The sequence below is a fragment of the Streptomyces sp. SAI-170 genome, from assembly GCF_049739565.1.
Taxonomy (GTDB): domain Bacteria; phylum Actinomycetota; class Actinomycetes; order Streptomycetales; family Streptomycetaceae; genus Streptomyces.
Genome location: NZ_JBMGQD010000001.1, coordinates 6199301 through 6256287 on the forward strand (window position 1 = coordinate 6199301; position 56987 = coordinate 6256287).

The window sequence follows — 56987 nt, forward strand, 5'->3', positions numbered from 1 at the left end:
TACGCCGGACATCCCCGAGGCGGCACGGGCCGCGCAGGAGCGGGATGACGACGGCACGCAGGAGCGGTCGGACGCCTCCGCGGACGCCGGCGCGTCCCGCGACGCCGATGTCCCCGAGGACTCCCCGCCGGCCGAGGCCGAGGCCGAGGCCGAGCGGCCCAAGGGGCGGCGCCGCATCGCCGTCCTGCTCGCGGTGGCGGTGTTCGCCTACCTCGTCGACCTGGTCAGCAAGATGCTCGTGGTGACCAAGCTGGAGCACCACGAGGCGATCGAGATTTTCGGTGAGTGGCTGAAGCTCGACGCCATCCGCAACAAGGGCGCGGCGTTCGGCTTCGGCCAGGCCTTCACGATCATCTTCACCGTGATCGCGGCGGCCGTGATCGTGGTGATCTTCCGCCTGGCCCGCAAGCTCTACAGCCTGCCGTGGGCCGTCGCCCTCGGCCTGCTGCTCGGCGGCGCGCTCGGCAACCTCACCGACCGGATCTTCCGTGCCCCGGGCGTCCTGGAGGGCGCGGTCGTGGACTTCATCGCCCCCAAGCACTTCGCCGTGTTCAATCTCGCGGACTCCGCGATCGTGTGCGGCGGCATCCTCATCGTGCTGCTGTCGTTCCGGGGCCTGGACCCGGACGGCACCGTCCACAAGGACTGAGCGCGCGTACGGGACTGTCTCACCCGTCCGGCATACTCGACGGGTGAGCACGATTCCCGAGATCCGTACCCTGCCCGTGCCGGACGGCCTGGAGGGCGAGCGCGTCGACGCCGCCATCTCCCGCATGTTCGGCTTCTCTCGTACGAAGGCGGCGGAGCTGGCGGCCGCGGGCAAGGTGCTGGTCGACGGCACGGTGGTCGGCAAGTCCGAGCGCGTGCACGGCGGGGCCTGGCTGGAGGTCGAGATGCCGCAGGCGGCCGCGCCGGTGCAGGTGGTGGCCGAGCCGGTCGAGGGCATGGAGATCATCCATGACGACGACGACGTCGTGGTCATCGTCAAGCCCGTCGGCGTCGCCGCGCACCCCTCGCCCGGCTGGACCGGACCGACCGTCATCGGCGGCCTCGCGGCGGCCGGCTACCGCATCTCCACCTCCGGCGCCGCCGAGCGCCAGGGCATCGTGCACCGCCTCGACGTGGGCACCTCCGGCCTGATGGCCGTCGCCAAGTCCGAGCGCGCGTACACCTCGCTCAAGCGCCAGTTCAAGGAGCGCACGGTCGACAAGCGGTACCACACGCTCGTCCAGGGCCACCCGGACCCGACCAGCGGCACCATCGACGCGCCCATCGGCCGTCACCCGAACCACGACTACAAGTGGGCGGTCACCGCGGAGGGCAAGCCCTCCGTCACGCACTACGACCTCATCGAGGCCTTCCGCTCCGCCTCCCTGCTCGATGTGAAGCTCGAGACCGGCCGCACCCACCAGATCCGTGTGCACATGGCCGCCCACCGGCACCCCTGCGTCGGCGACCTGACCTACGGCGCCGACCCGACGCTCGCCAAGCGGCTGCGGCTGACCCGCCAGTGGCTGCACGCGGTCCGCCTCGGCTTCGAGCACCCCGGGGACGGCGACTGGGTCGAGTTCGAGAGCGAGTACCCGGCCGACCTGCAGCAGGCCCTCGACCAGGTCCGCGAGGAGACCTACAAGTGAGCCCCTTCAGCGTCCGGGTCGCCGAGGACCCCGCCGACCGCGAGGCCTGCTTCGCGGTGCGCAAGCAGGTCTTCGTCGTCGAGCAGGGCGTCCCGCAGGAGATCGAGTACGACTCCTACGACGCCGGCGCGGTGCATGTGCTGGCCGTGCGGGACGACGGCACACCGCTCGGCACCGGACGCCTGCTGCACGGCGAGGCCGCCGCGGCCAAGACCGGTGGCGATGCGTCGGTCGGGTCGCTCGGGCGGCTGGCCGTGACGCAGGAGGCCCGCGGCCTGGGCGTCGGCGTCGCGCTGGTGCGCGCCATCGAGGACGCGGCACGCGCGCGTGGCCTGGCCGCCGTCGACCTGCACGCGCAGACGCACGCCCTGGGCTTCTACGAACGGCTCGGGTACGAGGCGTACGGCCCGGAGTACGTGGAAGCCGGCATCCCGCACCGGGCGATGCGGCGCGCGCTGTAGCGCAGCCGCTGCCAAGAAGGGCGGCATGGCAGGCTGGGGGCCTGCCGTGTGATCGCCCGACCCTGCGGAGCGCCCAGCGTGGAACAGTTGGCCTTGGTTTTTCTGCTGCTGCTCGGGGCGGTGCTCAGCGTCCCGCTGGGCAACCGGCTGGGGCTGCCGGCGCCGGTGCTGATGACGCTGTTCGGCCTCGTCCTCGCGCTGCTCGACTTCGTGCCGAATGTCGACGTACCGCCGGATCTGATTCTTCCGCTGCTGCTTCCGCCGCTGCTGTACGCGGCCGTACGGCGCACCTCCTGGCGGCAGTTCGCGGCGAACCGGCGGCCGATCTTCCTGCTGGCCGTGGCGCTGGTGTTCGTCACCATGCTCAGCGTGGCCGCTGTCGCGCACATGATCGTGCCAGGGCTGCCGCTCGCCGCGGCGTTCGCGCTGGGTGCGCTGGTCGCGCCGCCCGACCCGGTCGCCGCGACCGCCGTCGCCGGACAGCTCGGGCTGCCCCGCCGGCTGGTGTCGATCCTGGAGGGCGAGGGGCTCTTCAACGACGTGACGGCCATCGTGCTCTACCACGTGGCGATCGCCGCCGTGGTCAGCGGCAGTTTCTCGCCCTGGGAGGCCGGCCTCGACCTGGTGCTGTCCGCGGTGGTCGCGGTGGCCGTCGGGATCGCCCTCGGCTGGGGCGCGAACAGGCTGCTCGATCTGCTCGGTGACCCGACGCTGCAGATCGGGCTGACGCTGCTGGTGCCGTACGCCGCCTATGTGCTGGCCGAGGAGCTGCACGGCTCGGGGGTGCTGGCGGTGCTGACCTGCGCGCTGTTCCTCGCCGAGTACGCCGCCGACGCCGACGACGTGATGACCCGGCTGGCCGGGCACACCTTCTGGGACATCGTCGACACGCTCGTCACCGGGGTGGCGTTCGGGCTGATCGGTCTCGAGCTGCACATCGCGGTGCGGACGGCGTCCGGGCGGTGGGGCGAGATGCTCGGCTGGGCGGCGGCGATCGCGGCCGTGGTCATCTTCGTACGGCTGGCCTGGCTGCTGCCGGCGACCTGGCTCACCAAACGGCTGCACGCCCAGCGCGACCACGACGAGGAGATCCCGACGAGCTGGCGGGAGACCGTCGTCATGTGGTGGTCGGGGATGCGCGGGGTGGCCTCGGTGGCGCTGGCGCTGGCGATTCCGCTGGAGACCGACGCCGGGACGGCGTTCCCCGACCGGGACGAGATCGTGTTCATCGCCTTCGGGGTGATCATGGCGACGCTGGTGCTCCAGGGGCTGACCCTGCCCTGGCTGGTGAAGCGCCTGGGGGTGCAGGCCGACACCGGGCGGGAGAAGGAGTTCGAGAAGGCGCTGGCCCTACGGGCGGCGAAGGCCGCCAAGCGCAGGCTGCGGGAGATCGAGGAGGTCGAGGAGCTGCCGGAGGAGGTGTCCGAGCGGATGCTGCGGCGGGCCCACGACATCGGGGTGCGGATCGCGCCCGAGATCGGCGAGGAGGAGCGCCGGGAGGCGTTGCGCCGGGTGAAGCACGTGCGGCGGATCGAGGGAGAGATGCTCAGCGCCGCGCGGCACGAGGTGCTGGCGGCGCGCAGCGAGCCGGGCGCGGACCCGGAGGTGGTGGACCGGGTGCTGAGGCAGCTGGATGTGCGCAGTCTCAGATGACGGCCTGCGCCCGCCCTTGGTCGTTCGTACGCTGTGATCATGACGCGTAACGTTGTGATCAGTGGAGGCGGCAGCGGGATCGGGCTCGCCGCCGGCCATGCCTTCGCCGCCGACGGAGACCGGGTGGTGCTGCTGGGCCGGCGCGCCGAGGTACTGGAGAAGGCGGGGGTGCCGGGGGCACTGACCTTCGCGGCGGACCTCGCCGAGCCCGCGGACGTCCGGCGGGTCGCGGAGTTCGTCCGGCAGGAGGTCGGGACCGTGGACGTGCTGGTGCACTGCGCGGGAGGCAACGGCGGTCTCGAGCCGGGCGCCGAGGGCGAGGACCCGCTGGACGCCGTCCTGCACGAGTGGACCGTGAACTTCCGGCTGAACACGCTGACCGCGGTCCTGCTCACCGAGGCGCTCAAGGAGCGGCTCGCCGAGCCCGGCGGGCGGGTGCTGTTCCTCAGCTCCATCGCCGCCTACCGCGGCTCGGGCAGCGGGGCGTACGCGGCGTCCAAGGCCGGGCTGCACCCGTACGTCCATGACCTGGCACGCGAGCTGGGCCCGCGCGGCATCACCGTGAACGCGGTCGCGCCCGGCTATGTCGAGGACACCGGGTTCTTCGGCGGGCCCGTCGCCGAGGCGCGCCGCGAGCGGCTGATCGGCGAGACCTCCACCGGCCGCGCCGGCACGCCAGGGGACGTCGTCGCCACCCTGCACTGGCTGGCGTCCCCGGGCGCCGGGCACATCACGTCCCAGATCCTCCAGGTCAACGGCGGTGCCGAGCGCGGCCACTGAGGGCGCGTGCGCCCCCACGTCGGCGCACGGTCAGCGCTCCGTCCGCTGCGGGTCCATGGCGCGGCGGCCGCGGCCCCCGTCGGGGGACAGCCGCGCGCCGGGCAGTGTCGCGTCCGCGGTGTTGACCCGGGGCAGGGCGTAGGGGTGGTGGGTGACCAGCCAGCGGATCATCGCCTCGCGCACGGCGACCCGTACGGTCCACACGTCGTCGGCGTCCTTCGCGGTCACCAGCGCCCGTACCTCCATGGTGTTGGGCGTGGTGTCCGTGACGTCCAGGCCGTAGGCGCGGCCGTCCCAGGCGGGGCACTCGCGCAGGATGTCGCGCAGCTTCTCGCGCATCGCCTCCACCGGCGCCGAGTGGTCCACGTGCCAGTAGACGATGCCGGTCATCTGCGGGGTGCCGCGCGACCAGTTCTCGAACGGCTTGGACGTGAAGTACGACACCGGCATGGTGATCCGGCGCTCGTCCCAGGTCCGCACGGTCAGGAAGGTCAGCGTGATCTCCTCGACCGTGCCCCACTCGCCGTCCACCACGACCGTGTCGCCGATGCGCACCATGTCGCCGAAGGCGATCTGCAGCCCGGCGAACATATTGCTCAGCGTGGACTGCGCGGCCACACCGGCGACGATGCCGATGATGCCGGCCGAGGCGAGCAGCGAGGCACCGGCCGCGCGCATCGCCGGGAAGGTCAGCAGCATCGCGGCCACGGCCACCACACCGACGACCGCGGCCACCACCCGTGTGATGAGCGTCACCTGGGTGCGGACGCGCCGTACGCGCGCGGGGTCGTGGTGGGCGCGTGCGTAGCGGGTGTACGTCGTCTCGACCACGGCGGCCGCGATGCGGATCACCAGCCAGGCCGCCGACCCGATCAGGACCAGCGTCAGCGTGCGGCCGATGCCGACCCGATGGGCCTCCAGCACTTTCGCACTGTCGTACGACCCTCTCAGCAGGGCGGCGCAGAGCACCAGGTGGTAGGGGATGCGGCCGCGGCGCAGCAGGCCCCACAGGGGGGTTTCGCTGTGCCGCCGGTCCGCCTTGCTCAGCAGTCGGTCCGTCCCCCAGCCGATGAGCAGCGCGAGGACGACCGAGCCGCCGATGACGATCAGCGGGCGGAGTACGTTCTCCATGCCAGAGAACGTAACCGGATCAGGTCATCATGAACACGGGAGGCCCGGACGATCCCGGAGAGGCACTGTCGTACCCGGCTGGCACCATGGCCTCATGAACATCATGCTCTTTCACTCGGCCTACGGACTGCGGCCCGCGGTGCGCGCCGCCGCCGACCGGCTGCGCGCGGCCGGTCACGAGGTGTGGACGCCCGACCTCTTCGAGGGGCGCACGTTCGACACGGTCGAAGAAGGCATGGCCTGCACGGAAGAGATCGGCAAGGACGAGCTGCTGAAGCGCGCGGTGCTGGCGGCCGCGCCCTACTCCGAGCGCGGGCTCGTGTACGCCGGGTTCTCGCTGGGCGCCTCGATCGCGCAGACCCTCGCCCTCGGCGACGACAAGGCACGCGGTCTGCTCCTGCTGCACGGCACCTCGGACATCGCGCCGAACGTGACGGCGGACGAGCTGCCGGTGCAGCTGCATGTCGCCGAGCCCGACCCGTTCGAGACCGACGACTGGCTGAGCTCCTGGTATCTCCAGATGGGCCGTACGGGCGCCGATGTGGAGGTGTACCGGTACGCCGGGGCCGGTCATCTGTACACCGACCCCGACCTGCCGGACCACGACGCCGAGGCGGCCGAGGCCACGTGGAGAGTGGCGCTCGGCTTCCTCGACAGTCTGTAGGGTCAGCCCGCGCGGTAGGCGGTCCAGCTCTGCTGCATGCGCGTCACCTGGCCCGCGGTGAACTGGTACATGCAGTTGTCGTACGTGTAGTCCATGAAGTTGTGGATCGGGTCCACGCCCGTCTTGCTGGCGCAGGAGTCGCGGCCCGTGGGGCACTGGTAGGCGGCGCTCTTCTCGGCCGGGGTGTCGGTGACGTAGTCGCCGTTGCCGTTACAGCCGCCCTGGAAGGTGTGGTACAGGCCCATCCAGTGGCCGACCTCGTGGGTCGCGGTGTCGCCCTCGTCGTAGTTGGTGGCCGTGCCGCCCGGCAGGGACGCGTCGAGGATGACGACGCCGTCCATGGACGGGTTGGAGCTGTAGGAGCTGGGGAAGGTGGCCCAGCCCAGCAGGCCGCCGCCGAGGTTGGCGCTGTAGATGTTGAGCGCGTTGGCGCCGCCCTTGCGCAGGGTGCTCTTCATCTGCTTCTCGGCGGTCGAGCCGGAGGTGAGGTTGTACCAGGTGGCGTTGTCCGTGTAGTCGGTTCCGGCCAGGCTGAACTGGAAGCCGGAGTCGGTGTTCCCGGTGCCCTGGCCGGCGTAGGCCGCGTTCAGCACGTTCATCTGGGCGTTGATGTCGGTCGAGCTGAGCTGGCCCTTGGTGCCGTCGTGGATGACGTGGAAGTACACCGGGACGGTGGCCGTGGCGGCCGCGGCCGAGAGGCGGCCGCTGGAGCGCAGCTTGTCCAGCTTCTTCTTCAGGTCGGCGTCCATGGCCTGGGCCTTGGCCGCGGTGACCTCGTTGGGCTCGGCGATCTGCTGGCCCGCGCCCGGCTTGGCCTCACGGGCGGCGGCGTGCGCGTGCGTGTCCTCGACGCACTCGGCGCCGGTGGTGCTGGCGGCCGCGATGCCGGTGGGGGCCGACACCGGGGCGAGCAGCAGGGTTCCGGCCACGGCGGCCGTGCCGAGAAGGCGTCTGCGCAGAGAGGGAGATACCGGGGCGAGCGCACGCATGCTGACTCCTGTGGGGATGCGGTGGGGAGTTCGCGGGCCAGGGATCTTCCTGTCCGCCGCCCGGAGATTACGTGGACATGCCGACTCGACAAGAGCACTGTTCAGGCCCAATCAAATTCCCGGCGAATGCGGAGGAATGGGAAGGTGAACTGTCGTGGTGTCCGGAGTTTGGGAATCGGATGTAACAAGAGCGGTGACCGGCGCGGGTGGTGTGTCCGGATTAGGACCTTGGCTCACACCACCCGCCGTAGCGGCGTGATCTCGCCTTAACCGATCAGTAGCAGACCGCGGTTGGCTGAAAATCGCCCCTCGGGTGTCCGGCTCACACCGGGCTGTAGGTCCGCTCGACCTTCTGCGTGCCGCTGCGCGTGCGGTACGAACGCGCCCAGGCGGAGGTCGCGTCGGCCTTCGTACGGTCGGACAGCACGTAGTAGTCCATCTGCGCGCGGTCGGCGGTGATGTCCAGGACGCCGTAGCCGTGGCGGTCGGTGTCGACCCAGTGGACATGCCGGTTGGCCGCGCGGATCACCGGGGCGGCGACGGCCGAGACCGTGCCCTCGGGGACCTTCACCAGGTCGTCGAGGTTGTCGGAGGTCACCGAGGTGACCACGAACTCGGTTGCCGCCGAGGCCGACAGCGGATACGTCCCGGCGTTCACCGGTACGTCGTTGGCCCACGCCATGTGGATGTCGCCGGTCAGGAACACCGTGTTCTTGATGGCGTTGGAGCGCAGGTGCGCCAGCAGCTCACGGCGGTCGTCGGTGTAGCCGTCCCACTGGTCGGTGTTGATCGCGAGGCCCTCCTTGGGCAGGCCCAGCAACTCGGCCAGCGGCCCCAGGAGCTCGGCGGACAGCGCGCCGATGGCGAACGGGGCGATCATCACCGAGTTGCCGACCAGCCGCCAGGTGGTGTCCGAGGACTTCAGGCCCGCTTTCAGCCAGTCCAGCTGGGCCCGGCCGGTCAGCGTGCGCTCCGGGTCGTCCACGTCGCCGTTGCCGAACTTGACCTGCTGCGAGCGGAAGGAGCGCAGGTCGAGCAGCGAGAGGTCGACGAGCTTGCCGAAGCGCAGCCGGCGGTAGGTGGTGCCGGCGATGGCCGGGCGCACCGGCATCCACTCGAAGTAGGCCTGCTTGGCCGCGGACTGACGGGCCGCCCAGGCACCCTCCGCGCCCTCGGTGTGGTTCTCCGCGCCGCCGGACCAGGTGTCGTTGGCGAACTCGTGGTCGTCCCAGATCGCCACGACCGGCGCCTTGGCGTGCAGGGCCTGGAGGTCGGCGTCGGTCTTGTAGCGGCCGTGCCGGGTGCGGTAGTCGGCCAGGGAGACGATCTCGTTCGCCGGGGCGTGCGGCCGTACGACCGTGCCGCGGGTGCCGTACTGGCCGGTGCCGTACTCGTAGATGTAGTCCCCGAGGTGCAGCCAGGCGTCCAGGTCGCCGCGGGCCGCGAGATGGCGGTAGGCGGCGAAGTGGCCGGCCTCCCAGTTGGCGCAGGACACCACGCCGAAGCGCAGGTTCGCCACGGCCGCGTCGGCGGCGGGCGCGGTGCGGGTGCGGCCCGTCGGCGAGTCGGTGCCGCCCGCGGAGAAGCGGAAGAAGTAGTCGGTGGCGGGGGCGAGGCCGCGCACGTCCGCCTTGACCGTGTGGTCGGAGGCGGCGGTGGCGGTGACGGAGCCCTTGGCGACGATGTTCGTCAGCGCCTTGTCGGTGGCGACGACCCACTCCACCGCGGTGTCCGGGCCGAGCCCGGAACCCGGCACCGCCTCGGCGGTCGGGGTCACCCGGGTCCACAGCAGGACACCGTCGGGCAGCGGGTCGCCGGAGGCGATGCCGTGCAGGAAGGCGGGGGCCGACTCGGCGGCGCGCGCGGGCAGCGACGCGGCGAGCGGAGCGGCGAGGACGGCTCCGGCAGCGGCGGCCTTGACGACCGAACGGCGGCGCGGAGCGGGCGTGTTGGGATCTATGTGAGATCTGTGGCGACTGGTCACGGCCGATCAGATTACTGATCAGTAGTCCAACATGTAAGACATTCGGACAGCGAAAGCGGGCGAACTCCCAAGAGTTCGCCCGCTCTTCGGTGACGCGTTTCCTTACTTGGTCACGCCCGCGTCCTTCAGCGCCGTCTGCCACTCGGCGACGGAGGTCGGGTTCTTGATGACCTTGTCGTTGATCTTGACGGTCGGGGTGGAGTCCACTCCCTCCGCGTCGTCGAAGGACTTGCTCATCCTCATCGCCCAGGCGTCGTAGGTGCCCTTCTCCACGGCGTCCTGGAACTTCTTGTTGTTCTTCAGCGCGTCGACCGTGTTCGCCACCTTGATCAGGTAGCTGTCGTCGGCGAGGTCGTCGCTGGTCTCCTCGGGGTGGTACTTCGCCGAGTACAGCGCGGCCTTGTAGTCCAGGAACGCCTCGGGGCCGACGTTCAGCGCCGCGCCGAGGGCGCTCAGGGCGTTCTTGGAGCCCTCGCCGCCGAGGTTGCCGTCGAGGAAGGTGCCGAGGGTGAAGGACAGCTTGTAGTCGCCGTCCTCCATGCCCTTGTTCACGGTCTCGCCGACGGTCTGCTCGAAGCTGGCGCAGGCCGGGCAGCGCGGGTCCTCGTAGAGGTGGACCACGTTGTCGGTCTTGGAGTCGCCGACGACGATCGTGGTGCCGTTCTTGCCGGAGGTGTTGGCCGGGGCGACCACCGTGGCCTTCGCGGCCTCCTCCCACTGGCCCGGCTGGTTGGCCTGGACGACGGCGAAGCCTATGCCGCCCGCCGCGGCCAGGACACCGACGACCGCGCCCGCGACGGTCAGCTGCCGCCTGACCTTCGCCTTCTTCGCCTCACGCTCGCGCTCGACGCGCAGCCGCTCCCGGGCCGCCGACTTCGCCGCCTGGCTGTTCCGCTTGCTCATGCTGATGATCTCCATGGGGGACGCGCACACGTCGTACGCGGGATACGGATGGGGGACTGTCTGTGCTCAGGGGAAGCCCGTGCCGTCGCTCAGGCGGCGGCGAGGGCGGGGGAGCACGGCGGTCCACGCCGTCCCAGGGAGTGCGAGAGCAGCAGGTCGCGTACCGGGGCCGTACGGCACACCGGGCGCGGCCGGCCGGGGCGGGCCGGGGTGCGGCGTACGGCGACCGCGGCGACCGCCAGCAGCAGGGGCCGGAAGGTGGTGGCGCCGGCGGCGCGCACCAGCTGGGCCAGCGCCCGCTCGCCGCGCCGCAGCCAGGCCGCGGCCAGCAGCCCGACGCCGACATGGGCGGAGAGCAGCAGCCAGGCGGTCGTGGGGTCGGCCTGCGCGAGCAGGGCCGCGACCCGGTCGCCGCCCGCGCCGCCGGTGACCCGGGCGAGCGGGCCGCCCACCTCGCCGGCGCACAGCAGATCCAGACCGACCGCACGCAGAGGCCCGGCGACCGGGCCGCCCGCGGCGCCGTAGCAGGTGTGCTGGCCGGTGGTGAAGACCGTGTCGGCGGCCAGCTCCAGCGGGATCAGCAGGGCGGCGATCCGGCCGAAGCCGCGCTCGCCGCCCGCCAGGGCGTACGCGACGGCGAACACGGCGGCGGAGACCACCGCGACCGTGCCCACCGGCAGCGGGACACCGGACAGCAGCACGTGCGACGCGGTGCTGAGCGTCACGACGACCGCCGTGAACAGCGCCGCGCGCACGGCTCTGAGCCGGGTCCCTGAGATGTCCATCGCCCAAAAGTGTGTCATGCGCTGCGGTAAGGGACCCCTAAAGGAATCCTGTGAACCCTGCGGTACGCGTCACAGCCCCGGGATGCGGCCGTTGCGGAACAGGTCGACGAAGATCTGGTGGTCGGCACGCGCGCGTGCGCCGTAGCTGTGCGCGAAGTCCACAAGGAGCGGCGCGAAGCCCTCCTCGTCGGCGGCGATCGCCGCGTCGATGGCCCGCTCGGTGGAGAACGGCACCAGCGACTCGCCGGAGGTGTCGTCCGCCGCGGAGTGCATCGAGGCGGTCGCCCGGCCCAGATCGGCGACGACCGCCGCGATCTCCTCCGGGTCGTCGATGTCGCCCCAGTCCAGGTCCACCGCGTACGGCGAGACCTCGGCGACCAGCTGGCCCGCGCCGTCCAGCTCGGTCCAGCCCAGCCACGGGTCGGCGTGCGCCTGCAGAGCGCGCTGGGAGATCACCGTGCGGTGGCCCTCGTGCTGGAAGTACTCCCGGATCGCCGGGTCGGTGATGTGCCGGGACACCGCCGGGGTCTGGGCCTGCTTGACGTAGATCACCACGTCGTTCTCCAGGGCGTCGCTGTGGCCCTCCAGCAGGATGTTGTACGACGGCAGCCCGGCCGAGCCGATGCCGATGCCGCGGCGGCCGACGACGTCCTTGACGCGGTAGGAGTCCGGGCGGGCCAGCGAGGTCTCCGGCAGCGTCTCCAGATAGCCGTCGAAGGCCGCGAGCACCTTGTAGCGAGTGGCCGCGTCCAGCTCGATGGAGCCGCCGCCCGCGGAGAAGCGCCGCTCGAAGTCGCGGATCTCCGTCATCGACTCCAGCAGCCCGAAGCGGGTCAGCGAGCGGGCGTCGCGCAGGGCGTCAAGGAGCGGGCCCTCGGCGGTGTCCAGGGTGAAGGGCGGCACCTCGTCGCGCTTGGCGCCGGTGGCCAGGGCGTGGATGCGCTCGCGGTAGGCGGCCGCGTAGATCCCCACCAGCTCGGTGATCTGCTCGTCGCTGAGCGCCTTGGCGTAGCCGATGAGGGCGACGGAGGCCGAGAAACGCTTGAGGTCCCAGGTGAAGGGGCCGACGTAGGCCTCGTCGAAGTCGTTGACGTTGAAGATCAGGCGGCCCGTGGCGTCCATGTACGTGCCGAAGTTCTCCGCGTGCAGATCGCCGTGGATCCACACGCGCGAGGTGCGCTCGTCCAGGAACGGCCCGCCCCGCCGATCGGCGTCCACGTCGTGGTAGAAGAGCCCCGCCGTGCCGCGGTAGAAGGCGAACGCGGAGGCCGCCATCTTGCGGAACTTCACCCGGAACGCGGCCGGGTCGGCGGCCAGGAGCTCGCCGAAGGCGGTGTCGAAGACGGCCAGGATCTCCTCGCCGCGCTGCTCGTCACTGAGCTGGGGAACCGACATCGCTGGGAGCCTCCTGGTGCATGACACGTACGACAGTGTTTCTGCCGTCTCCAACGCACGACCGTACGTCGGAGTGCCCGCCGGGTGTCAGTGCCGAGGCATAGACTTCGACGCTGACCCCAGAACTGTCCGCCAGCCCGTCGCCGAGTGTTTCCCCTGGAGGGCCCACCGTGTCAAAGCCGCCGTTCACGCACCTGCACGTCCACACCCAGTACTCGCTGCTGGACGGTGCCGCGCGGCTGAAGGACATGTTCAACGCGTGCAACGAGATGGGCATGACGCACATCGCCATGTCCGATCACGGCAACCTCCACGGGGCGTACGACTTCTTCCACTCCGCGAAGAAGGCCGGAATCACCCCGATCATCGGGATCGAGGCGTATGTCGCCCCCGAGTCCCGGCGCAACAAGCGCAAGATCCAGTGGGGCCAGCCGCACCAGAAGCGGGACGACGTCTCCGGTTCGGGTGGCTACACCCACAAGACGATCTGGGCGGCGAACGCGACAGGTCTGCACAACCTCTTCCGGCTCTCCTCCGACGCCTACGCCGAGGGCTGGCTGCAGAAGTGGCCCCGGATGGACAAGGAGACCATCTCCAAGTGGTCCGAGGGGCTCATCGCCTCCACCGGCTGCCCCTCCGGCGAGCTCCAGACCCGGCTGCGCCTCGGCCACTTCGACGAGGCCCTGAAGTCGGCCGCCGAGTACCAGGACATCTTCGGCAAGGACCGCTACTTCCTGGAGCTGATGGACCACGGCATCGAGATCGAGCGCCGGGTCCGCGACGGCCTGCTGGAGATCGGCAAGAAGCTCGGCATCCCGCCGCTGGTCACCAACGACTCGCACTACACCTACGCCCATGAGGCCGGGGCGCACGACGCGCTGCTGTGCATCCAGACCGGCAAGAACCTCTCCGACCCGGACCGCTTCAAGTTCGACGGCACCGGCTACTACCTCAAGTCCACGGACGAGATGTACGCCATCGACTCCTCGGACGCCTGGCAGGAGGGCTGCCGCAACACCCTCCTGGTCGCCGAGCAGGTCGACACCGCCGGCATGTTCGAGAAGCGCGACCTCATGCCCAAGTTCGACATCCCCGAGGGCTACACCGAGGTCAGCTGGTTCCGCGAGGAAACCATGCGCGGCATGCACCGCCGCTTCCCCGAGGGCATCCCGGACGACCGCATGAAGCAGGTCGAGTACGAGATGGACACCATCATCTCGATGGGCTTCCCCGGCTACTTCCTCGTCGTCGCCGACTTCATCATGTGGGCCAAGAAGCAGGGCATCGCCGTCGGCCCCGGCCGAGGCTCCGCGGCCGGCTCGATCGTCGCCTACGCCCTCGGCATCACCGACCTCGACCCGATCCCGCACGGCCTGATCTTCGAGCGGTTCCTCAACCCCGAGCGCATCTCGATGCCCGATGTCGACATCGACTTCGACGAGCGTCGGCGCGTCGAGGTGATCAGGTACGTCACCGAGAAATACGGCGCCGACAAGGTCGCCATGATCGGCACCTACGGCACCATCAAGGCCAAGAACGCCATCAAGGACTCCGCGCGCGTGCTGGGCTACCCGTACGCGATGGGCGACCGCCTCACCAAGGCCATGCCGCCGGACGTCCTCGGCAAGGGCATCCCGCTCTCCGGCATCACCGACCCGCAGCACCCCCGCTACTCGGAGGCGGGCGAGATCCGGGCGATGTACGAGAACGAGCCGGATGTGAAGAAGGTCATCGACACCGCGCGCGGTGTGGAGGGCCTGGTCCGGCAGATGGGCGTGCACGCGGCCGGCGTGATCATGTCCAGCGAGACCATCACCGACCACGTCCCCGTCTGGGTCAGGCACACCGACGGCGTCACCATCACGCAGTGGGACTACCCGAGCTGTGAGTCGCTCGGCCTGCTGAAGATGGACTTCCTCGGCCTGCGCAACCTCACGATCATGGACGACGCCGTCAAGATGGTGAAGGCCAACAAGGGGATCGACATCGATCTCCTGAGCCTCCCGCTGGACGACCCCACGACCTTCGACCTGCTCCAGCGCGGCGACACCCTCGGCGTCTTCCAGTTCGACGGCGGCCCCATGCGCTCGCTGCTGCGGCTGATGAAGCCCGACAACTTCGAAGACATCTCCGCCGTGTCGGCCCTGTACCGGCCGGGCCCGATGGGCATGAACTCCCACACGAACTACGCGCTGCGCAAGAACGGCCAGCAGGAGATCACGCCGATCCACAAGGAGCTGGAGGAGCCCCTCGAAGAGGTCCTCGCGGTCACCTACGGCCTGATCGTCTACCAGGAGCAGGTGCAGAAGGCCGCCCAGATCATCGCGGGCTACTCGCTCGGCGAGGCCGACATCCTCCGCCGCGTGATGGGCAAGAAGAAGCCGGAGGAGCTGGAGAAGAACTTCGTCATCTTCCAGGCCGGCGCCCGCAAGAACGGCTACAGCGACGAAGCCATCCAGGCGCTGTGGGACGTGCTGGTCCCGTTCGCCGGCTACGCCTTCAACAAGGCGCACTCCGCCGCGTACGGCCTGGTGTCCTACTGGACCGCCTACCTCAAGGCCAACCACCCGGCCGAGTACATGGCGGCGCTGCTGACGTCCGTGAAGGACGACAAGGACAAGTCCGCGGTCTACCTCAACGAGTGCCGCCGCATGGGCATCAAGGTCCTCCCGCCGAACGTCAACGAGTCGGAGTCGAACTTCGCCGCCCAGGGCGACGACGTGATCCTCTTCGGCCTGTCCGCCGTGCGCAACGTCGGCACCAACGTCGTCGAGTCGATCATCAAGTGCCGCAAGACCAAGGGGAAGTACGCCTCCTTCCCCGACTACCTCGACAAGGTCGACGCGGTGGTCTGCAACAAGCGCACCACCGAATCGCTGATCAAGGCCGGCGCCTTCGACACCATGGGCCACACCCGCAAGGGCCTGACGGCGCAGTACGAACCGATGATCGACAACGTGGTCGCGGTCAAGCGCAAGGAGGCCGAGGGCCAGTTCGACCTCTTCGGCGGCATGGGCGAGGAGAGCAGCAGCGAGCCGGGCTTCGGGCTCGACGTGGAGTTCTCCCCGGACGAGTGGGAGAAGACGTATCTGCTCGCCCAGGAGCGGGAGATGCTCGGCCTGTACGTCTCCGACCACCCGCTCTTCGGCCTGGAGCACGTGCTGTCCGACAAGGCGGACGCGGGCATCGCCCAGCTCACCGGAGGTGAGCACGCGGACGGCGCGGTCGTGACCATCGGCGGCATCATCTCGGGCCTGCAGCGCAAGATGACCAAGCAGGGCAACGCCTGGGCGATCGCCACCGTCGAGGACCTGGCGGGCTCCATCGAGTGCATGTTCTTCCCGGCCACCTACCAGCTGGTGTCCACCCAGCTCGTCGAGGACGCCGTGGTGTTCGTCAAGGGTCGCCTCGACAAGCGCGAGGACATCCCGCGGCTGGTGGCGATGGAGCTGATGGTCCCCGACCTGTCGGCCGCCGGCACCAACGCGCCGGTGATCCTCACCATCCCGGCCACGAGGGTCACCCCGCCCATGGTCAGCCGCCTCGGCGAGATCCTCAGCCATCACAAGGGCGACAGCGAGGTCCGCATCAAGCTCCAGGGCCCGACCAGGACGACGGTGCTGCGTCTGGACCGCCATCGGGTCAAGCCCGACCCGGCGCTGTTCGGCGATCTGAAGGTGCTGCTCGGCCCGTCCTGCCTGGCCGGCTGAGCCGTCGTACGACAGCGCGAGGGGCGCACCCGTAAAGGGTGCGCCCCTCGTTGTGTGCCTGGGTCTCAACAACCCATACGCAGAGGTCAGTTGTGACCGAAGCGCTTCTGCCGGCCCTTGCGTGCCATGTCTGCGGGAGACACCGGCGGCGCCATCTGCTCCGACTCCGAGTGCATCGGGCTCGTCTGGGCGGACTGCGGGGCACGCTCGGACTGCGGTCGCTTACGGTCACGGTTCTTGTTCTTGGCCATGGTGATCTGCCTCCTGTGGGGGATCTAGGGGCCAGGGCCGCGACCAGATTCACATAGGCTGACAACGAGCGCATTTCGGATAATTACCGTGCGTGAAGGGCGCGGTCGGCGCGCGGCGCTCCGAAACGCCACGCCGAAGATCGAGTTCCGGCCGTTAACCCACGCGCCGTCGGGCAGACTCGAAGGAAGCCCGAAGCAAACCTCCCAGGAAGAGGGTGAGTCGCGTGGACCGCTGCATCGTCCTGGTGGACGCCGGGTATCTGCTGGGGGCCGCCGCCAGCCTCCTCGCCGGGGAGCCCTCCAGGTCCCGCATCACCGTCGACCACGCCGCCCTCATCCAGGGCCTGCGCGAGCGCGCCGAATCCGACACCGAGCGCCCCCTGCTGCGCATCTACTGGTTCGACGGCGCCCCCGACCGCGTCCCCCAGCCCGAACACCGCCGGCTGCGCGTGATGCCCCGGGTCACCGTCCGGCTCGGCGCCCTGACCCGCAGCGACGGACGCTGGGCGCAGAAGGGCGTCGACGCCGCGATGCACGCCGAACTCACCGAACTGGCCCGCAACCGCGCCTGCTCCGACATCGTCCTCGTCACCGGCGACGGCGACCTGCTGCCCGGCATGATGGCCGCCAAGGAACACGGCGTGGCCGTCCACCTGTGGGCCGTCCAGGCCGCCGACGGCGACTACAACCAGTCCGAGGACCTCGTCGCCGAGGCCGACGAACGCCGTGTCCTGGACCGCGCCTGGATCACCAAGGCCGTCCGCGCGAAGGAACTGACCGGCATCTGCGCGCCGCCGCCCGTGCCGCGCCCCGAGATCGCCGCGATCCTCTCCGCGCCGCTGCCCGAATCCGCGCTCAGCGGCAGGGAGCGGCCCGACGAGGAGGCCCCGCACCGGCAGCCCGGCGCACCCGCCGCCGCGTCCGTCTCGGCCGAGGAGCGGGTGCCCGCCCCCAAGGGCGTGCCCACGCCCAAGGACCTCGCCGCCCTGCGCGCGCCCGGCGGCCAGCCCGCCCCGCACCCGGCGAGCGCGACCCTGCGCTGGTCCTCCGACAAAGGCTGGGTCGACCGGCCCGGCGTCGCCGCGGAACCCCCCGAGATCGCCTCCATGCCGACGCTGGCCCAGCTGACCACGGCCGAGCAGCGGTGGGCCGACCGCGAGGAGGACATCACGACCGTCGGCGGAGACCCGTACGAGGTCGGGCAGGTGTTCGCGCGGCGGTGGATGGCACGGCTGGGGGACCAGGGGCATCTGCAGCGGCTGTCGGGCATGTACCCGCGCATCCCGCACCGCGTCGACGGCGAGCTGCTGCGGTACGCGGCCCGGTTCGGGCTGCTCGCGCACAAGGACGACCAGATCGACGAGCACGACCGGTACGCGATCCGGGCCGGCTTCTGGCGCGAGGTCGACGTCCGCACGGCGGCCGAGCACGCCCCTGCCGGGGAGTAGGCCGTCCGGGTCACGCCCAGGGTCACGGGAAACCGCGCGACCGTGCGGGCGACGGCGTCGCGGTTGATCGCCGTTGCGCCGGAAAGAGCGCATTTGCGGTCATGGTGCCACCCGGGAGAGTGGGCGCCCGGCCGACCCCGTACTCTCGTCCCTTGTGAGTACGCGCGCGGCACAGGCACCAGGACGCTCCGGTGATGTCGTGTGCGCGGCGCGCGGACTGACCAAGACGTATCCCGCGGTACGGGGCCGGCGCGGTGTGGCCGCCACGCCCGAGGTGCGGGCCACCGACGACGTGGCGCTGGACATCCGGCGCGGCGAGATCTTCGGGCTGCTCGGCCCGAACGGCGCCGGCAAGACCACCCTCGTACGCCAGCTCACCGGGCTGATGCGCCCCGACCGCGGCAGTGTGCAGATCCTCGGGCACGACATCGTGCGGCACCCGGAGCGGGCCGCGCGGCTCCTGGCGTATCTCGGGCAGGAGTCGTCCGCGCTGGACGAGCTGACCGTGTCGCTGGCCGCCGAGACGACCGGGCGGCTGCGCGGCCTCGACGTACGGCAGGCCCGCGCCGAGCGGGACGCCGTGCTGGAGGAGCTGGGCCTGACCGCGCTCGCCGCGCGGCCGCTGAAGAAGCTGTCCGGCGGGCAGCGGCGGCTGGCCTGCTTCGCCGCCGCGCTGGTCGGGGAACGGCCGCTGCTGGTGCTCGACGAGCCGACCACTGCCATGGACCCGGTGGCCCGGCGGGCCGTGTGGTCCGCCGTGGACCGTCGGCGCGCCGAACGCGGTGCGACGGTGCTGCTGGTCACCCACAACGTGATCGAGGCCGAGACGGTCCTGGACCGGGTCGCCGTCCTCGACCGGGGCCGGGTGATCGCCTGCGACACACCCACCGGGCTCAAGGAGCGCGTGGCCGGCGAGGTCCGGGTCGAGCTGGTGTGGCGGGACCGGGCCCCGCTGGAGGTGCCCGAGGTCGCCGCGCTGCGCGAGGGGGCCGTTCAGTCCGGGCGCCGCTGGACGCTGCGGCTCGCGCCGGAGGAGGCCCGCGCGGTGGTCGCCACCGTCACCGGCGGGGCCGCGTTCGCCGCGCTGGACGACTTCACGCTGGCCACGCCCAGCCTGGAGGACGTCTACCTGGCGCTGGGCGGGGCGGCACGGCAGGGACTGGTGAAGGCGTGAGCAGGACGGCCACCGGATCCGTACCAAACCCCCGGGACCCCAGGAAGGGGAGCAGCGCGAGGTGAGTGTCGTACCCGCAGAGGTGCTGCCGGGCAGTGCCCTGGATGCGGAGGAGCCGGCCGCGTGGGCGGCCGAGCTCGGGCCGCGGGCGCGGCTGTGGCCGTCGCTGGCGGCCGTGTACCGGGCCCAGCTGTCCCGGGCCCGGGTGGCGCGCATCCCGTTGCTGTTCGTGGCGACCTTCCAGTCCATCGGCATCCTGATCATGATGCGCGGGGTCGTCGACGGCGGCAGCCAGGCGGAGTCGGTCGTGGCCGGCTCGGCCGTGCTGGTCGTCGCGTTCGTCGCGCTGAACCTGCTCGCGCAGTACTTCGGGCAGTTGCGGGCGACCGGGGGCCTCGACCACTACGCGACCCTGCCGGTGCCGCCGACGGCCGTGGTGCTGGGCGCGGCCGGCGCGTACGCCTCCTTCACCCTGCCGGGGACCTTCGTCACGGCCGCCTTCGGGTGCGTGCTGTTCGGGCTGCCGCTGACCAATCTGTGGATGCTGCTCGCGGTGGTGCCGCTGGCCGGGGCCGCGCTGTCCGGGCTCGGCGCGGCGCTCGGGCTGCTCGCGCCGCGGCCGGAGCTGGCGACCGTACTGGGGCAGCTGGGGATGTCGGCGGCGCTGCTGCTCGGGGTGCTGCCGCCGGAGCGGATGCCCGGGTTCGTGCAGTTCGCCCGCGATCTGCTGCCCTCGACCTACGGCGTCGAGGCGTACACGCGCACCTTCTCGGCGCACCCCGACTGGGCCGTGGTGGCCGCGGACCTCGCCGTGTGTGCGGGGGTCGGGGTGTTCTCGCTGGCCGTGGCGACGTGGGCGTACCGCCGGGCTGCCGTCCGGTGACGCGTCGGCCGGGCGGGCCTGGCACGATGTCAGGGTGACCGCACCGCTTACTCCGCCTCCGCCGCCGCACGACCACTCGGCACACAGTCAGTCGCCCTCACCGCACGAGGGATGGCCGCCCCGGTCGGACGTGGCCGGGAGCGGGTACGGCCACGAGGTGTACGAACAGGACGGTCCCGGCATGAAGACCGAGCTGCGCGAAGCCGCTGTGATCACCGTCGCGGTGGCGGTGTGCGGTGTGCTCCTCGGCGTGCTGTGGAACTGGCTGGCGCCGCGCATACCGCTGGTCGCCGATGTGGTCGACGGCAGCTGGGTCGTCTACGTCAAGGACACCGAGGGCGAACAGGCGATCGGCGTCGACGGAACGTTCACCCTGCTGGCTCTCGCCTTCGGCGCGGTGACGGCACTGGCCGTGTTCCTGTGGCGTCGCAGGGGAGGCGCCCCCCTGGTCGTCGCCCTGGCCCTCGGTGGCCTCCTCGGCTCCCTGCTGGCCTGGCGCCTGGGCATGTGGCTCGGCCCGGCCGACGACGTCCTCGCCCACGCCAAGGAGGTCGGCAAGGGCGTCACCTTCTCGGCCCCCCTGAAGCTGGGCGCGAAGGGCGCCCTCCTGGCCTGGTCGGTCGGCGCCCTGCTGATCCACCTGGGCCTGACAGCCCTGTTCGGCCCGAGGGACCCGGAGATCCAGACGCAGTAGAGGGTGTGCCTTAAGGGGCGCGGGGCTGTATCGATATGCGGCTCCGCCGCGTGGGCGCGACCAGCCACGGACGGCCCGCAGCCGGCTGCGAACGTCAGCCGGCCCCTACGGCCGCCCGACAGGCGCGAGCACCGCACCCGTCAGCGCCGCCAAATCCCCCGGAGCCAGCTCCACCTCAAGCCCCCGGCGCCCGGCCGAGACACAGATCGTGGCGTGGCCGGAGGCCGACGCGTCGAGCACGGTCGGCAACTTCTTGCGCTGCCCCAGCGGCGAGATACCACCCCGCACATACCCCGTCGTACGCTCGGCCAGCGCCGGGTCGGCCATCGCCGCCTTCTTGCCGCCGACCGCCGAGGCGAGGGCCTTGAGGTCCAGGGAACCCGCGACCGGCACGACCGCCACCGTCAGCGTGCCGTCGACGTCCGCGACCAGGGTCTTGAAGACACGGTCGGGGGACACGCCCATCGCCTCGGCGGCCTCCTCGCCGTAGGAGGGGTGGGACGGGTCGTGGTCGTAGGAGTGGACCGTGTAGTCCACGCCGGCCGCGGTGAGGGCCACCGTCGCCGGCGTCCCACCCGCCTGCTGCTTCTTCGACTTCTTCGCCATGCCTCGGTCCAGCCTCAGTTCAGACTCGTCGGTCCGCGCGTCAGGTCCTGCGACGGCAGCGACGGCAGGCTACGGATGATCGCCGTCTCGGCGCGAAGGAGTTTCAGCTCGTCGCGCAGCCGGGACGCGGTGTCGGGGGCCTGCAGCAGCCGCTGCTTGGTCGGCGTGTCCAGCACCATCGCCGCGGCCACCAGGTACGACACCACCGACGGCTCGTCGGGCAGGTCCGCGCCGGTCGACAGCGACCGCTCCCGCGCCCCGGCCAGCCGCTTCTGGTACTGCCGGAACGCCCGCAGCACCCCCTCGGCCAGCGCCCCCGCCTCGTCGCCCGGCTCCTCCTCCAGCGGCTCCAGCTCGGCCATGAGGAACGGCCCGGAGGCGTCCACGGACAGCAGCCGCACCCGGGTCGTGCCGGTCGCCAGCACCTCGAAGGTGCCGTCGGGCCGCTCCCGGATCGTCGCCGCGTCCGCGACGCAGCCGACCGTGTGGAACGCCTTCGCCGGGTCGTCGCCGAACCCCGCGGCGGGCCCGCGCTCGGGCAGGGCCGTCGGGTCCGGCATGCCGGGCGCGCTCGGCGCCACCTCATGGCCGTCGCGGATCGCCACGACGGCGAACTGGCGCGGTTCCTCCTCAGGAGTCTTGGCAAGGGTGCGCATCAACGCGCGATAGCGCTCCTCGAAGACGTTCAGCGGGAGTACGAGCCCCGGGAACAGAACCGAGTTCAGCGGAAAGAGCGGCAGCCGGACGGTGGTCACGGCGCCAAAGCCTAATGGTCGGCCGAGCGGGCGCGTCCGCCGTGCCCACTGTGCGGATGCCCGGGGCCGTCCACCTCCACCGCGCCGACGCCCGCGAGCAGGCCCGCCCGGACCCGCAGGAACAGCCCGAGCGGGTCCTCCCCGGCCCGGTCCCACGGGAAGGACGTGGCGTACGGGCCGGTCAGCCGCAGCTGGTCCAGGGCGTCCGTGCGACGGTCCAGGCGCACCAGCACACAGGCGAGCAGATTGCGGATCTGCGCCGGCCACGGGTCGGCCGCCGGGAACCGCGCCGACAGGGCGATCGCCCGGTCCGCCGCCGCGTCCAGCCGGGCGCGGGGCACCGAGGGGCCGCAGCCGTCGGTCAGATACGCGAAGGCCGCCCGCACCGGCAGCGCCTGCACCAGCGCGTCCTCGGGGGCGTCCTGCGCGGCCCGGTCGGCGAAGTCGAAGCACTCGCGGTGCGCGCCGTGCCAGGTGGCGGCCAGATAGCGCAGGGCCGCCACATGGCAGCCGTAGTGGTGCGGGGCCCGCCGTACCGCCGCCTCCCACAGCTCCCCGAAGTACTTGTGCCCGGCCCGCGAGCCGCGCGCGTGGTCCAGCGCGAGGCGCCAGGGCACCGGGTCGCGGTGGTCGCCGTGCGCGGTGGCCGTGATCGCCGGGCTCACCTCGCGCAGCAGCTCCTGCCGCGCCGGCGAGCCCCATGCCCGGTCGACCGCGAGCTGCGCGCCGACCAGCAGCGCGTCCGGGTCGTGCGGGGCGGCCGTACGCCATGCCTCGAACCACTCCGGGCGCGAGTGCGCGAAGAACGCCAGCCGGACGACGTAGCGGTCGCGCAGCTCCCACTCGCCGTGCGCGCGGGTGGCCGCGAGCAGGGCGGCGGCCGGGCCGTGCTCGCCGCGCGCGGCGGCGACCAGGGCCGGGCCGAGCCGGTCGTCGGGCGCGTCGAGGAGCACCTCGTCGTCGGCCGGCAGTCCGGGGACGGGGCGCGTCCGCGCGGGAGCCTTGGACATCCGGGCGCCGCGGATGAACGGGGGCAGCAGAGCCATGGTGTCGACCATTGAAAGACCGCAGCTCGTACCGGCGCCAGAGCCTTCACGGAACCCGCCGATGGTTGTACGAACCGCGGTCAAAGCCGGGTAAAGAGCGGTCACCGTGTGTCACCTCGGCCTCAGCAGTCGTGCCGCCCGGCCTCAGCAGTCGTGCCACCCGGCCTGAGCAGCCGTGTCACCCCGGCCTGAGCGGTCGTGTCACCCCGGCCTCAGCAGTCGTGTCGCCCCCGCCGCCACCGTCGTCGCCAGGACCCAGCCCGCCAGGACCAGCGCCGCCCCCAGCCACTGCCAGCCGCCCTGGAGCTGCCAGACGCCGACCTGGCCGAGGTCGATCACCGGCAGGAGTAGGTCCAGGGCGAAGAGGGCCGGGTTCCAGGGCGGCTCCGCGGTTCCGGTGGCCACCTCGGGACGCCCGGCGTGGGCGAAGGCCAGGGAGCCCGCCGCCCACAGCACGGCCATCCACAGCGCGGCCCGGCCCGGCCGGTAGCCGTAGGCGACCGTGAGGTCCTGGACGTATCCCCACAGCTTCGTGCCCAGCGGCAGCGTCTCGCGGCGCCGGCGCTGCTTGGCGAGCAGCACCTCGCGGGCGTCCTCGTCCTCGCCGCCCGCGCGCAGCACCGCGGCCAGCCGCTCGTACGGCTCCGGGCTGTACTCGGCGGTCGCCGCGGCCACCCACTCCAGGCGCTGCGCGGGGGAGAAGGGGCCGTGCGGCACCAGGTTCTCGTAGGTGAAGCCCCCGATGTGCAGCCGGCCCGGCCCCGGCCAGCTGCTCGCCCGGTCGACCAGGTTCACGATCCGCGCCCCGGACAGCACCACGCGGCCCAGCCGGGGCGTCTCGCCCAGGAAACGCAGCTCGGGCGTCTGCACCCGGCGCAGCGACAGCTCCTGGTCCTCGGCCAGCTCCAGCCGCGCCCGCTCCAGGTCGACGGCGTCCCCGAACCGGCCGTCGTCGAGCCGGGCCCCGCCGACGCACTCGAAGGACTGGATGCGCGTACCGCGCGGCGGCGTCACCCCGGTCGGCCAGCCGCTGCCCACCGCGGCCGGGGTCATGTACAGCGTGCGGCCCACGGTCAGCTGCGGCGCGTTCAGCGCGTGCCGCCCGTCCGGGTTGACCAGCCGCGCCCCACGCAGGCTCAGCGACTGGCCGACGGCCGCCCCGCGCAGACTCAGCTCGCCGTACGACTCCAGCAGCTCGGCCTGCACGTCCTGCCCCACGCTGATGCCGTCGCCGGCGATGGAGCGGCCGCGCCGGTCGGAGTGCACGACGGCCTGGTTGAGCAGCAGGTCGGTGCCGATCTGCGCGTCGGTCAGTCGGATGCCGCGGTCGAAGCGGCAGCGCGGCAGATGCAGATCGCCCTCCGTGTGCACCCGGGCCGCCTCGAGCCGCGGCACCGCGCAGTCCACCATCCGCAGGGTCGTGAAGCGCGCCTCCGGCAGCAGCACCTCGCGCTCGAACCGGCAGCCGCGCAGCTCGACGTACGGCACCACGATCCCGCCCGCCAGCTCCACGGGGTCGCTGATCTGCACCCCGGCGAGCTTCAGCGCCGACACCCGGCCCGCCAGCGCGGGCGGCCCGTCCAGCAGCAGCCAGCACACGATCCGCGCCCGCACGGTCCGCTCCGGACCCCACGGACGCCCGCCGTGCGGATCGTCCACCACCCGATCGCCGCTGCTCAGGTCGTACACGGTGCCGTTGCGGAACGCCTGCCACATGCCCACCTCGGCGGCCGTCAGGTCCTCCGGCGGCTCGCCGTCCCCCTCGGTCACCTGCGCCTCCTTCGTGTTTTCGTACGATCGTCATGCCCGGTGGGTGACGCTCCGAACGCGCGTGGTGAAGGAGATGTCCCAGGGTCTGTATCAGCCATTGATACGCGCGGACGGCGTGGGACGACGGTCTGGGAGAATGGGACCGTGATCTCCCGAATCGATCTGCGCGGCGACGCCCTCCCCGAGGGCCCCGCCCTGCGCGACCTGCTGCCCCGAGCCGACTTCGACGTCTCGGCCGCCCTCGAGAAGGTGCGTCCGATCTGCGAGGCCGTGCATCATCGTGGCGACGCGGCGCTGATCGACTTCGCGGAGAAGTTCGACGGAGTCAGGCTCGAGCAGGTGCGCGTCCCCGCCGAGGCCCTCACCAAGGCCCTCGACGAGCTGGACCCGGCCGTGCGCGCGGCCCTGGAGGAGTCCATCCGCCGCGCCCGGCTCGTCCACCGCGCCCAGCGCCGCTCCACCCACACCACCCAGGTCGTGCCCGGCGGCTCGGTCACCGAGAAGTGGGTGCCGGTCGACCGCGTCGGGCTGTACGCCCCCGGCGGCCGGTCCGTGTATCCCTCGTCCGTGATCATGAACGTGGTCCCGGCGCAGGAGGCCGGAGTCGAGTCCATCGCGCTCGCCTCGCCCGCCCAGGCCGAGTTCGGCGGCCTGCCGCACCCGACGATCCTCGCCGCGTGCGCGCTGCTGGGCGTCGACGAGGTGTACGCCGCCGGTGGCGCGACCGCCGTCGCGATGTTCGCGTACGGCACCGAGTCCTGCCCGCCCACCAACATGGTCACCGGCCCCGGCAACATCTGGGTCGCCGCCGCCAAGCGCTACTTCACCGGCAAGATCGGCATCGACGCCGAGGCCGGCCCGACCGAGATCGCGGTCCTCGCGGACTCCACGGCCGACCCGGTGCACGTCGCCTCCGACCTGATCAGCCAGGCCGAGCACGACCCGCTCGCGGCGGCCGTCCTGGTCACCGACTCCGTGGACCTCGCGGAGGCGGTCGAGAAGGAGTTGCAGACGCAGGTCGCGGCCAGCAAGCACATCGACGACCGGATCGTCCCCGCCCTGAACGGCAAGCAGTCCGCGATCGTCCTCGTCGACGGCGTCGAGGAGGGCCTGCGGGTCGTCGACGCGTACGGCGCCGAGCACCTGGAGATCCAGACGGCCGACGCGGCCGCCCTGGCCGACCGGGTCCGCAACGCCGGCGCGATCTTCATCGGCCCCTGGGCGCCGGTGTCCCTCGGCGACTACGCCGCCGGGTCCAACCACGTGCTGCCCACCGGCGGCTGCGCCTGCCACTCCTCCGGCCTGTCCGTCCAGTCCTTCCTGCGCGGCATCCACATCGTCGACTACACGCGGGACGCGCTGGCCGAGGTCGCGCACCACGTGGTGACGCTGGCGGAGGCGGAGGACCTGCCGGCCCACGGGGCGGCGATCAAGGCGAGGTTCGGTTGGAAGGTGCCCGGTAAGTGACTTTCGGTATCGACGATCTCCCCGTACGGGACGAGCTGCGCGGCAAGTCCCCCTACGGCGCGCCCCAGCTGGACGTCCCCGTACGGCTGAACACCAACGAGAACCCCTACCCGCTGCCCGAGCCGCTGGTCGAGCGGATCGCCGAGCGGGTCCGTGAGGCGGCCCGCGACCTCAACCGCTACCCGGACCGGGACGCGGTCGAGCTGCGCACCAAGCTCGCCGAGTACCTGACGAAGACGTCCGGCCACGAGGTGGGCCTGGCCAACGTCTGGGCCGCGAACGGCTCCAACGAGGTCATCCAGCAGCTGCTGCAGACCTTCGGCGGACCGGGCCGTACGGCCATCGGCTTCGAGCCGTCGTACTCGATGCACGGCCTGATCGCGCGCGGCACGGGCACCGGCTGGATCTCCGGCCCACGGGGCGAGGACTTCACGATCGACCTCACGGCGGCCCAGCAGGCCATCGCCGAGCACCGGCCCGACGTCGTGTTCGTGACGACCCCCAACAACCCCACCGGCAACGCGGTCCCGCCCGAGACGGTCCTCGCGCTGTACGAGGCCGCGCAGGCGGCCAAGCCGTCGATGGTGGTCGTGGACGAGGCGTACATCGAGTTCAGCCACGGCGACTCGCTGCTGCCGCTGCTGGAGGGCCGGCCGAACCTGGTCGTCTCCCGCACGATGTCGAAGGCGTTCGGCGCGGCGGGCCTCAGGCTCGGCTATCTCGCCGCGCACCCGGCCGTCGTGGACGCCGTACAGCTCGTACGGCTGCCGTACCACCTGTCGGCCGTCACGCAGGCGACCGCGCTGGCGGCGCTGGAGCACACCGACACGCTGCTCGGGTACGTCGAGCAGCTGAAGGCCGAGCGGGACCGGCTGGTGTCCGAGCTCAGGGCGATCGGCTTCGAGGTGACCGCCTCGGACGCCAACTTCGTCCAGTTCGGGCGCTTCGCCGACGCCCACGTCGCCTGGCAGCAGATCCTCGACCGGGGTGTCCTGGTCCGGGACAACGGCGTACCGGGGTGGCTGCGGGTCACCGCCGGGACGCCGGAAGAGAACGACGCGTTCCTCGACGCGGTCCGTGAACTGAAGAAGGAGCAGAGCGCATGAACCGCGTGGGACGCGTGGAGCGGGTCACCAAGGAGACCTCGGTCCTGGTCGAGATAAACCTCGACGGCACCGGCCGGGTCGACGTGGCGACGGGTGTCGGCTTCTACGACCACATGCTCGACCAGCTCGGCCGGCACGGTCTGTTCGACCTGACCGTGAAGACCGAGGGCGACCTGCACATCGACTCGCACCACACCATCGAGGACACCGCCCTCGCGCTGGGCGCCGCCTTCAAGCAGGCCCTCGGCGACAAGGTGGGGATCTACCGCTTCGGCAACTGCACGGTCCCGCTGGACGAGTCCCTCGCCCAGGTCACCGTGGACCTCTCCGGCCGCCCGTACCTGGTGCACACCGAGCCCGAGAACATGGCGCCGATGATCGGCGAGTACGACACCACCATGACCCGGCACATCCTGGAGTCCTTCGTGGCCCAGGCGCAGATCGCGCTGCACGTGCACGTGCCGTACGGGCGCAACGCGCACCACATCGTGGAGTGCCAGTTCAAGGCGCTGGCCCGGGCCCTGCGGTACGCCTCCGAGCGTGACCCGCGCGCGGCGGGCATCCTCCCCTCCACGAAGGGCGCGCTGTGAACGGGCTGTCCACCGTCCTGATCGTCGTCGGACTTTTTCTGCTCGGTGGCATCTACTCCTTCATCAAGCAGGAGATGCCCAAGAGCCTGATCGTGCTGCTGTCCATCGGTGCCGCGATGTGTCTCACCGCGGGCATCCTGCGGCTGGAGGTGTGGAATTGAGCACCAAGAGCGTCGTGGTCTTCGACTACGGCTTCGGCAACGTCCGTTCCGCCGAGCGTGCCCTCGCGCGCGTGGGCGCCGACGTCGAGATCACCCGTGACTTCGACAAGGCGATGAACGCCGACGGGCTGCTGGTGCCGGGCGTCGGCGCGTTCGCCGCCTGCATGAAGGGCCTGAGGGACGCGCGCGGCGACTGGATCGTCGACCGGCGCCTGTCCGGCGGACGCCCGGTGATGGGCATCTGCGTCGGCATGCAGATCCTCTTCGCGCGCGGCATCGAGCACGGCGTGGAGACCGAGGGCCTCGACGAGTGGCCCGGCTCGGTCGAGCCGCTCCAGGCCGAGGTCGTCCCCCACATGGGCTGGAACACCGTGGACGCGCCCTCGGACACGCAGCTGTTCGCCGGGCTCGACGCCGACGCGCGCTACTACTTCGTGCACTCCTACGCCGTCCACGACTGGACGCTGGAGATCCACAACCCGCGCATCGAAGCCCCCAAGGTCACCTGGACGACCTACGGCAAGCCCTTCGTGGCCGCCGTGGAGAACGGCGCCCTGTGGGCCACCCAGTTCCACCCCGAGAAGTCCGGCGACGCCGGAGCCCAGCTCCTCACCAACTGGATCGGAACCCTGTGAGCAAGCTCGAACTCCTTCCCGCCGTCGACGTCCGCGACGGCCAGGCCGTCCGCCTCGTGCACGGCGAGTCCGGCACCGAGACGTCCTACGGCTCCCCGCTGGAGGCCGCCCTCGCCTGGCAGCGCTCCGGCGCCGAGTGGCTGCACCTGGTCGACCTGGACGCCGCGTTCGGCACCGGCGACAACCGTGAGCTGATCGCCGAGGTCGCGAAGGCGATGGACATCAAGGTCGAGCTGTCCGGCGGCATCCGCGACGACGCCTCCCTGGCCGCCGCGCTCGCCACCGGCTGCACCCGCGTCAACCTCGGCACCGCCGCCCTGGAGACCCCGGAGTGGGTCGCCAAGGTCATCGCCGAGCACGGCGACAAGATCGCCGTCGGTCTCGACGTACGCGGCACGACCCTGCGCGGCCGCGGCTGGACCCGCGACGGCGGCGACCTCTACGAGACGCTGGAGCGCCTCAACAACGAGGGCTGCGCGCGCTATGTGGTCACCGACATCGCCAAGGACGGCACGCTGCAGGGCCCGAACCTGGAGCTGCTGAGGAACGTCTGCGCGGCGACCGACCGCCCCGTCGTGGCGTCCGGCGGCGTGTCCTCGCTGGCCGACCTGCGGGCCATCTCCGAGCTGGTGCCCCTCGGTGTCGAGGGCGCGATCGTCGGAAAGGCGCTGTACGCGAAGGCGTTCACCCTGGAAGAGGCCCTGGAGGCTGTGGCGTCATGACGTCCGACGGCGTACGGCGGGTGCAGAGCGGAAGTCCCTGGGAGGAGTCCTTCGGTTTCGCACGCGCCGTCGCGGCGGGCGACCGGGTGCTGGTGGGCGGCACGACGTCCTTCAAGGGCTCGGTGCTGTACGGGGAGGGCGACCCGTACGAGCAGGCGAAGGTGGCGTTCACCAGCGCGCTGGAGGCGATCGCCGAGTTCGGGCTGGGCCCCGAGTCGGTGATCAGGACCCGGATGTATCTGACCCATCAGCGGGACGTCGACGAGGTCGGCCGGGCGCACCAGGAGTTCTTCGACTCCGTGCGGCCGGTCACGACCCTGGTGGTCGTGGAGGGCTTCGTCGACCCGCGCATCCTGGTCGAAGTGGAACTAGAGGCATTCAGAGGAGCCGAGCAGTCATGACCCTGGCGGTCCGAGTCATCCCCTGCCTGGACGTGGACAACGGCCGGGTCGTCAAGGGCGTCAACTTCCAGAACCTGCGCGACGCGGGCGACCCCGTCGAGATGGCGAAGGTGTACGACGCCGAGGGCGCCGACGAGCTGACGTTCCTGGACATCACCGCCTCGTCGGGCGACCGCGAGACGACGTACGACGTGGTGCGCCGCACCGCCGAGCAGGTGTTCATCCCGCTGACGGTCGGCGGCGGCGTCCGCACGGCCGAGGACGTGGACAAGCTGCTGCGCGCGGGCGCCGACAAGGTGGGCGTCAACACCGCGGCGATCGCCCGGCCGGAGCTGATCCGGGAGATCGCCGAGCGCTTCGGCCGTCAGGTGCTGGTGCTGTCGGTGGACGCGCGGCGCACCGAGTCGGGCGGCTTCGAGGTGACGACCCACGGCGGCCGCAAGGGCACCGGCATCGACGCGGTCGAGTGGGCCCACCGGGCGGCCGAGCTGGGCGCGGGCGAGATCCTGCTCAACTCGATGGACGCCGACGGCACCAAGGACGGCTACGACCTGGAGATGATCGAGGCCGTCCGCAAGCACGTCACCGTCCCGGTGATCGCCTCCGGCGGCGCCGGCAAGCTCGCCGACTTCGCCCCGGCGGTCGCCGCGGGCGCGGACGCGGTGCTGGCGGCGTCGGTGTTCCACTTCGGCGATCTGCGGATCGGCGAGGTGAAGAACGCGCTGCGGGGGGCGGGGCATCCGGTGCGGTGACGCTGCGCTGAGCTTGGCCGGGGTCATCGGCATGCGCGTCCGCTGCGGCGGGCTCTGCTTTGGAGGCGGCCCGGCCACTGCGTGGTCGGGCCGTTCAGCTGCCCGGCTGGGCGGATGTGAGGGAGCTGCTCTCGGGTTTGCCCCCAGACGCACGACCCTGCTGCCTCTCGGCGGGGCATCGTCGCATGGGGTGATCGAGGAGACCGAGGCCGGCAGCGCGCTGGTGGCAGCCCGCCTCGGACGGGGTCAGCATCCGGGACGAGGACTTCCGTGACGCCCCCGAGAAGGCGGCCGCGCACACGCGGCGAGCCGGCTGTTCTTCGAGCAGCGCGCGGACATGTTCCGGCGGTGGCTGGACGAGCGCGCGCACTGGAGTCAGGAGTGGAACGGCGTCGCCGAATCCTCCGAGGGGGTCCTGCGGCTCACGTCGGACGAACTGGCCGAGCTGACCACAGAGATGCTCGCCCTCGTCCGCAGCTACGAGGAACGCGGCCGGGCCGCCGAGGCCGCCGGCGCCACCGAGGGCCGGGAGAACGTCGCCGTGCACACGTACGCCTTCCCGTTCCGGACCTGAGGAGTCGGCGCCATGCTCGTGACCGAGACCCCCGTCGTGGAGCGCACCGCCCACCGAGACCCCAATGTCCTGCGCTGGCTCGGCGCCTACGCCTCCTCGGCCGTCGGCGACAACGTCTACTACCTCGCCCTGTCCTGGGCCGCCGTGCAGGCCGGCACCCCCGCCCAGGCCGGTCTGGTCACCGCGCTCAGCGCCGTGCCGCGGGCCCTGCTGATGCTGGGCGGGGGAGTGGTCGCCGATCGGCTGGGCCCCCGCAGTGTGCTGATCGGCAGCGCCGCCGTGCGCTGCGCGGTCGTCCTCGCGGTCGCGATGCTGCTGGTGGTGGGGAGCCCCGGGCTGTGGCCGCTCGTCGCGCTGGCCGTGGTCTTCGGGGCGGTCGACGCCGTCATGATGCCCGCGCTGGGCGCCCTGCCGCCCCGGATCACCTCACGCGGCCAGCTGGCCCGGGTGCACGGCATGCGCGGCCTCGTGGTGCGGCTGGCCAACGTCGTCGGCGCCCCGCTCGGCGGGCTCGGGGTGGCGCTCGGCGGCCCCGCGGCCGCGTTCGGACTGGCCGGAGCGCTGTTCGCGGCCGCGCTGCCGCTCCTGGTGGCCGTACGGACGGGAGACGCGTCGAAAGGCGCCACACACGCGCGTGGCAGTGCGTGGAGCGACCTGACCGAAGGGCTGCGGCACATACGCCGCCACCCCGTCCTGCGCCCACTGATCGTCGTCATCGCGCTCAGCGACCTCGGCTTCGTCGGTCCCCTCAACGTCGGCCTGGCCCTGCTCGCCGACGAACGCGGCTGGGGCGCCGGAGGCGTCGGCTGGGTGCTCGCCGGCTTCGGGACCGGCGCGGGAGCCGCCTCGCTGCTGCTCACCGCCAAGGGACGCATCCCGCGCGCGGGGCTCGTGCTGTCCGTGTCCGGCGTCGCGAGCGCCGCCTGCATCGCCGCGCTGGCGTACGCCCCGCACCTCGCGGTCGCCGTCGCCGTGGCCCTCTCCGTCGGGCTGATCTCCGGGCTGAACGGTGTGCTGTGCGGTGCGCTGCTCCAGGCCGAGGCCGACCCGGCCTACGTCGGCCGGGTGACCTCTGTGTCCAGCTTCTTCAGCCTCGGCGTCGCACCGCTCACCTTCCCGCTGACCGGTGCCGCGATCGGAGCGTGGGGGCCCGCGCCGGTGTTCACCGTGAGCGCGGCGGTGTGCGGCCTCGCGGGCGCGTACGGCCTGGGCAGCCGGGCGCTGCGCCGCGCCGAACTGCCCCGCTGAGGCCCCTCAGATGCCGAGCTGCTTGCCCTCGTGCAGCTGGGTGATCGCGGCCTCGTCGCCCTCCAGGTCCACCTTGGCCGCGTCCTGCCGGCCGTAGAGGAACAGCAGCAGCTCCGACGGCTCGCCGGTCACCGTCACCACGGGTGTGCCGCGGCGGGCGACCACCGTCCGGCCGTCGGGGCGGCGCAGGACCAGTCCGGTGGGGGCGCCGCGGCCCATCAGGCGGGCGGTGCGCTCCAGGCGGGACCACAGGGCGTCCTGGAAGACCGGGTCCAGCTCGCGCGGCGACCAGTCCGGCTGCGCACGGCGTACGTCCTCGGTGTGGACGTAGAACTCGATCGTGTTGGACGCCTCGTCGAGCTGCTTGAGGTTGAACGGCGAGAAGCGCGGCGGGCCGGTCCGGATGAGCTGGATCAGCTCCTCGTACGGCTTGGCCGTGAACTCCTCCATCGCCTTGTCCAGGCGCGGCGCGAGCTGCTTGATCAGCAGGCCCCCGGCGGCGTCCGGCCGGCGCTCGCGCACCACCACATGAGCGGCCAGGTCGCGGGTCCGCCAGCCCTCGCAGAGGGTCGGTTCGTCGGGCCCGGCGGTTTCCAAGAGATCGGCGAGGAGGAGCCGTTCACGCTTGGCGAAGGTCGACATGCAGCAAGCCTACGACCACGTACAGGGTCCGCCCAGTGGACACCACACCGTCACTGTCAGTGGTGCACGGCACAATGGCACCCATGAGCAGCACGCCTCCATCCAGCAACCTGGACCCCGAGATCGCCGCGCGCCTCAAGCGCAGCCCGGACGGCCTCGTGCCCGCGATCGCCCAGCAGTACGACACCGGAGAGGTGCTCATGCTCGGCTGGATGGACGACGAGGCGCTGCACCGCACCCTCACCACCGGCCGCTGCACCTACTGGTCCCGCAGCCGCCAGGAGTACTGGGTCAAGGGCGACACCTCCGGCCACTTCCAGTGGGTGAAGTCCGTGGCGCTGGACTGCGACGCCGACACCGTGCTGGTCAAGGTCGACCAGGTGGGCGCCGCCTGCCACACCGGAGCCCGGACCTGCTTCGACGCCGACGTGCTGCTGAAGGATTCCGGTGTGACAGCCGGAGATCAGTAAGGTCAGCCGCCATGGACCTCGAGACGTTCCGCAAACTGGCCGTCGACCGCCGCGTCATCCCGGTCACCCGCAAGCTCCTCGTCGACGGCGACACCCCGGTCGCGCTCTACCGCAAGCTCGCCGCCGAGCGCCCCGGCACCTTCCTGCTGGAGTCCGCGGAGAACGGCCGTTCGTGGTCCCGCTACTCCTTCGTCGGCGTCCGCTCCGCCGCGACCCTCACCGCCCGCGACGGCCGGGCCCACTGGCTCGGCACGCCGCCCGTCGGCGTCCCCACGGACGGCGACCCGCTCGCCGCCCTGCGCGCCACCGTCGAGGCGCTGCACACCCCCCACCAGGAGGGCATGCCGCCCTTCACCGGCGGCATGGTCGGCTACCTCGGCTACGACATCGTGCGCCGCCTGGAGAAGATCGGCCCGGGTGAGCGCGACGACCTGCAGCTGCCCGAGCTGACCATGCTCCTCACCAGCGACCTCGCGGTGATGGACCACTGGGAGGGCTCGGTCCTGCTGATCGCCAACGCGATCAACCACAACGACCTCGACACCGGAGTCGACGAGGCCCACGCCGACGCCGTCGCCCGGCTGGACGCGATGGAGGCCGACCTCGCCCGCCCGGTCGCCCAGCCGCCGGCCGTGCTGCCGCCGTCCGAGCTGCCCGAGTACACCGCGCTGTGGGGCGGCGCCGACTTCCAGGACGCCGTCGAGGACATCAAGGAGCGCATCCGCGCGGGCGAGGCCTTCCAGGTCGTGCCCTCCCAGCGCTTCGAGACGCCGTGCACGGCGAGCGCGCTGGACGTGTACCGGGTGCTGCGGGCCACCAACCCCTCGCCGTACATGTACCTCTTCCGCTTCGAGGGCTTCGACGTCGTCGGCTCCTCCCCGGAGGCCCTCGTCAAGGTCGAGGACGGCCACGCCATGCTCCACCCCATCGCCGGCACCCGGCACCGCGGGGCCACCCCGCAGGAGGACCAGGCCCTCGCCGACGAACTCCTCGCCGACCCCAAGGAGCGCGCCGAGCACCTGATGCTCGTCGACCTCGGGCGCAACGACCTGGGGCGTGTCTGCGAGCCGGGCTCGGTGGAGGTGGTCGACTTCATGTCCATCGAGCGGTACTCCCACGTCATGCACATCGTCTCCACGGTCACCGGCAAGGTCGCCCCCGGCCGCACCGCCTTCGACGTGCTCACCGCCTGCTTCCCGGCCGGCACGCTCTCCGGCGCGCCCAAGCCGCGCGCGATGCAGATCATCGACGAACTGGAGCCGTCCCGGCGCGGTCTGTACGGCGGCTGCGTCGGCTACCTCGACTTCGCGGGCGACTCCGACACCGCCATCGCCATCCGCACGGCCCTGCTGCGCGACGGCACGGCGTACGTCCAGGCCGGCGCCGGCGTCGTCGCCGACTCCGACCCGGTCGCCGAGGACCAGGAGTGCCGCAACAAGGCCGCGGCGGTCCTGCGCGCGGTGCACACCGCGAACCGGCTCGGGCGGTAGGGCCCTTGCCCGGGCAAGTGGGGCGCTTCTCACGTCGGCCCCGGGTGACGGTTCACCCGGGGTTCGGGCGATAGTGGAGTACGTGACTGCTGTTCCTCACCCCCGTACCGAAGCCGTACGACCCGCCCGCGCGGGACGCCGCAGCCTCGCCCTCGCCCTGCTGTTCGGGGCGCTCGGCGCGGCCGTGGTGCTGCTCGGCACCCGGCAGCGCTGGTCGGAGGGCACCGCGACGGTGGCCGGCGGCGCCTTCCCGCTGACCGCGAAGGGCAGCGACGTCACCGGCGTACCCGCCGCCCTCGCCATAGTGGGCCTGGCCGCACTCGTCGCCGTCTTCGCCGTCCGCAAGGCCGGCCGCCTGCTGGTCGCCGCCCTGCTCGCGCTCTCCGGCGCCGGCACGATCGCCGCGGCCCTGGCGGGCGCCTCCGACAGCTCCGCGCTCGACGAGCAGGCCGCCCAGGTCTCCGGCGACACCTCCGCCACGGTCGGCTCGCTCACCCATACGGCCTGGCCCTACGTCGCCGCCGTCGGCGGCCTGCTGATCCTGCTCGCCGGGCTCCTCGCCCTGCGCTACGGCCGGCAGTGGCCCGCCATGTCCGGCCGCTACGAGCGCACCGGCGCCCCCCGGCCGCGCCGCGACCGGCAGACCACGGACCCCGACCGGCCCGAGGACCTGTGGAAGGCCCTGGACCGCGGCGAGGACCCGACGGGCGCCTAGAGGCCGGGTCCCGATGTGGTGAAACCGACGCCGTCGGAAGCCACCCCCGCGTCCCGCACGCGCCCGCGTACAGGACAATGGACGACGAGCGTCAGGCTCACACACGCACACAGCTACGAGGAGCAAGCAATGGCGGACAGCAGCCACGGTCACGGTCACACCCCGGCCGCCTGGACGGGTGTCATCATCGCCTTCATCGGTTTCTGTGCGGCGGGCGCCTTCATGGTGATGGCGAACCCGCTCGGTTTCTGGGGAGGCATGGCGGTCGTGGTCCTCGGCGGTGTCGTCGGCCTCGTCATGCGCGCCATGGGCATGGGCGCCCCCAAGGCGGAGCCCCTGGTCATGACCAAGGCCCCCGCGGTGACGGCCCCCGTCGTCACGCGCGAGCCGGTGCCCGCGGAGAGCTGAGCCCCGTACGCCGCCCCCGCGCGGCCGCGTGACGACGCTCGCTGAACAGCACTCCGAAGGGGCGGCCCGACACCGGGCCGCCCCTTCGGAGTGTCCGCGCGACCGTGCCCGTACGGCGCCCACCGCGCGCCCCCGTCGCTCCCGCGCGGCACAATGCGAGGCGTGAACGCCGACGGCCGGACCCCGGCTCCCACCGCCCGCACCGCCCAGGACAGGCCCCTGCTGCGGCTCGCCGTGCCCACCGGAGTGCTCGCGGCCGTCGCCGGGGCCTTCGCCTACGTCGGCGCGGTCGACCCCAACGAACCCGGCCACTACCCGGTCTGCCCGCTGCTGCGCTTCACCGGCCTGTACTGCCCCGGCTGCGGCGGACTGCGCAGCGCGCACGCGTTCGTGCACGGCGATCTGCCGGCCGCCCTCCAGGCCAACGCCCCGGCCGTCGTCGCCTATCTGGGCTTCGCCGTGCTGTGGACCGTCTGGGTGGTCCGCGCGGCCCGCGGCAGACCGCTGCGCATCGACCCGCGCCCGGCGCACATGTGGGCCATCGGGGCCTTGTTGCTGGTCTTCACCGTTGTCCGGAACCTTCCCTTCGGTGGCTGGCTGCATCCTTGATCGACGGCGGAATGTCCAGGTAGTGGGACCGCCGTCAACCGGATGCGGGGCCTTCGCCTTCCTCCGGATACCATCGCAGTGACCATTGCTTTGCCCCTGGTCGCAGGAACTGTCAACCGTCTGGAAGGGGGCCGCTCGCGTGAGTGTGCTCGACGAGATCATCGACGGAGTCCGTGCCGACCTCGCGGAGCGGCAGGCGCGCGTCAGCCTCGACGAGCTCAAGGAGCGCGCGGCGAAGGCTCCCGCTGCCAAGGACGGCGTGGCCGCCCTGCGCGGCGACGGCGTCAAGGTGATCTGCGAGGTCAAGCGCTCCAGCCCGTCCAAGGGCGCGCTGGCCGCGATCGCCGACCCGGCCGGACTCGCCGCGGACTACGAGGCGGGCGGCGCGGCCGTCATCTCCGTCCTGACCGAGCAGCGCCGCTTCGGCGGCTCGCTCGCCGACCTGGAGGCCGTCCGCGCGCGCGTGGACATCCCGGTCCTGCGCAAGGACTTCATCGTCACCTCGTACCAGCTGTGGGAGGCCCGTGCGTACGGTGCCGACCTGGCGCTCCTCATCGTGGCCGCCCTCGACCAGTCGGCCCTGGAGTCGCTGATCGAGCGGGCCGTCTCCATCGGTCTCACCCCGCTCGTCGAGGTGCACGACGAGGACGAGGTCGAGCGTGCGGTGGACGCGGGCGCCAAGATCATCGGCGTCAACGCGCGCAACCTGAAGACGCTGGAGGTCGACCGCGGCACCTTCGAGCGGGTCGCCCCGGAGATCCCCGACCACATCGTCAAGATCGCCGAGTCCGGCGTCCGCGGCCCGCACGACCTCATCGCCTACGCCAACGCCGGCGCCGACGCCGTCCTGGTCGGCGAGTCCCTGGTGACCGGCAAGGACCCCAAGGGCGCCGTCGCCGACCTGGTGGCCGCGGGCGAACACCCGGCCTTGCGGCACGGCCGGAGCTGATCACCCGCTAGGCTGACACCGATGACTCTCACCGTGACGACCGTGGACCGGTACGCCCGCCTGGCGCGTGGCTGCCGCCCCCGAGGCTGCCGTGCCCCGGCACGCAGGGTGCACGGTCGCCGGGTGCGTTATGTCATCGGTGACGAACCCGGGCAGGTGAACGGCCGTCGATGGCGTGGCTTCAGGGGCGCGGGGAACTGCGCGACCAGCCACAACGGTCCCGCAGCCGACTGACAACCTCCGCCCCCACGGCGAACAGTGTCTTTTCCACAAACACTCACCGTGAGGCTCAAGCATGCCCAGCGACTACTTCATCCCTGACCCCGAAGGCCAGGTCCCCTCGGCCGAAGGCTACTTCGGCGCCTTCGGCGGCAAGTTCATCCCGGAGGCCCTCGTCGCGGCGGTCGACGAGGTCGCCGTCGAGTACGACAAGGCCAAGAACGACCCCGAGTTCGCGCGCGAGCTCGACGACCTGCTGGTGCATTACACCGGCCGGCCCAGCTCCCTCACCGAGGTGCCCCGGTTCGCCGAACACGCCGGTGGCGCCCGCGTGTTCCTCAAGCGCGAGGACCTCAACCACACCGGCTCGCACAAGATCAACAACGTGCTCGGCCAGGCCCTGCTCACCAAGCGCATGGGCAAGACCCGCGTGATCGCCGAGACCGGCGCCGGCCAGCACGGCGTGGCGACGGCGACGGCCTGCGCGCTCTTCGGCCTGGACTGCACGATCTACATGGGCGAGATCGACACCCAGCGCCAGGCCCTGAACGTGGCCCGGATGCGCATGCTCGGCGCCGAGGTCGTCGCCGTGAAGTCCGGCAGCCGCACCCTCAAGGACGCCATCAACGAGGCGTTCCGCGACTGGGTCGCCAACGTCGACCACACGCACTACCTCTTCGGCACGGTCGCGGGCCCGCACCCCTTCCCGGCGATGGTCCGCGACTTCCACCGCGTCATCGGCGTGGAGGCCCGCCGCCAGCTCCTGGAGCAGGCCGGCCGCCTCCCCGACGCGGCCATCGCCTGCGTCGGCGGCGGCTCCAACGCCATCGGCCTGTTCCACGCCTTCATCCCCGACAGCGACGTACGCCTCATCGGCTGCGAGCCCGCCGGACACGGCGTGGAGACCGGCGAGCACGCGGCGACCCTCACCGCGGGCGAGCCCGGCATCCTGCACGGCTCGCGCTCCTACGTCCTGCAGGACGAGGAGGGCCAGATCACCGAGCCGTACTCGATCTCGGCCGGCCTGGACTACCCCGGCATCGGCCCGGAGCACTCCTACCTCAAGGACACCGGCCGCGCCGAGTACCGCGCGGTCACCGACGACGCGGCCATGCAGGCGCTGCGGCTGCTGTCGCGCACCGAGGGCATCATCCCGGCCATCGAGAGCGCCCACGCGCTGGCCGGCGCCCTGGAGGTCGGCCGGGAGCTGGGCCCGGACGGGCTGATCGTGGTCAACCTGTCCGGCCGCGGCGACAAGGACATGGACACGGCCGCGCGCTACTTCGGCCTGTACGACACCGACGCCGAGGTCGCGGCCGACGCCGCCGACACCGCCGAGATCGAGGGGGACGCCAAGTGAGCGGGAACATCCAGCTGTTGACCGACACCCTCGCCGGTGCCAAGGCCGAGGGCCGCGCGGCGCTCATCGCCTACCTCCCGGCCGGGTTCCCGACCGTGGACGGCGGCATCGAGGCGATCAAGGCCGTCCTCGACGGCGGCGCCGATGTCATGGAGGTGGGGTTCCCGCACAGCGACCCCGTCCTCGACGGCCCCGTCATCCAGACCGCCGACGACATCGCCCTGCGCGGCGGCGTCAAGATCGCCCACGTCATGCGCACGGTCAAGGAGGCCCACGAGGCCACCGGCAAGCCGGTGCTCGTCATGACGTACTGGAACCCCATCGACCGCTACGGCGTCGAGCGGTTCACCGCCGAGCTGGCCGAGGCGGGCGGCGCGGGCTGCATCCTGCCCGACCTGCCCGTGCAGGAGTCGGCGCTGTGGAGGGAGCACGCCGAGAAGCACGGCCTCGCGACGGTCTTCGTCGTGGCGCCCAGCAGCAAGGACGAGCGGCTGCGCGAGATCACCGCGGCGGGCAGCGGCTTCGTCTATGCCGCTTCCCTGATGGGCGTCACCGGCACCCGCGAGTCGGTGGGCGCGCAGGCCGAGAACCTGGTGGAGCGCACCCGCGCCACCGGCACCGACCTGCCCGTCTGCGTCGGCCTCGGCGTCTCCGACGCGGCCCAGGCCGCCGAGGTCGCCGGCTTCGCCGACGGAGTGATCGTCGGCTCCGCCTTCGTCAAGCGGATCCTGGACGCCCCGGACACCGCGGCCGGTCTGCAGGCCGTACGCGATCTCGCGGGCGACCTCGCGAAGGGCGTGCGCGGACAGGCGTAACCGCACGACGCGGAAGAATCGGTCACTCGAACGGGTGGACCTGGGACCGGGGAGGCGCGCTGCGCCTCCCCGGTTCGTTTCCGGGGTGTGAGCGAGAAGAATCGTGACGGAAAGCGCACGGCCCGGGAGCGGCTCGCGGCCGAGCGGGAGAAGCACAAGGCCGCCGAGAAGCGACGGCGCGCCCTGATCGTGGGCGCGAGCGTGGTCTGTGTCCTGGGCCTCGCGGCCGTGATCGGCGTGGTCGCGGCGAACGCCGGCAAGGACGACGGCGGCGACAGCGCGGGCCCGGTCGTGGCGCCTTCAGGAGCCCAGGGCAAGGACGGCCTCGCCCTCCCCGTCGGCAAGGAGAGCGCCAGGTCGACGCTCACCATCTGGGAGGACTTCCGCTGCCCGGCCTGCAAGGGCTTCGAGACGGCGTACCGCCCGACGATCCATGAGCTGACCGAGGCCGGAAAGCTCAAGGTGGAGTACCACCTGGCCACGATCATCGACGGCAACATGGGCGGCAGCGGCTCCCGCAAGGCGGCGAACGCCGCGGCCTGCGCCCAGGACGCCGGGAAGTTCACGCCGTACCACGACGTGCTCTACGACAACCAGCCCGCCGAGACCGACGACGCGTTCTCCAAGGAGGACAAGCTCATCGAGCTGGCCGGCAAGGTCGACGGCCTGGACACGCCCGCGTTCCGCACCTGTGTGAACGACGGCCGGCACGACAGCTGGGTCGAGAAGTCCGCCGCCGCCTTCCGCAACGGCGGCTTCGGCGGCACGCCGACGGTCCTGCTCGACGGCAAGAACATCTACCAGGACCAGACGATGACCCCGGCCAAGCTCAAGCAGATGGTGGAGGCGGCCCAAGGCTGAACGGCGCCTGTTATGGAGCCGTAGCCGGGCCGCCCGCCGTCGGGCCCGCCCGGCACGGTAGCGTCGACCTTGCCATGGAACTTGCCTACATTCCCAGCCCGTCGCGCGGGGTGCTGCACCTCGGTCCCGTCCCGCTGCGCGGCTATGCCTTCTGCATCATCATCGGCGTCTTCCTGGCCGTCTGGCTCGGCAACAGGCGCTGGATCGCCCGCGGCGGGCGGGCCGGCACCGTCGCCGACATCGCGGTCTGGGCAGTGCCGTTCGGCCTGATCGGCGGCCGCCTCTACCACGTGATCACGGACTACGAGCTGTACTTCAGCGAGGGCCGTGACTGGGTGGACGCCTTCAAGATCTGGGAGGGCGGGCTCGGCATCTGGGGCGCGATCGCGCTCGGTGCCGTCGGCGCGTGGATCGGCTGCCGCCGCCGTGGCATCCCGCTGCCCGCCTACGCCGACGCCGTCGCACCCGGTATCGCGCTCGCGCAGGCCGTCGGCCGCTGGGGCAACTGGTTCAACCAGGAGCTGTACGGGCGCGAGACCGACCTGCCCTGGGCCCTGCACATCACGTCCTCCACGGACGGCCGGGTGCCGGGCTACTACCACCCGACGTTCCTGTACGAGTCCCTGTGGTGCATCGGCGTCGCGCTGCTGGTCATCTGGGCGGACCGGCGCTTCAAGCTGGGCCATGGACGGGCGTTCGCCCTGTACGTCGCCGCGTACTGCGCGGGGCGCTTCTGGACCGAGTACCTGCGCGTCGACGACGCCCACCATGTGCTCGGCCTGCGGCTGAACAACTGGACCGCGCTGCTCGTGTTCCTGCTCGCCGTGCTCTACATCGTGGTCTCCGCGAAGAAGCGGCCCGGGCGTGAGCCGGTGGTCGAGCCCGGGGCTCAGCCGGCTTCTCCGGAGGGGGACGCCGAGGGTGTGGAGCAGGACGACGCGTCCGAGGCCGAGGAGAAGGACAAGGCCGACACCTCTGAGGCGGAGGCCGAGGTCAAGGCCGATGCCGAGGCCGAGTCCGAGTCGGCGAAGAAGGCCTGACGGCCGGTTCTTTCGGTGTGAAGGGCGCCCGGGATCTCCGGGCGCCCTTCGTCGTTCCGCAGGGCCTCGCCGGCAGGCCCTAGCGGCGTCGGGTCAGGGCCAGCGTCGCCTGGGCGGCCTTGATCACCGCGGCGTCGATGAACGTGCCGTCCGGGAGGGCCTGGGCTCCCTCCTGCTGTGCGGCCGCCTTGACGATCCGCTCGGCCCGCTCGATCTCCTCGCCCGTCGGCAGGTACGCCCGCTCGATGACGGGCAGCTGGCGGGGGTGGATCGCCGCCCGGCCCAGGAAACCGAGGGCACGGCCGTGGGCGCAGGTGGCGGCCAGGCCGTCGAGGTCGCGGGTGTCGGGGTGGACCGACTGGGGCGGAGCCGGCAGGCCCGCCGCGCGTGCGGCCACGACGATCCGGGAGCGCGACCAGTCCAGGCCGCTGTCCCCGCGTACGCCCAGGTCGGCCCGCAGATCGGCCTCGCCCAGGCCGATGCCCCGCAGGGCCGGGTGCGCGGTCGCGATGGCATGGGCGCGTTCCACACCGAGGGCCGTCTCCAGCAGGGCGTACAGCGGGGGTGTGCTGCCGGTGGCGAGGGTCGTGTGGCTGGCGACGTGGACGATCTGCTCGCGGGAGGCGACCTTGGGCAGCCGGAGGCCCGAGAGACCCGGCAGGCCGGCCAGGGCCCGCAGGTCGCCCTCCGCCCAGGGGCCGTCCAGGGCGTTGACCCGGACATGGACCGGGACCGGGTGGGCTTCGGTGAGGAGGTCGGCCGTGGCCTCGCGGGCGTAGACCTTGCGGTCGGGCGCCACCGCGTCCTCCAGGTCGACGACGACCACGTCCGCGCCCGCGGTCAGGGCCTTCGCCACCACCTCGGGCCGGTCGCCGGGAACGTACAGCCAGGTCAGTGGGATGACCGGGCGGGGGATCACAGGGCGCCCTCCGCGCGCAGGGCGGTCAGCTCGCTCTCGGTGAGGCCGAGTTCGGTGAGGACGGCCTCCGTGTCGGCGCCGTGGGGGCGGCCGGCCCAGCGGATCGCGCCGGGGGTCGCGGAGAGGCGGAAGAGGACGTTCTGCATGCGCAGGGGCCCGAGGTCCGGGTCGTCGACCGTCGTGACGGTGTCCAGGGCCGTGTACTGGGGGTCCGTCATCACGTCCCGTACGTCCTGGACGGGTGCGATGGCCGCGTCCGCCTTCTCGAAGGCCTGGAGCACCTCGGTGCGGGTGCGGTCGGCGATCCAGGTGCCGACGGCTTCGTCGAGGACGTCGGCGTGGCGGGCCCGGTCGGCGCCGGTGGCGAACCACGGCTCGTCGATCAGCTCGGGGCGGCCGACCAGGCGCAGCACGCGCTCGGCGATCGACTGGGCGGAGGTGGAGACGGCGACCCAGCTGCCGTCGGCGGTGCGGTAGGTGTTGCGCGGGGCGTTGTTGGCGGATCGGTTGCCGGTGCGCTCCTGGACGTAGCCGAGCTGGTCGTACCAGGTGGGCTGGGGGCCGAGGGCGGCCAGGATGGGCTCGATGAGGGCGAGGTCCACCACCTGGCCCCGGCCCGTGCGGTCGCGGGCGGCCAGCGCGGTCATGACCGCGTACGCCGTGGCCAGGCCCGCGATGGAGTCGGCCAGGCCGAACGGCGGAAGGGTCGGCGGCGCGTCCGGTTCGCCGGTGAGCGCGGCGAAGCCGCTCATGGCCTCGGCGAGGGTGCCGAAGCCGGGGCGGCGGGAGGAGGGGCCGAACTGGCCGAAGGCGGTGACCCGGGTCAGGATCAGGCGCGGATTGGCCGCCGACAGCTCCTCCCAGCCCAGGTCCCACTTCTCCAGGGTGCCGGGGCGGAAGTTCTCGATGACGACGTCCGCGGTCCCGGCGAGCCTTAGCAGGGTGGCCCGTCCGCCGGGCCGGGACAGGTCCAGGGTCATCGCGCGCTTGTTGCGGCCGAGGACCTTCCACCACAGGCCCACCCCGTCCTTGGCCGGCCCGTGGCCGCGGGACGGGTCCGGCTTCGTGGGGTGCTCGACCTTGATGACCTCCGCGCCGAAGTCACCGAGCATGGTCGCGGCGAGGGGCCCGGCGAAGAGGGTGGCGAGGTCCAGGACGCGCAGGCCGGCGAGCGGGGCTTGCGCGGTCATGACGTGAACTGCGCGTCGATCTCGGAGCGGTACGGCATCGATGTCGACGCCCCCTCCCGCTGCACCGACAGCGCGGCCGCCTCGGCCGCCCAGCGCAGTGCCTCCGGCATCGGGCGGCCCTCGCCGAGCGCCACCGCGAGCGTGCCGACGAAGGTGTCGCCGGCGCCGGTGGAGTCGACGGCGGCGACCTGCGGCGCGGGCACGGTGACCGGGTCGGCACCGCGGGCGGCGTACAGACAGCCCGCCGAGCCGAGGGTGACGACGACCTCCGGGACCTCCTCCAGCAGGGCGATCGCGGCCGCGCGGGCGTCGGTGCGGCCGGTGAGGGTGGCCGCCTCGTGCTCGTTGGGCACCAACAGGTCGGTCGCCGCGAGCAGTTCGATGGGCAGCGGCTGGGCGGGGGCCGGGGTGAGGACCGTACGGATGCCGTGGGCGCGGGCGGCCTGGGCTCCCGCCAGCACGGCGGCCAGCGGGATCTCCAGCTGGAGCAGCAGGGCGTCGGCGCTGGCGATCAGGCCCTCGTCGCCGGGGGAGAGGTGGTCGACGGTGCCGTTGGCGCCGGGGATGACGACGATGGAGTTGCCGCCCTCGTCGTCCACGACGATGTGCGCGGTGCCTGAGGGGCCGTCGACCGTGCGCAGGCTGTCGGTCTCGACGCCGGAGTGCTCCAGGGTGGAGCGCAGTCTCGCGCCGAAGGAGTCGTTGCCGACCGCGCCGATCATCGAGACGGTGGCGCCGGCGTGCGCGGCGGCGATGGCCTGGTTGGCGCCCTTGCCGCCGGGGATCGTGCGGAACTCCCGGCCGGTCACGGTCTCCCCGCGCTGCGGGGCCTTCTCGACGTACGCGACGAGGTCCATGTTCGTGCTGCCGAGGACGGCGATGTGCGTCATGGGCGGGATGCCTCCAGGTGGGTGAGGTGGGCGAGGGTGTCGAAGCCGGTGCCGTCGAAGTCGGCGACGGAGGTGGCCAGGCGGTTCTTCAGCGGGGCGGTCCAGTGGGCGGGCAGGGCGGCGGGGGAGCCGGCGAGGAGGGCGGCGACGCTGCCGGCCGTGGCGCCGCAGGAGTCGGTGTCCCAGCCGCCGGAGACCGCGCGGGTGATTGAGCCGGTGAAGTCGCCGTCGGCGTGGGTGAGGGCGGCGGCGATCAGGGCGGTGTTGGGGACGGCGTGGACCCAGTGGGTGCCGCTGTGGTGTGCGTGGAGCCGGTCCACGACCTCGTCGAAATCGGCCGTCCTGCGGGCGAGTTCGACGGCGTGGGTGACCGCCTGCGCCAGCCGGGAGCGCGGCGGGACGACCGTCAGGCCGGTGCGCAGGCAGGTGTGCACGTCGTGCGTGCCGGTGGCGGCCGTCGCGGTGACGGCGGCCGTGAACATGGCCGCGTGGACGCCGTTCGCGGTGTGGGTGAGGGTCGCGTCGCGGTGGGCCTGCGCCGCGGCGGCCCCGGGGGCGCCGGGGTTGGTCCAGCCGTGGACGTCGGCGCGGATCAGGGCGCCGATCCATTCGCGGAAGGGATTGCGGTGCCGGGCGGTGTGCGGGGGCTCGATGCCGGTGAGGAGGTTGCGGTAGGCGAGGCGCTCGGCGGTGAAGGTGCGGCCCGCCGGGAGTTCGTCGAGCCAGAGCCGGGCCACGTCCATGGTGGTGAAGTCCCGGCCGTGGCGCTGCAGCAGGAGGACGCCCAGCAGCGGGTAGTTGAGGTCGTCGTCCTCGGGCATGCCGTCGATGTTCTCGGCGAGGGAGGTGGCGGCCGAGCGGCGGTTCCAGGGGTGCTCGGCGAGCAGCTCCTCGGGGACTCCCCGGGCGGTGAAGTAGCCGGTCAGGGGCCAGTTGCCGGTGGCCCCGGCGAGTCGGCGGACCGCGTCGAGAGGCAGTTTCTCGACGGGTTTGCCCAGCAGGCAGCCGACGGCCCGGCCCAGCCAGGCGGCTTCGAGGGCGGCGGGTCGCGTCGTGGCCCTGGCGTCCGCCGGCCAGTCGGGGCACAGCGCCTTGATCGCCGCGAGGTCCGTCGGCTCCCGGTCGGCCAACGCGCTGGGCAGGTCGGCGAGTTCGTCCAGCAGGTCCTCGGCCAGGGTGCGCAGATAGCGGGAGGCCGGTTCCGGGGAGGCGCCCGCCCGCTGCGGGGCCTGCCCGCCGCCGGCCGCCCGCCATCTCGCCGCGATCGCCGACGGCTCGCGGCCGTCCTGGGCGGCCTGGACGAGTTCATGGCCGATCAGGTCCTCGGGCTGGACCCAGGTCAGTCGGAGCACGGGGTGCCTCCCAGTGCGGCGAAGGCGCGTTCATGGGCGCGGCGGCGGTGTACGTCCCGTTCGAAGATCTCACGGGCGACCTCGGTGAGGGCCGTGGCCGGGGCCCACAGGTCCAGTCGGCTGGCCTCGGCGACCGTCTTGGCCCAGTCCGCGGGGGCCGGGGAGCCGAGCGCGCCGGCGAGGGCGCCCGCCATGGTGGCGATGGAGTCGCAGTCACGGCCGTAGTTGACCGAGCCGAGCACCGCGTGGCGGTAGTCGCCGCGCGCCACCAGCAGCATGCCCAGGGCGATCGGGAGTTCCTCGATCGCGTGCAGCCGGGACGGGCGGCGGGCGCCGAGGGAGGGGGCCCGGTAGTCGGGGCCGACCGTGTCGTAGGGGGCGACCGCCTCGCGCAGCGGGGCCAGGGCCGACTCGAAGTCGCTGTGCCGCGCGGCCGTTTCGCAGACCTGCTCGATCGCCGCCCGGGTGCCGTCCTTCGCCAGGGACAGACAGGTCTCCACGACCGACCGCGGTGTGGCGCCCGGTGCGCACGCAGCCGCGACCGCCGCCGCGAAGACGCCCGCCGCCTCACGGCCGTACGACGACTGGTGCGCACCGGCGACGTCCAGCGCCTCGGCGTACGCGGCCGTGGGGTTCGCCGCGTTGACCAGGCCGACCGGGGCCATGTACATCGCCGCCCCGCAGTTGACGATGTTGCCTACGCCCGCCTCGCGCGGGTCGACATGGCCGTAGTGAAGCCGTGCGACCAGCCATTTCTCCGCGAGGAAGATCCGCTGGAGGGGGAGTGCCTCGGCCTCCAGCTCGGGGATCCAGCGGGGCGTGGTGATCAGGTCCGGGACCAGGTGGTCGGCGACCGCGTAGGCGTCGAGGTGGTCGCGGACGCGCGCGTACACCCGGATCAGGGCGTGGGTCATCAACGTGTCGTCGGTGACGTGCCCGTCGCCCTTGTGGTACGGCGCGATGGGGCGGGCCGTGCGCCAGTCGGCGCCGTGCCAGGGGCCGACGATCCCGTGGACGCGGCCGCCGTGGCGCTCGGCGATCTGCTCCGGGGCCCAGCCCTCGACGGGGCCGCCGAGGGCGTCGCCGACGGCCGCGCCGACCAGGGCCGCGGTGATGCGTTCGTCCAGGGTGCGGGCTTCTTCTCCTTTGGGCGTCATGCCCCGAATCATCCTCCTGGTGGGGCCGGTTGCGCGGCTTCCAGGAGTCCGGCGAGTTCCACCAGGTCGGTGCCGGTGAGGCGGGGCAGCACACAGCCGGAGAGAGTGCGGCAGGCGTCCCGCCAGGGCGCGGGGAGGGAGCCGGCGCCGCCGAGCGCGCCGGTGAGGGCGCCGGTCAGGGCCGGGGCGGAGTCCGCGACGCGGGAGAGGCAGGCGGCCGCGGGGACCGCCTCGGCGAGACGGCCCTTCGCCGCCACGGCCAGGGACAGCGCCACGGGGACCGTCTCGGCGGCGGCGATGCCGTAGCTGTAGACGTGGTCGACGATCTCGTGTTCCAGGAGGGGGATCAGGGCGAAGGCGGTGTCGGTCTCCCGGGCCAGATGCAGGGCGTGGCGGGCGTTGCGGCCGATCTCGGTGGCCTCGGGGAGCTGGGCGAGCGCCGCCTGGGCGCAGGCCGTGACGTCCGCTCCCGTCAGGGCGACGGAGAGCGCCGCTGCCATCGCCCGCGCGCCGTGCACTCCGTCGCCGTCCTGGGTGTAGCGGGCGTCGAACTCGGCGAGGGCCGCGGCGTGTTCGGGGGCGCCGGGGTGGGCGGTGGCCAGGACGCAGGCCCGTACGCAGGCCGCGTCGTCGAAGTAGTGCGGGTTGTCGTGGCCGGTCGCGGGCGGGCGCAGGCCGGTGGCGAGGTTGGCGAGTCCCGCTCGTACGGAGATACGGGCGCGCAGGTCGGTCGCCTCGGCTGCCAGGGCGTTCCAGGCGAGGTCGAGGGCTGCCCTCGTACGGCGCTCTCGGTCGAGGTCGGTGCGGGTGGTGTCGTCGCCTGCGTGCAGGAGGGCCTGTGCGGTGAAGGCTGCCCATTCGGCGTCGTCGGAGGGGCCGAGGCGGAGGGGGGCCGGGGGTTGGTTGAGGGCGATGGGGACGGGGAGGGTGGTGGTGGCGTGCTGTTCGGCGAAGGTGTCCAGCTCTCGGGTGAGGCGGCGGGTCCAGTCGGGCAGCCGCGCGGCGCGGTGGCGGGCTGCGGGCCAGCCGGCGGCGTCTCCTGCCGCCAGGCCCAGGAGGAGGCCCTGGATCCTTCGGGCCTCGGCTTCGCCTTCGGCCCGGTGTTTCCCACCCGCACCGCCCGTGCGGGATTCGTCGTCGAGTGCGGGTGGCCCCGGTGGGGGGTGCTCGTCGTCGGCGGCCGCGGGTTGGGGGTTTTGTTTCTCACCCGCACCACCCGTACCGCTTTCGTCGTCGGGTGCCGGTGGCCCCTGTGGGGCGCACCCGCCGTCGGCGACCGCGGCGCCGTCCGCCTGCGGCGCGCTCGCGGTGTCCGGCGTCGCCCCCGTGTCTGGCGTCGCCTCTGTGCCCGGCGTCGTCTTCGCGTCCGGCGTATCCTCCTCGTCCGGCTGCTGCGCGCTCGTCGTGTCCGGCGTCTCCTCCTCGTCCCGCTGCGGCGTGCTCGTCGTGTCCGGCGGCGCCCCCGTTTCCGGCTCTCCGGCGGCGATCGGCAGGGGCGTTGTGCCCTGGCCCTCGTCCCATGGGGCAGGCGGCCTCATCAGGCGCTGCCCGGGGCGTCCGCTGCCAGGGTGAAGGCGGTTCGGTCGGGGGCCGGGGTCGGCTCGGTCGGGGTCAGGAGGTCCGCCACCTCCAGGACGTGGTGGCCGGCCATCGAGGGGAGGCAGCTGCCGCGGGCCGGGCCGATCGCGTCGGCCCATTCGGCCGGGATCGCGGAGGCGCCCTGTGTCGCTCCGGCCAGGGCGCCCGCCACCGCGGCCGTCGTGTCGGCGTCCCGGCCCATGTTCACGGCGGTGAGCACGGCCTCGCGGAAGTCGCCGTCGGCGGCCGCGTACGCGCCGAAGGCGAGGGCGACGGCCTCGGGGGCCAGGTCGGTCCAGGGGTAGCCGCCGATGACCACCGCGGAGCGGACCGCCCGTTCGCCGCGGTGCGCCACGGACACGGCCCTCCTCAGTGAGCGTGCCGTCCAGGAGTCGTCGGGGACGACCGCCAGGGCAGAGGCGATCACGGTGATCGGCGGGGCGCCCGTCATCGCCGCGGCCACGCCCGCCGCGACCGCCTGGCCGCCGTAGATGCCCTCGCCGTCATGGCTGACCGAGCCGTCGATCGCGACCAGGCGGGCCGCCTCCGCGGGGCGGCCGGCGGCGAAGACGCCGAAGGGGGCGGCGCGCATCGCCAGGCCGTCGCTCCAGGCGTGCCGGTGCTGGGCCGAGACCGGAGCCGCGAGGCCCCTGCGCAGGTTCTCCAGCGTGCCGCGCTCGCTGAAGCCCGCGCCGCGGAAGGGCCCCTCGTCGCGGTCGGCGATCCACTCGTGCCAGGCCGCCTCCACATGGGCCGGGGTGAGGGCCGAGCCGTGGCGGGCGAGCAGCAGGCCCGAGAAGATGGCGTACTCGGTGTCGTCCGTGCCGGCCGGGTGCTCGGCGACGTAGCCGGTGATACGGCCCCAGCGGGCGCGGATCTCCGACGGCTTCAGGTTCTCGGCCGGGGCCCCGAGGGCGTCCCCGACGGCCAGGCCGAGCAGGGCGCCGCGGGCCCGTTCGCGGAGTTCGGCGGTGTTCCCGGATGCCGGGACCGGCGGGACGCAGGCGAGGGATGCCATACGCGGCCTCCGTTGCTGAAGGGGGTCCGCGTAGGGCGGGACCCTTTGCGGATGTGTCCCACCGACAGCGGTTGACTTCAGCCTCATCCGTCTCACTGTCACCCGGTCGACATATGTGTCACTTAGCGCTCGGATGAGCTTTCGAAGGCAAAACCGCAGGTTAGCCCAGCCTTTCCTTGCTGGCGAGGAGGAATAGGGGGACGTAGTGTGGGCGTTGTCGAAAAGTAGAACGCGTCCAAAGTTAGCTTTGGCTAAGCTCAATTGGGGGGCTCCCGATGGCCATCATCGAGACCGAGGCGGTGCTGCACGAGGCGCACCGGGACAACCACACGCACCGCGACGTCAACGGCGGCTGGCTGCGCCCCGCCGTGTTCGGTGCGATGGACGGTCTGGTCTCCAACCTGGCGCTGATGACGGGTGTGGCCGGCAGCTCCGTGAGTCAGCAGACCGTCGTGCTGACCGGGCTCGCGGGTCTCGCGGCCGGCGCCTTCTCCATGGCCGCCGGTGAGTACACCTCCGTCGCCTCCCAGCGCGAGCTGGTCGAGGCCGAGCTGGACGTCGAGCGGCGCGAGCTGCGCCGGCACCCCAAGGACGAGGAGGCCGAGCTGGCCGCGCTCTACGAGTCGCGGGGCGTGGAGCCGGAGCTGGCCCGCCAGGTGGCCCGGCAGCTGTCGCGGGACCCCGAGCAGGCCCTGGAGATCCACGCCCGCGAGGAGCTGGGCATCGACCCCGGCGACCTGCCCTCCCCCACGGTCGCGGCCGTGTCCTCGTTCGGGGCGTTCGCGCTGGGGGCCCTGCTGCCCGTGCTGCCGTATCTGCTCGGCGCTACCGCGCTGTGGCCCGCCGTGCTGCTGGCTCTGCTCGGGCTGTTCGCGGCCGGGGCGGTGGTGGCCAAGGTGACCGCGCGCAGCTGGTGGTTCAGCGGGCTGAGGCAGCTCGCGCTGGGTGGTGCCGCGGCCGGTGTGACGTACGTCCTGGGCAGCCTGTTCGGAATCGCCGTAGGATGACGCGGCTGGAACTTATGCGTTGGGCCGCATAAGTAGCCGTTACTCGGTGGTTTCGAGCGCGTGACCACCGGGCATGAGCCGTAAGCGCTGTGGGCAATGAGGCCCGCGGCGCACTCGCGGGGCAGGCGACGAAGCCCCACCCGCCCCCCGGGCCGAAGGACATGGATCTGTCCCCGTCGGTCCCCCAATACATTCACCGCCAAGCGCGGTACCTGCGCCGATACCCGCGGCGTCCGCATGCTGGAACGGACTATCCCGGTTCCCGAGAACCGCTCCATCATGTAACCTGCACGAAATTTTGACTCCACGCAGAGGGCCAACGTCGTCCCTCGGCACTTGCACATGCCAGATGACGACGACGGGAGAGCCGATGCGTACGCCGCGCCAGCCGTCCCAGCACTCCGCGAATGGCCAGAACTGGTCCTTCATGGATGCTCGCCCTGCTGCGCAGGGTATGTACGACCCCCGCAACGAACGCGACGCGTGCGGCGTCGGTTTCGTCGCCACCCTCACCGGCGAGGCGTCCCACACCCTGGTCGAGCAGGCCCTGACGGTCCTGCGCAACCTGGAGCACCGCGGTGCCACCGGCTCCGAGCCCGACTCGGGCGACGGCGCGGGCATCCTCTCCCAGGTGCCGGACGCCTTCCTGCGCGAGGTGGCCGGATTCGAACTGCCCGAGGCCGGTGCCTACGCGGTCGGTATCGCCTTCCTGCCCGAGGAGGGCACCCAGGACGCCGTCTCGCACATCGAGACGATCGCGGCCGAGGAGGGCCTGACCGTCCTCGGCTGGCGTGAGGTCCCGGTCGCGCCCGAGCTGCTCGGCGCCACCGCCCGCTCCACCATGCCGGTCTTCCGCCAGATCTTCGTGAGCGACGGCACCAGCACGGGCATCGCCCTGGACCGCAAGGCGTTCGTGCTGCGCAAGCGCGCCGAGCGCGAGGTCGGCGTGTACTTCCCGTCGCTGTCCGCGCGGACCATCGTCTACAAGGGCATGCTGACCACCGGCCAGCTGGAGCCGTTCTTCCCGGACCTGTCCGACCGCCGCTTCGCCTCCGCGATCGCGCTCGTGCACTCCCGGTTCTCCACGAACACCTTCCCGTCGTGGCCGCTGGCGCACCCGTACCGGTTCGTCGCGCACAACGGTGAGATCAACACCGTCAAGGGCAACCGCAACTGGATGGTCGCCCGCGAGTCGCAGCTCGTCTCCGACCTCTTCGGCGGCGACAAGCTCGAGCGGATCTTCCCGATCTGTACGCCGGACGCCTCCGACTCGGCCTCCTTCGACGAGGTGCTCGAACTGCTGCACCTCGGTGGCCGTTCGCTGCCGCACTCCGTGCTGATGATGATCCCGGAGGCGTGGGAGAACCACGACTCCATGGAGCCGGCCCGCCGCGCCTTCTACCAGTTCCACTCCAACCTGATGGAGCCCTGGGACGGCCCCGCCTGTGTCACCTTCACCGACGGCACGCAGGTCGGCGCCGTGCTCGACCGCAACGGTCTGCGCCCCGGCCGCTACTGGGTCACCGACGAGGGCCTCGTCGTCCTCGGCTCCGAGGTCGGCGTCCTGGACATCGACCCCGCGAAGGTCGTCCGCAAGGGCCGCCTCCAGCCCGGCAAGATGTTCCTCGTCGACACCGTCGAGCACCGCATCATCGAGGACGACGAGATCAAGGCGCAGCTCGCCGCCGAGGCCCCCTACGCGGAGTGGCTGGAGACCGGCGAGATCGAGCTGAGCGACCTGCCCGAGCGCGAGCACATCGTCCACACCCACGCCTCGGTCACCCGCCGCCAGCAGACCTTCGGCTACACCGAGGAAGAGCTGCGCGTCATCCTCGCCCCGATGGCCCGCGCCGGCGCCGAGCCGATCGGCTCCATGGGCACGGACTCGCCCATCGCGGCCCTGTCCGAGCGCCCGCGGCTGCTCTTCGACTACTTCACCCAGCTGTTCGCGCAGGTCACCAACCCGCCGCTGGACGCGATCCGCGAAGAGCTGGTCACCTCCCTGCGCAGCTCGCTCGGCCCGCAGGGCAACCTGCTCGACCCGAGCGCCGCGTCCTGCCGCTCCGTCGTGCTGCCCTTCCCGGTCATCGACAACGACGAGCTGGCCAAGCTCATCCACATCAACGCCGACGGCGACATGCCCGGCTTCAAGGCCGCGACGCTGTCCGGCCTGTACCGGGTGCACGGCGGCGGTGAGGCGCTGGCCGCGCGGATCGACGAGATCTGCGCCGAGGCCGACGCCGCCATCGAGAACGGCGCCCGGCTGATCGTCCTGTCGGACCGTCACTCCGACGCCGAGCACGCGCCGATCCCGTCGCTGCTGCTCACCGCGGCCGTCCACCACCACCTCATCCGCACCAAGCAGCGCACCCAGGTGGGCCTGCTGGTCGAGGCCGGCGACGTCCGCGAGGTCCACCACGTCGCGCTGCTCATCGGCTACGGCGCCGCCGCCGTCAACCCGTACCTGGCGATGGAGTCGGTCGAGGACCTGCTGCGCGCCGGCACGTTCCTCAGCGGCCTGGAGCCCGAGAAGGCCATCAAGAACCTCATCTACGCCCTCGGCAAGGGCGTGCTGAAGGTCATGTCCAAGATGGGCATCTCCACCGTCGCCTCCTACCGCGGCGCCCAGGTCTTCGAGGCCGTCGGCCTCGAAGCGGCCTTCGTGGAGAAGTACTTCAACGGCACCGCCTCCAAGATCGGCGGCGTCGGCATCGACGTCGTCGCCAAGGAGGTCGCCGCCCGCCACGCCAAGGCCTACCCGGCCTCCGGCATCGCTCCCGCGCACCGCGCGCTGGAGATCGGCGGCGAGTACCAGTGGCGCCGCGAGGGCGAGCCGCACCTGTTCGACCCGGAGACGGTCTTCCGCCTCCAGCACTCGACCCGCACCAAGCGCTACGACATCTTCAAGAAGTACACGGACCGCGTGAACGAGCAGTCCGAGCGCCTGATGACGCTGCGCGGCCTGTTCGGCTTCAAGTCGGACCGTCAGCCGATCTCCATCGACGAGGTCGAGCCGGTCTCCGAGATCGTCAAGCGCTTCTCCACCGGCGCCATGTCGTACGGCTCCATCTCCAAGGAGGCGCACGAGACCCTCGCCATCGCCATGAACCAGCTGGGCGGCAAGTCCAACACCGGTGAGGGCGGCGAGGACCCGGAGCGTCTGTACGACCCGGCCCGGCGCAGCGCCATCAAGCAGGTCGCCTCCGGCCGCTTCGGCGTCACCTCCGAGTACCTGGTCAACGCGGACGACATCCAGATCAAGATGGCCCAGGGCGCCAAGCCCGGCGAGGGCGGCCAGCTGCCCGGCCACAAGGTCTACCCGTGGGTCGCCAAGACCCGGCACTCGACGCCGGGCGTCGGCCTGATCTCCCCGCCGCCGCACCATGACATCTACTCCATCGAGGACCTGGCCCAGCTGATCCACGACCTGAAGAACGCGAACCCGCAGGCGCGGATTCACGTGAAGCTGGTCTCCGAGGTCGGCGTCGGCACGGTCGCCGCGGGTGTCTCCAAGGCGCACGCGGACGTCGTCCTGATCTCGGGTCACGACGGTGGCACGGGTGCCTCCCCGCTGACCTCGCTGAAGCACGCCGGTGGTCCCTGGGAGCTCGGCCTCGCCGAGACCCAGCAGACGCTGCTGCTCAACGGCCTGCGCGACCGCATCGTCGTGCAGACCGACGGCCAGCTGAAGACCGGCCGTGACGTGATCATCGCCGCGCTGCTCGGCGCCGAGGAGTTCGGTTTCGCGACCGCGCCGCTCGTCGTCTCCGGCTGCGTCATGATGCGCGTCTGCCACCTGGACACCTGCCCGGTCGGCATCGCCACCCAGAACCCGACTCTGCGCGACCGCTTCACCGGCAAGGCCGAGTACGTGGTGAACTTCTTCCAGTTCATCGCCGAAGAGGTCCGCGAGCTCCTCGCCGAGCTGGGCTTCCGCTCCATCGAGGAGGCCGTCGGCCACGCCGAGGTGCTGGACGTCGAGCGCGCGGTGGACCACTGGAAGGCACAGGGCCTGGACCTGGAGCCGCTGTTCCACGTGCCCGCCCTGCCCGAGGGCGCGGTGCGCCACCAGGTGATCGCCCAGGACCACGGCCTGGAGAAGGCCCTCGACAACGAGCTGATCAAGCTGGCCGCGGACGCGCTGGCCGCCTCGGACGCGACGGACGCACAGCCGGTCCGCGCCCAGGTCGCCATCCGCAACATCAACCGCACGGTCGGCACCATGCTCGGCCACGAGGTGACGAAGAAGTTCGGTGGCGCGGGCCTGCCCGACGACACCATCGACATCACCTTCACCGGCTCGGCCGGCCAGTCCTTCGGCGCCTTCCTCCCGCGCGGTGTCACGCTGCGCCTGGAGGGCGACGCCAACGACTACGTCGGCAAGGGGCTGTCCGGCGGCCGTGTCGTCGTCCGTCCGGACCGGGGTGCCGACCACCTCGCCGAGTACTCGACGATCGCGGGCAACACCATCGCCTACGGCGCCACCGCAGGCGAGCTGTTCCTGCGCGGCCGCACCGGTGAGCGGTTCTGCGTCCGCAACTCCGGCGCGCTGGTGGTCTCCGAGGGCGTGGGCGACCACGGCTGCGAGTACATGACCGGCGGCCACGCCGTCGTCCTCGGCGAGACGGGCCGCAACTTCGCGGCCGGCATGTCCGGCGGTGTCGCGTACGTCATCGACCTGGACCGCGACAACGTCAACGTCGGCAACGTCGACGCGATCGAGGCGCTGGACGAGGCCGACAAGCAGTGGCTGCACGACGTGGTGCGCCGTCACCAGGAGGAGACCGGTTCCACGGTCGCCGAGAAGCTCCTCGCGGACTGGGACACGGCCGCGGAGCGCTTCAGCAAGATCATCCCCAGCACGTACAAGGCAGTGCTCGCCGCCAAGGACGCCGCCGAGCGAGACGGTCTCTCCGAGTCCGAGATCACCGAGAAGATGATGGAGGCGGCGATCAATGGCTGACCCGAAGGGCTTTCTGAACCACGGCCGCGAGGTCGCCAAGTCCCGCCCCGTCGAGGAGCGCGTCAGGGACTGGAACGAGGTCTACGTCCCCGGCTCGCTGCTGCCGATCATCAGCAAGCAGGCGTCCCGCTGCATGGACTGCGGCATCCCGTTCTGCCACAACGGCTGTCCGCTGGGGAACCTGATCCCCGAGTGGAACGACTACGCCTACCGCGAGGACTGGTCGGCGGCGCAGGAGCGCCTGCACGCCACCAACAACTTCCCGGAGTTCACCGGCCGCCTCTGCCCGGCGCCCTGTGAGTCGGCGTGTGTGCTCGGCATCAACCAGCCGGCCGTCACCATCAAGAACGTCGAGGTCTCGATCATCGACAAGGCGTGGGACACCGGGGACGTCGCCCCGCAGATCCCCGAGCGCCTGTCGGGCAAGACCGTCGCCGTCGTCGGCTCGGGCCCGGCCGGTCTGGCCGCCGCCCAGCAGCTGACCCGGGCCGGCCACACCGTCGCCGTCTACGAGCGCGCGGACCGCATCGGAGGTCTCCTCCGCTACGGCATCCCCGAGTTCAAGATGGAGAAGCGGCACATCAACCGCCGTATCGAGCAGATGCGCGCGGAGGGCACCAAGTTCCGCACGGGTGTCGAGATCGGCCGCGACATGCCGGCGACCGCGCTGCGCAAGCGGTACGACGCCGTCGTGCTGGCCGTCGGCGCCACCACGGCCCGCGACCTGCCGGTGCCGGGCCGTGAGCTCAAGGGCATCTACCAGGCCATGGAGTACCTGCCGCTGGCCAACAAGGTGCAGGAGGGCGACTTCGTGGCGCCCCCCATCACGGCCGAGGGCAAGCACGTCGTGGTCATCGGCGGCGGCGACACCGGCGCGGACTGCGTCGGCACCGCCCACCGCCAGGGCGCGGCCTCCGTCACCCAGCTGGAGATCATGCCGCGGCCGGGCGAGGACCGGAA

General features: G+C 72.1%; 53 protein-coding genes and 1 pseudogene (2 of these 54 running past the window's edge). 35 read left to right on the forward strand and 19 right to left on the reverse strand.

Features of this window, described 5'->3' with window-relative positions:
- From lspA to RKD23_RS27875, 5 genes are all read left to right on the forward strand, one after another.
- On the forward strand, positions 1-649 hold the 3' portion of the coding sequence (gene lspA / locus RKD23_RS27855; RefSeq protein WP_424856175.1) for a signal peptidase II. Its footprint begins 26 nt before the window's first position; 649 of the gene's 675 nt are visible here — the last part of the coding sequence; the start codon falls outside the window, past its left edge; it ends in the stop codon at positions 647-649.
- A 43-nt stretch (positions 650-692) separates the two neighbouring features.
- Positions 693-1637: an RluA family pseudouridine synthase gene (locus tag RKD23_RS27860; protein WP_424856176.1), complete on the forward strand. Its 945-nt coding sequence runs from the start codon at positions 693-695 to the stop codon at positions 1635-1637.
- Entirely contained in the window at positions 1634-2098 is a 465-nt protein-coding gene (locus tag RKD23_RS27865; protein ID WP_424856177.1) for a GNAT family N-acetyltransferase, read from the forward strand. Before RKD23_RS27860 ends, RKD23_RS27865 begins: the two co-directional genes overlap by 4 nt.
- Positions 2099-2176: 78 nt before the next feature.
- Positions 2177-3751 carry a Na+/H+ antiporter gene (locus RKD23_RS27870; RefSeq protein ID WP_424856178.1) on the forward strand — a complete coding sequence of 525 codons (1575 nt, stop codon included), beginning with the start codon at positions 2177-2179 and terminating at the stop codon, positions 3749-3751.
- Positions 3752-3790: 39 nt separating this feature from the next.
- Positions 3791-4531 (forward strand): SDR family NAD(P)-dependent oxidoreductase, encoded by a 741-nt coding sequence (locus tag RKD23_RS27875; protein ID WP_424856179.1) that lies wholly within the window; start codon positions 3791-3793, stop codon positions 4529-4531.
- 30 nt (positions 4532-4561) lie between these two features.
- Here the strand turns inward: RKD23_RS27875 and RKD23_RS27880 are convergent, their stop codons facing one another.
- Positions 4562-5662, reverse strand: coding sequence for a mechanosensitive ion channel family protein (locus tag RKD23_RS27880; protein ID WP_424856180.1), 1101 nt, complete (start codon positions 5660-5662; stop codon positions 4562-4564).
- 94 nt (positions 5663-5756) lie between these two features.
- Here RKD23_RS27880 and RKD23_RS27885 point away from each other — a divergent pair, with 94 nt between their 5' ends.
- Positions 5757-6326: a dienelactone hydrolase family protein gene (locus RKD23_RS27885; protein ID WP_404034359.1), complete on the forward strand. Its 570-nt coding sequence runs from the start codon at positions 5757-5759 to the stop codon at positions 6324-6326.
- Between the two features lie 2 nt (positions 6327-6328).
- Here the strand turns inward: RKD23_RS27885 and RKD23_RS27890 are convergent, their stop codons facing one another.
- The 5 genes from RKD23_RS27890 to RKD23_RS27910 all read right to left on the reverse strand — a co-directional run bounded on the left by RKD23_RS27890 (position 6329) and on the right by RKD23_RS27910 (position 12382).
- A complete protein-coding gene (locus RKD23_RS27890; protein WP_424856181.1) occupies positions 6329-7315 on the reverse strand; it encodes a M43 family zinc metalloprotease in 987 nt (328 codons plus the stop codon).
- Positions 7316-7637: 322 nt separating this feature from the next.
- Positions 7638-9299 carry an alkaline phosphatase D family protein gene (locus RKD23_RS27895; RefSeq protein ID WP_424856182.1) on the reverse strand — a complete coding sequence of 554 codons (1662 nt, stop codon included), beginning with the start codon at positions 9297-9299 and terminating at the stop codon, positions 7638-7640.
- A gap of 102 nt (positions 9300-9401) precedes the next feature.
- Entirely contained in the window at positions 9402-10202 is an 801-nt protein-coding gene (locus tag RKD23_RS27900) for a DsbA family protein (protein ID WP_424856183.1), read from the reverse strand.
- An 89-nt stretch (positions 10203-10291) separates the two neighbouring features.
- On the reverse strand, positions 10292-10987 hold the full coding sequence (locus RKD23_RS27905) for a hypothetical protein (RefSeq protein WP_424856184.1): 696 nt from the start codon (positions 10985-10987) through the stop codon (positions 10292-10294).
- A 69-nt stretch (positions 10988-11056) separates the two neighbouring features.
- Positions 11057-12382 carry a DUF2252 domain-containing protein gene (locus RKD23_RS27910; RefSeq protein ID WP_424856185.1) on the reverse strand — a complete coding sequence of 442 codons (1326 nt, stop codon included), beginning with the start codon at positions 12380-12382 and terminating at the stop codon, positions 11057-11059.
- A 170-nt stretch (positions 12383-12552) separates the two neighbouring features.
- Here RKD23_RS27910 and dnaE point away from each other — a divergent pair, with 170 nt between their 5' ends.
- Complete coding sequence (dnaE, locus tag RKD23_RS27915; RefSeq protein WP_424856186.1) at positions 12553-16092, forward strand: DNA polymerase III subunit alpha; 3540 nt, start codon at positions 12553-12555, stop codon at positions 16090-16092.
- An 86-nt stretch (positions 16093-16178) separates the two neighbouring features.
- Here the strand turns inward: dnaE and RKD23_RS27920 are convergent, their stop codons facing one another.
- Positions 16179-16343 carry a hypothetical protein gene (locus RKD23_RS27920; protein ID WP_424856187.1) on the reverse strand — a complete coding sequence of 55 codons (165 nt, stop codon included), beginning with the start codon at positions 16341-16343 and terminating at the stop codon, positions 16179-16181.
- Between the two features lie 224 nt (positions 16344-16567).
- Between RKD23_RS27920 and RKD23_RS27925 the strand changes: the two genes are divergently transcribed.
- The 4 genes from RKD23_RS27925 (at position 16568) to RKD23_RS27940 (ending at position 20542) form a co-directional block, all read left to right on the forward strand.
- Positions 16568-17791, forward strand: a complete 1224-nt coding sequence (locus RKD23_RS27925; protein ID WP_424856188.1) for an NYN domain-containing protein — start codon at positions 16568-16570, stop codon at positions 17789-17791.
- Positions 17792-17990: 199 nt separating this feature from the next.
- The gene (locus RKD23_RS27930; protein WP_404036347.1) at positions 17991-18965 is read left to right on the forward strand and encodes an ABC transporter ATP-binding protein; all 975 of its coding nucleotides are present in this window, start codon (positions 17991-17993) and stop codon (positions 18963-18965) included.
- Positions 18966-19026: 61 nt separating this feature from the next.
- Positions 19027-19848, forward strand: a complete 822-nt coding sequence (locus RKD23_RS27935) for an ABC transporter permease (RefSeq protein ID WP_424856189.1) — start codon at positions 19027-19029, stop codon at positions 19846-19848.
- A gap of 34 nt (positions 19849-19882) precedes the next feature.
- On the forward strand, positions 19883-20542 hold the full coding sequence (locus RKD23_RS27940) for an AAA family ATPase (RefSeq protein WP_424856190.1): 660 nt from the start codon (positions 19883-19885) through the stop codon (positions 20540-20542).
- A gap of 105 nt (positions 20543-20647) precedes the next feature.
- Here RKD23_RS27940 and ybaK read toward each other — a convergent pair whose 3' ends face one another.
- The 4 genes from ybaK to RKD23_RS27960 form a co-directional block, all read right to left on the reverse strand.
- On the reverse strand, positions 20648-21148 hold the full coding sequence (gene ybaK, locus RKD23_RS27945) for a Cys-tRNA(Pro) deacylase (RefSeq protein ID WP_424856191.1): 501 nt from the start codon (positions 21146-21148) through the stop codon (positions 20648-20650).
- 14 nt (positions 21149-21162) lie between these two features.
- A complete protein-coding gene (locus tag RKD23_RS27950) occupies positions 21163-21903 on the reverse strand; it encodes an LON peptidase substrate-binding domain-containing protein (protein ID WP_424856192.1) in 741 nt (246 codons plus the stop codon).
- A gap of 11 nt (positions 21904-21914) precedes the next feature.
- Entirely contained in the window at positions 21915-22961 is a 1047-nt protein-coding gene (locus RKD23_RS27955; RefSeq protein ID WP_424856193.1) for a hypothetical protein, read from the reverse strand.
- Between the two features lie 189 nt (positions 22962-23150).
- Complete coding sequence (locus tag RKD23_RS27960; protein WP_424856194.1) at positions 23151-24719, reverse strand: oxidoreductase; 1569 nt, start codon at positions 24717-24719, stop codon at positions 23151-23153.
- Positions 24720-24863: 144 nt separating this feature from the next.
- Here RKD23_RS27960 and hisD point away from each other — a divergent pair, with 144 nt between their 5' ends.
- The 10 genes and pseudogenes from hisD to RKD23_RS28010 all read left to right on the forward strand — a co-directional run bounded on the left by hisD (position 24864) and on the right by RKD23_RS28010 (position 32375).
- Positions 24864-26186, forward strand: a complete 1323-nt coding sequence (hisD, locus tag RKD23_RS27965; RefSeq protein WP_424856195.1) for a histidinol dehydrogenase — start codon at positions 24864-24866, stop codon at positions 26184-26186.
- A complete protein-coding gene (locus tag RKD23_RS27970) occupies positions 26183-27292 on the forward strand; it encodes a histidinol-phosphate transaminase (RefSeq protein ID WP_424856196.1) in 1110 nt (369 codons plus the stop codon). Before hisD ends, RKD23_RS27970 begins: the two co-directional genes overlap by 4 nt.
- On the forward strand, positions 27289-27882 hold the full coding sequence (gene hisB / locus RKD23_RS27975; protein ID WP_356691850.1) for an imidazoleglycerol-phosphate dehydratase HisB: 594 nt from the start codon (positions 27289-27291) through the stop codon (positions 27880-27882). The genes RKD23_RS27970 and hisB overlap by 4 nt, the downstream gene beginning before the upstream one ends.
- The gene (locus tag RKD23_RS27980) at positions 27879-28043 is read left to right on the forward strand and encodes a hypothetical protein (RefSeq protein WP_424856197.1); all 165 of its coding nucleotides are present in this window, start codon (positions 27879-27881) and stop codon (positions 28041-28043) included. Before hisB ends, RKD23_RS27980 begins: the two co-directional genes overlap by 4 nt.
- Positions 28034-28678, forward strand: a complete 645-nt coding sequence (hisH, locus tag RKD23_RS27985) for an imidazole glycerol phosphate synthase subunit HisH (RefSeq protein ID WP_424856198.1) — start codon at positions 28034-28036, stop codon at positions 28676-28678. Before RKD23_RS27980 ends, hisH begins: the two co-directional genes overlap by 10 nt.
- Positions 28675-29400, forward strand: a complete 726-nt coding sequence (gene priA, locus RKD23_RS27990; protein ID WP_424856199.1) for a bifunctional 1-(5-phosphoribosyl)-5-((5-phosphoribosylamino)methylideneamino)imidazole-4-carboxamide isomerase/phosphoribosylanthranilate isomerase PriA — start codon at positions 28675-28677, stop codon at positions 29398-29400. Before hisH ends, priA begins: the two co-directional genes overlap by 4 nt.
- Positions 29397-29801: a RidA family protein gene (locus RKD23_RS27995; RefSeq protein ID WP_424856200.1), complete on the forward strand. Its 405-nt coding sequence runs from the start codon at positions 29397-29399 to the stop codon at positions 29799-29801. The genes priA and RKD23_RS27995 overlap by 4 nt, the downstream gene beginning before the upstream one ends.
- Complete coding sequence (hisF, locus tag RKD23_RS28000; protein WP_424856201.1) at positions 29798-30553, forward strand: imidazole glycerol phosphate synthase subunit HisF; 756 nt, start codon at positions 29798-29800, stop codon at positions 30551-30553. Before RKD23_RS27995 ends, hisF begins: the two co-directional genes overlap by 4 nt.
- A 31-nt stretch (positions 30554-30584) precedes the next feature.
- Positions 30585-31127: pseudogene (locus RKD23_RS28005) on the forward strand (transcriptional regulator).
- A gap of 12 nt (positions 31128-31139) precedes the next feature.
- Positions 31140-32375: an MFS transporter gene (locus tag RKD23_RS28010; protein ID WP_424856203.1), complete on the forward strand. Its 1236-nt coding sequence runs from the start codon at positions 31140-31142 to the stop codon at positions 32373-32375.
- A 6-nt stretch (positions 32376-32381) separates the two neighbouring features.
- Here the strand turns inward: RKD23_RS28010 and RKD23_RS28015 are convergent, their stop codons facing one another.
- Complete coding sequence (locus RKD23_RS28015; RefSeq protein WP_424856204.1) at positions 32382-33017, reverse strand: TIGR03085 family metal-binding protein; 636 nt, start codon at positions 33015-33017, stop codon at positions 32382-32384.
- A gap of 83 nt (positions 33018-33100) precedes the next feature.
- Here RKD23_RS28015 and hisI point away from each other — a divergent pair, with 83 nt between their 5' ends.
- From hisI to lgt, 11 genes are all read left to right on the forward strand, one after another.
- Positions 33101-33487, forward strand: coding sequence for a phosphoribosyl-AMP cyclohydrolase (gene hisI, locus RKD23_RS28020; RefSeq protein WP_424856205.1), 387 nt, complete (start codon positions 33101-33103; stop codon positions 33485-33487).
- Positions 33488-33498: 11 nt separating this feature from the next.
- The gene (locus RKD23_RS28025; protein WP_424856206.1) at positions 33499-34977 is read left to right on the forward strand and encodes an anthranilate synthase component I; all 1479 of its coding nucleotides are present in this window, start codon (positions 33499-33501) and stop codon (positions 34975-34977) included.
- A gap of 73 nt (positions 34978-35050) precedes the next feature.
- Positions 35051-35692 carry a TIGR02234 family membrane protein gene (locus tag RKD23_RS28030; RefSeq protein WP_424856207.1) on the forward strand — a complete coding sequence of 214 codons (642 nt, stop codon included), beginning with the start codon at positions 35051-35053 and terminating at the stop codon, positions 35690-35692.
- Positions 35693-35821: 129 nt separating this feature from the next.
- Positions 35822-36100: an HGxxPAAW family protein gene (locus tag RKD23_RS28035; RefSeq protein WP_404034304.1), complete on the forward strand. Its 279-nt coding sequence runs from the start codon at positions 35822-35824 to the stop codon at positions 36098-36100.
- Between the two features lie 153 nt (positions 36101-36253).
- Complete coding sequence (locus RKD23_RS28040) at positions 36254-36709, forward strand: DUF2752 domain-containing protein (RefSeq protein WP_424856208.1); 456 nt, start codon at positions 36254-36256, stop codon at positions 36707-36709.
- A gap of 139 nt (positions 36710-36848) precedes the next feature.
- On the forward strand, positions 36849-37658 hold the full coding sequence (gene trpC, locus RKD23_RS28045; protein WP_424856209.1) for an indole-3-glycerol phosphate synthase TrpC: 810 nt from the start codon (positions 36849-36851) through the stop codon (positions 37656-37658).
- A 21-nt stretch (positions 37659-37679) separates the two neighbouring features.
- Complete coding sequence (trpM, locus tag RKD23_RS28050) at positions 37680-37892, forward strand: tryptophan biosynthesis modulator TrpM (protein WP_424856210.1); 213 nt, start codon at positions 37680-37682, stop codon at positions 37890-37892.
- Between the two features lie 61 nt (positions 37893-37953).
- Positions 37954-39237, forward strand: coding sequence for a tryptophan synthase subunit beta (gene trpB / locus RKD23_RS28055; protein ID WP_424856211.1), 1284 nt, complete (start codon positions 37954-37956; stop codon positions 39235-39237).
- Positions 39234-40052: a tryptophan synthase subunit alpha gene (trpA, locus tag RKD23_RS28060; protein ID WP_424856212.1), complete on the forward strand. Its 819-nt coding sequence runs from the start codon at positions 39234-39236 to the stop codon at positions 40050-40052. Before trpB ends, trpA begins: the two co-directional genes overlap by 4 nt.
- An 87-nt stretch (positions 40053-40139) precedes the next feature.
- Positions 40140-40913 carry a DsbA family protein gene (locus RKD23_RS28065; RefSeq protein ID WP_424856213.1) on the forward strand — a complete coding sequence of 258 codons (774 nt, stop codon included), beginning with the start codon at positions 40140-40142 and terminating at the stop codon, positions 40911-40913.
- Positions 40914-40987: 74 nt separating this feature from the next.
- Complete coding sequence (lgt, locus tag RKD23_RS28070) at positions 40988-41953, forward strand: prolipoprotein diacylglyceryl transferase (RefSeq protein ID WP_424856214.1); 966 nt, start codon at positions 40988-40990, stop codon at positions 41951-41953.
- Between the two features lie 79 nt (positions 41954-42032).
- On the opposite strand, the gene RKD23_RS28075 is transcribed toward lgt, so the two are convergent.
- The 7 genes from RKD23_RS28075 to RKD23_RS28105 are packed head-to-tail and all read right to left on the reverse strand — an operon-like array spanning position 42033 to position 50057.
- Positions 42033-42872, reverse strand: coding sequence for an HpcH/HpaI aldolase/citrate lyase family protein (locus tag RKD23_RS28075; RefSeq protein ID WP_424856215.1), 840 nt, complete (start codon positions 42870-42872; stop codon positions 42033-42035).
- Entirely contained in the window at positions 42869-44062 is a 1194-nt protein-coding gene (locus tag RKD23_RS28080; RefSeq protein ID WP_424856216.1) for a CaiB/BaiF CoA transferase family protein, read from the reverse strand. Before RKD23_RS28080 ends, RKD23_RS28075 begins: the two co-directional genes overlap by 4 nt.
- Entirely contained in the window at positions 44059-44952 is an 894-nt protein-coding gene (rbsK, locus tag RKD23_RS28085; RefSeq protein WP_424856217.1) for a ribokinase, read from the reverse strand. Before rbsK ends, RKD23_RS28080 begins: the two co-directional genes overlap by 4 nt.
- Positions 44949-46304, reverse strand: coding sequence for an ADP-ribosylglycohydrolase family protein (locus RKD23_RS28090; RefSeq protein WP_424856218.1), 1356 nt, complete (start codon positions 46302-46304; stop codon positions 44949-44951). The genes rbsK and RKD23_RS28090 overlap by 4 nt, the downstream gene beginning before the upstream one ends.
- Positions 46292-47461 (reverse strand): ADP-ribosylglycohydrolase family protein, encoded by a 1170-nt coding sequence (locus tag RKD23_RS28095; RefSeq protein WP_424856219.1) that lies wholly within the window; start codon positions 47459-47461, stop codon positions 46292-46294. Before RKD23_RS28095 ends, RKD23_RS28090 begins: the two co-directional genes overlap by 13 nt.
- An 8-nt stretch (positions 47462-47469) precedes the next feature.
- On the reverse strand, positions 47470-48999 hold the full coding sequence (locus RKD23_RS28100) for an ADP-ribosylglycohydrolase family protein (protein WP_424856220.1): 1530 nt from the start codon (positions 48997-48999) through the stop codon (positions 47470-47472).
- A complete protein-coding gene (locus RKD23_RS28105) occupies positions 48999-50057 on the reverse strand; it encodes an ADP-ribosylglycohydrolase family protein (RefSeq protein WP_424856221.1) in 1059 nt (352 codons plus the stop codon). Before RKD23_RS28105 ends, RKD23_RS28100 begins: the two co-directional genes overlap by 1 nt.
- Positions 50058-50332: 275 nt before the next feature.
- Here RKD23_RS28105 and RKD23_RS28110 point away from each other — a divergent pair, with 275 nt between their 5' ends.
- From RKD23_RS28110 to RKD23_RS28120, 3 genes are all read left to right on the forward strand, one after another.
- On the forward strand, positions 50333-51064 hold the full coding sequence (locus tag RKD23_RS28110; RefSeq protein ID WP_424856222.1) for a VIT1/CCC1 transporter family protein: 732 nt from the start codon (positions 50333-50335) through the stop codon (positions 51062-51064).
- Positions 51065-51434: 370 nt separating this feature from the next.
- Positions 51435-56027 carry a glutamate synthase large subunit gene (gene gltB, locus RKD23_RS28115; protein ID WP_424856223.1) on the forward strand — a complete coding sequence of 1531 codons (4593 nt, stop codon included), beginning with the start codon at positions 51435-51437 and terminating at the stop codon, positions 56025-56027.
- Positions 56020-56987: the 5' portion of a glutamate synthase subunit beta gene (locus tag RKD23_RS28120; protein WP_424856224.1), read on the forward strand. 493 nt of this gene lie beyond the right edge of the window; the window shows 968 of its 1461 coding nt (coding positions 1-968); its start codon is at positions 56020-56022; its stop codon lies off the right edge, out of view. Before gltB ends, RKD23_RS28120 begins: the two co-directional genes overlap by 8 nt.

Bases quoted from the DNA above. Each gene is read 5' to 3' on its own strand.
- RKD23_RS27875 (WP_424856179.1), top strand. From the start codon at position 3,791: ATGACGCGTAACGTTGTGATCAGTGGAGGCGGCAGCGGGATCGGGCTC.
- RKD23_RS27880 (WP_424856180.1), bottom strand. From the start codon at position 5,662: ATGGAGAACGTACTCCGCCCGCTGATCGTCATCGGCGGCTCGGTCGTC.
- RKD23_RS27885 (WP_404034359.1), top strand. From the start codon at position 5,757: ATGAACATCATGCTCTTTCACTCGGCCTACGGACTGCGGCCCGCGGTG.
- RKD23_RS27890 (WP_424856181.1), bottom strand. From the start codon at position 7,315: ATGCGTGCGCTCGCCCCGGTATCTCCCTCTCTGCGCAGACGCCTTCTC.
- RKD23_RS27900 (WP_424856183.1), bottom strand. From the start codon at position 10,202: ATGAGCAAGCGGAACAGCCAGGCGGCGAAGTCGGCGGCCCGGGAGCGG.
- RKD23_RS27905 (WP_424856184.1), bottom strand. From the start codon at position 10,987: ATGGACATCTCAGGGACCCGGCTCAGAGCCGTGCGCGCGGCGCTGTTC.
- RKD23_RS27910 (WP_424856185.1), bottom strand. From the start codon at position 12,382: ATGTCGGTTCCCCAGCTCAGTGACGAGCAGCGCGGCGAGGAGATCCTG.
- RKD23_RS27920 (WP_424856187.1), bottom strand. From the start codon at position 16,343: ATGGCCAAGAACAAGAACCGTGACCGTAAGCGACCGCAGTCCGAGCGT.
- ybaK (WP_424856191.1), bottom strand. From the start codon at position 21,148: ATGGCGAAGAAGTCGAAGAAGCAGCAGGCGGGTGGGACGCCGGCGACG.
- RKD23_RS27955 (WP_424856193.1), bottom strand. From the start codon at position 22,961: ATGGTCGACACCATGGCTCTGCTGCCCCCGTTCATCCGCGGCGCCCGG.
- hisB (WP_356691850.1), top strand. From the start codon at position 27,289: ATGAACCGCGTGGGACGCGTGGAGCGGGTCACCAAGGAGACCTCGGTC.
- RKD23_RS27995 (WP_424856200.1), top strand. From the start codon at position 29,397: ATGACGTCCGACGGCGTACGGCGGGTGCAGAGCGGAAGTCCCTGGGAG.
- hisF (WP_424856201.1), top strand. From the start codon at position 29,798: ATGACCCTGGCGGTCCGAGTCATCCCCTGCCTGGACGTGGACAACGGC.
- RKD23_RS28010 (WP_424856203.1), top strand. From the start codon at position 31,140: ATGCTCGTGACCGAGACCCCCGTCGTGGAGCGCACCGCCCACCGAGAC.
- RKD23_RS28015 (WP_424856204.1), bottom strand. From the start codon at position 33,017: ATGTCGACCTTCGCCAAGCGTGAACGGCTCCTCCTCGCCGATCTCTTG.
- hisI (WP_424856205.1), top strand. From the start codon at position 33,101: ATGAGCAGCACGCCTCCATCCAGCAACCTGGACCCCGAGATCGCCGCG.
- RKD23_RS28025 (WP_424856206.1), top strand. From the start codon at position 33,499: ATGGACCTCGAGACGTTCCGCAAACTGGCCGTCGACCGCCGCGTCATC.
- RKD23_RS28035 (WP_404034304.1), top strand. From the start codon at position 35,822: ATGGCGGACAGCAGCCACGGTCACGGTCACACCCCGGCCGCCTGGACG.
- RKD23_RS28040 (WP_424856208.1), top strand. From the start codon at position 36,254: ATGCGAGGCGTGAACGCCGACGGCCGGACCCCGGCTCCCACCGCCCGC.
- trpM (WP_424856210.1), top strand. From the start codon at position 37,680: ATGACTCTCACCGTGACGACCGTGGACCGGTACGCCCGCCTGGCGCGT.
- trpB (WP_424856211.1), top strand. From the start codon at position 37,954: ATGCCCAGCGACTACTTCATCCCTGACCCCGAAGGCCAGGTCCCCTCG.
- lgt (WP_424856214.1), top strand. From the start codon at position 40,988: ATGGAACTTGCCTACATTCCCAGCCCGTCGCGCGGGGTGCTGCACCTC.
- RKD23_RS28080 (WP_424856216.1), bottom strand. From the start codon at position 44,062: ATGACCGCGCAAGCCCCGCTCGCCGGCCTGCGCGTCCTGGACCTCGCC.
- rbsK (WP_424856217.1), bottom strand. From the start codon at position 44,952: ATGACGCACATCGCCGTCCTCGGCAGCACGAACATGGACCTCGTCGCG.
- RKD23_RS28095 (WP_424856219.1), bottom strand. From the start codon at position 47,461: ATGACGCCCAAAGGAGAAGAAGCCCGCACCCTGGACGAACGCATCACC.
- RKD23_RS28100 (WP_424856220.1), bottom strand. From the start codon at position 48,999: ATGAGGCCGCCTGCCCCATGGGACGAGGGCCAGGGCACAACGCCCCTG.
- RKD23_RS28105 (WP_424856221.1), bottom strand. From the start codon at position 50,057: ATGGCATCCCTCGCCTGCGTCCCGCCGGTCCCGGCATCCGGGAACACC.
- RKD23_RS28110 (WP_424856222.1), top strand. From the start codon at position 50,333: ATGGCCATCATCGAGACCGAGGCGGTGCTGCACGAGGCGCACCGGGAC.
- gltB (WP_424856223.1), top strand. From the start codon at position 51,435: ATGCGTACGCCGCGCCAGCCGTCCCAGCACTCCGCGAATGGCCAGAAC.